This window comes from Olsenella urininfantis (assembly GCF_900155635.1).
In the GTDB taxonomy this organism is placed as follows: domain Bacteria; phylum Actinomycetota; class Coriobacteriia; order Coriobacteriales; family Atopobiaceae; genus Olsenella_G; species Olsenella_G urininfantis.
The window spans coordinates 1,122,334-1,180,004 of the sequence record NZ_LT732540.1 but is presented as its reverse complement, the minus strand read 5'-3'; the positions used below and the strand labels follow the sequence as shown (position 1 = coordinate 1,180,004).

At 63.0% G+C, this 57,671-nt stretch carries 43 protein-coding genes and 1 pseudogene (2 of these 44 only partly in view); 34 read left to right on the top strand and 10 right to left on the bottom strand.

Annotated features, from left to right (window positions below; all coding sequences use genetic code 11):
• The 5 genes from CZ375_RS05430 to CZ375_RS05410 all read left to right on the top strand — a co-directional run.
• On the top strand, positions 1-1,382 hold the 3' portion of the coding sequence (locus tag CZ375_RS05430; RefSeq protein WP_077598255.1) for a subtype A tannase. 532 nt of this gene lie to the left of the window's left edge; only the last 1,382 of its 1,914 coding nucleotides appear in the window; its start codon lies off the left edge, out of view; its stop codon occupies positions 1,380-1,382.
• Positions 1,383-1,505: 123 nt separating this feature from the next.
• Complete coding sequence (locus tag CZ375_RS05425; protein WP_077598254.1) at positions 1,506-2,006, top strand: CarD family transcriptional regulator; 501 nt, start codon at positions 1,506-1,508, stop codon at positions 2,004-2,006.
• A gap of 144 nt (positions 2,007-2,150) precedes the next feature.
• Positions 2,151-2,444 carry an ACT domain-containing protein gene (locus tag CZ375_RS05420; RefSeq protein ID WP_077598253.1) on the top strand — a complete coding sequence of 98 codons (294 nt, stop codon included), beginning with the start codon at positions 2,151-2,153 and terminating at the stop codon, positions 2,442-2,444.
• Positions 2,445-2,510: 66 nt separating this feature from the next.
• Positions 2,511-3,965: a citrate synthase gene (locus CZ375_RS05415; protein WP_077598252.1), complete on the top strand. Its 1,455-nt coding sequence runs from the start codon at positions 2,511-2,513 to the stop codon at positions 3,963-3,965.
• Positions 3,966-3,970: 5 nt separating this feature from the next.
• On the top strand, positions 3,971-4,816 hold the full coding sequence (locus CZ375_RS05410; protein ID WP_077598251.1) for an HAD family hydrolase: 846 nt from the start codon (positions 3,971-3,973) through the stop codon (positions 4,814-4,816).
• Positions 4,817-4,916: 100 nt separating this feature from the next.
• Here the strand turns inward: CZ375_RS05410 and CZ375_RS05405 are convergent, their stop codons facing one another.
• On the bottom strand, positions 4,917-7,193 hold the full coding sequence (locus CZ375_RS05405) for a KUP/HAK/KT family potassium transporter (protein WP_077598250.1): 2,277 nt from the start codon (positions 7,191-7,193) through the stop codon (positions 4,917-4,919).
• Between the two features lie 491 nt (positions 7,194-7,684).
• On the opposite strand from CZ375_RS05405, the gene CZ375_RS05400 reads away from it, so the two are divergent.
• Complete coding sequence (locus tag CZ375_RS05400; protein ID WP_077598249.1) at positions 7,685-9,217, top strand: S10 family peptidase; 1,533 nt, start codon at positions 7,685-7,687, stop codon at positions 9,215-9,217.
• 172 nt (positions 9,218-9,389) lie between these two features.
• On the opposite strand, the gene rlmKL is transcribed toward CZ375_RS05400, so the two are convergent.
• Complete coding sequence (gene rlmKL / locus CZ375_RS05395) at positions 9,390-11,732, bottom strand: bifunctional 23S rRNA (guanine(2069)-N(7))-methyltransferase RlmK/23S rRNA (guanine(2445)-N(2))-methyltransferase RlmL (protein WP_077598248.1); 2,343 nt, start codon at positions 11,730-11,732, stop codon at positions 9,390-9,392.
• Positions 11,733-11,990: 258 nt separating this feature from the next.
• On the opposite strand from rlmKL, the gene CZ375_RS05390 reads away from it, so the two are divergent.
• Positions 11,991-13,715: a phospho-sugar mutase gene (locus CZ375_RS05390; protein WP_077598765.1), complete on the top strand. Its 1,725-nt coding sequence runs from the start codon at positions 11,991-11,993 to the stop codon at positions 13,713-13,715.
• A 95-nt stretch (positions 13,716-13,810) separates the two neighbouring features.
• On the opposite strand, the gene CZ375_RS05385 is transcribed toward CZ375_RS05390, so the two are convergent.
• Positions 13,811-15,043: a cysteine peptidase family C39 domain-containing protein gene (locus CZ375_RS05385; RefSeq protein ID WP_234966897.1), complete on the bottom strand. Its 1,233-nt coding sequence runs from the start codon at positions 15,041-15,043 to the stop codon at positions 13,811-13,813.
• A gap of 299 nt (positions 15,044-15,342) precedes the next feature.
• Between CZ375_RS05385 and CZ375_RS08450 the strand changes: the two genes are divergently transcribed.
• Together CZ375_RS08450 and CZ375_RS05380 are read left to right on the top strand one after the other, a co-directional pair.
• The gene (locus tag CZ375_RS08450; RefSeq protein WP_268794210.1) at positions 15,343-15,468 is read left to right on the top strand and encodes a hypothetical protein; all 126 of its coding nucleotides are present in this window, start codon (positions 15,343-15,345) and stop codon (positions 15,466-15,468) included.
• A gap of 214 nt (positions 15,469-15,682) precedes the next feature.
• A complete protein-coding gene (locus tag CZ375_RS05380; RefSeq protein ID WP_077598246.1) occupies positions 15,683-16,120 on the top strand; it encodes an arginine repressor in 438 nt (145 codons plus the stop codon).
• 98 nt (positions 16,121-16,218) lie between these two features.
• On the opposite strand, the gene CZ375_RS05375 is transcribed toward CZ375_RS05380, so the two are convergent.
• The 3 genes from CZ375_RS05375 to CZ375_RS05365 form a co-directional block, all read right to left on the bottom strand.
• Positions 16,219-18,396 carry a transglycosylase domain-containing protein gene (locus CZ375_RS05375; RefSeq protein WP_077598245.1) on the bottom strand — a complete coding sequence of 726 codons (2,178 nt, stop codon included), beginning with the start codon at positions 18,394-18,396 and terminating at the stop codon, positions 16,219-16,221.
• A gap of 95 nt (positions 18,397-18,491) precedes the next feature.
• Positions 18,492-19,523, bottom strand: a complete 1,032-nt coding sequence (locus tag CZ375_RS05370) for an acyltransferase family protein (RefSeq protein WP_234966896.1) — start codon at positions 19,521-19,523, stop codon at positions 18,492-18,494.
• A gap of 66 nt (positions 19,524-19,589) precedes the next feature.
• Complete coding sequence (locus CZ375_RS05365) at positions 19,590-20,384, bottom strand: glycosyltransferase family 2 protein (protein WP_077598243.1); 795 nt, start codon at positions 20,382-20,384, stop codon at positions 19,590-19,592.
• A gap of 121 nt (positions 20,385-20,505) precedes the next feature.
• Here CZ375_RS05365 and CZ375_RS05360 point away from each other — a divergent pair, with 121 nt between their 5' ends.
• The 3 genes from CZ375_RS05360 to CZ375_RS05350 all read left to right on the top strand — a co-directional run bounded on the left by CZ375_RS05360 (position 20,506) and on the right by CZ375_RS05350 (position 24,876).
• Positions 20,506-21,372 (top strand): LicD family protein, encoded by an 867-nt coding sequence (locus tag CZ375_RS05360; RefSeq protein ID WP_077598242.1) that lies wholly within the window; start codon positions 20,506-20,508, stop codon positions 21,370-21,372.
• Positions 21,369-22,664: a lipopolysaccharide biosynthesis protein gene (locus CZ375_RS05355; protein ID WP_234966895.1), complete on the top strand. Its 1,296-nt coding sequence runs from the start codon at positions 21,369-21,371 to the stop codon at positions 22,662-22,664. The genes CZ375_RS05360 and CZ375_RS05355 overlap by 4 nt, the downstream gene beginning before the upstream one ends.
• A 100-nt stretch (positions 22,665-22,764) precedes the next feature.
• Positions 22,765-24,876: a DUF6541 family protein gene (locus CZ375_RS05350; protein ID WP_077598240.1), complete on the top strand. Its 2,112-nt coding sequence runs from the start codon at positions 22,765-22,767 to the stop codon at positions 24,874-24,876.
• Positions 24,877-24,880: 4 nt separating this feature from the next.
• Here CZ375_RS05350 and CZ375_RS05345 read toward each other — a convergent pair whose 3' ends face one another.
• Entirely contained in the window at positions 24,881-26,089 is a 1,209-nt protein-coding gene (locus tag CZ375_RS05345) for an acyltransferase (protein ID WP_077598239.1), read from the bottom strand.
• A 47-nt stretch (positions 26,090-26,136) separates the two neighbouring features.
• On the opposite strand from CZ375_RS05345, the gene CZ375_RS05340 reads away from it, so the two are divergent.
• Entirely contained in the window at positions 26,137-27,279 is a 1,143-nt protein-coding gene (locus CZ375_RS05340) for a glycosyltransferase (protein ID WP_234966933.1), read from the top strand.
• Positions 27,280-27,290: 11 nt separating this feature from the next.
• Positions 27,291-28,346 (top strand): glycosyltransferase family 2 protein, encoded by a 1,056-nt coding sequence (locus CZ375_RS05335; protein ID WP_097677405.1) that lies wholly within the window; start codon positions 27,291-27,293, stop codon positions 28,344-28,346.
• Between the two features lie 40 nt (positions 28,347-28,386).
• On the opposite strand, the gene CZ375_RS05330 is transcribed toward CZ375_RS05335, so the two are convergent.
• Entirely contained in the window at positions 28,387-29,166 is a 780-nt protein-coding gene (locus tag CZ375_RS05330; RefSeq protein WP_234966892.1) for a LicD family protein, read from the bottom strand.
• Positions 29,167-29,461: 295 nt separating this feature from the next.
• Here CZ375_RS05330 and CZ375_RS05325 point away from each other — a divergent pair, with 295 nt between their 5' ends.
• The 5 genes from CZ375_RS05325 (at position 29,462) to CZ375_RS05305 (ending at position 34,135) form a co-directional block, all read left to right on the top strand.
• The gene (locus CZ375_RS05325) at positions 29,462-30,181 is read left to right on the top strand and encodes a glycosyltransferase family 2 protein (RefSeq protein WP_077598235.1); all 720 of its coding nucleotides are present in this window, start codon (positions 29,462-29,464) and stop codon (positions 30,179-30,181) included.
• Position 30,182: 1 nt separating this feature from the next.
• Positions 30,183-30,554 carry a DUF2304 domain-containing protein gene (locus CZ375_RS05320; protein ID WP_077598234.1) on the top strand — a complete coding sequence of 124 codons (372 nt, stop codon included), beginning with the start codon at positions 30,183-30,185 and terminating at the stop codon, positions 30,552-30,554.
• A 211-nt stretch (positions 30,555-30,765) separates the two neighbouring features.
• Complete coding sequence (rfbA, locus tag CZ375_RS05315; RefSeq protein ID WP_077598233.1) at positions 30,766-31,659, top strand: glucose-1-phosphate thymidylyltransferase RfbA; 894 nt, start codon at positions 30,766-30,768, stop codon at positions 31,657-31,659.
• A gap of 10 nt (positions 31,660-31,669) precedes the next feature.
• Positions 31,670-32,683, top strand: coding sequence for a dTDP-glucose 4,6-dehydratase (rfbB, locus tag CZ375_RS05310; RefSeq protein ID WP_077598232.1), 1,014 nt, complete (start codon positions 31,670-31,672; stop codon positions 32,681-32,683).
• 9 nt (positions 32,684-32,692) lie between these two features.
• Positions 32,693-34,135, top strand: a complete 1,443-nt coding sequence (locus tag CZ375_RS05305; RefSeq protein WP_077598231.1) for a sugar nucleotide-binding protein — start codon at positions 32,693-32,695, stop codon at positions 34,133-34,135.
• 109 nt (positions 34,136-34,244) lie between these two features.
• Here CZ375_RS05305 and CZ375_RS05300 read toward each other — a convergent pair whose 3' ends face one another.
• Positions 34,245-36,464, bottom strand: a complete 2,220-nt coding sequence (locus tag CZ375_RS05300) for an N-acetylmuramoyl-L-alanine amidase (protein WP_077598230.1) — start codon at positions 36,462-36,464, stop codon at positions 34,245-34,247.
• Between the two features lie 193 nt (positions 36,465-36,657).
• On the opposite strand from CZ375_RS05300, the gene CZ375_RS05295 reads away from it, so the two are divergent.
• From CZ375_RS05295 to CZ375_RS05235, 13 genes and pseudogenes are all read left to right on the top strand, one after another.
• The gene (locus CZ375_RS05295; protein ID WP_077598229.1) at positions 36,658-38,451 is read left to right on the top strand and encodes an NTP transferase domain-containing protein; all 1,794 of its coding nucleotides are present in this window, start codon (positions 36,658-36,660) and stop codon (positions 38,449-38,451) included.
• Between the two features lie 27 nt (positions 38,452-38,478).
• Complete coding sequence (locus tag CZ375_RS05290; protein ID WP_077598228.1) at positions 38,479-39,429, top strand: DMT family transporter; 951 nt, start codon at positions 38,479-38,481, stop codon at positions 39,427-39,429.
• 184 nt (positions 39,430-39,613) lie between these two features.
• Positions 39,614-40,831 carry a tyrosine--tRNA ligase gene (gene tyrS / locus CZ375_RS05285; RefSeq protein WP_077598227.1) on the top strand — a complete coding sequence of 406 codons (1,218 nt, stop codon included), beginning with the start codon at positions 39,614-39,616 and terminating at the stop codon, positions 40,829-40,831.
• Between the two features lie 139 nt (positions 40,832-40,970).
• Positions 40,971-41,318, top strand: a pseudogene (locus tag CZ375_RS08525) (type II toxin-antitoxin system RelE/ParE family toxin).
• Positions 41,319-41,376: 58 nt separating this feature from the next.
• Entirely contained in the window at positions 41,377-41,667 is a 291-nt protein-coding gene (locus CZ375_RS05275) for a helix-turn-helix domain-containing protein (RefSeq protein WP_200799698.1), read from the top strand.
• 18 nt (positions 41,668-41,685) lie between these two features.
• Entirely contained in the window at positions 41,686-44,217 is a 2,532-nt protein-coding gene (locus CZ375_RS05270) for a U32 family peptidase (RefSeq protein WP_234966890.1), read from the top strand.
• A gap of 154 nt (positions 44,218-44,371) precedes the next feature.
• Complete coding sequence (locus CZ375_RS05265) at positions 44,372-44,650, top strand: NifU family protein (RefSeq protein ID WP_407668500.1); 279 nt, start codon at positions 44,372-44,374, stop codon at positions 44,648-44,650.
• Between the two features lie 271 nt (positions 44,651-44,921).
• A complete protein-coding gene (locus CZ375_RS05260; RefSeq protein ID WP_077598225.1) occupies positions 44,922-46,442 on the top strand; it encodes an amino acid adenylation domain-containing protein in 1,521 nt (506 codons plus the stop codon).
• Positions 46,443-46,450: 8 nt separating this feature from the next.
• Positions 46,451-47,275, top strand: a complete 825-nt coding sequence (gene lgt, locus CZ375_RS05255) for a prolipoprotein diacylglyceryl transferase (protein ID WP_077598224.1) — start codon at positions 46,451-46,453, stop codon at positions 47,273-47,275.
• Positions 47,276-47,637: 362 nt separating this feature from the next.
• The gene (locus tag CZ375_RS05250; protein WP_077598223.1) at positions 47,638-52,164 is read left to right on the top strand and encodes a DUF4430 domain-containing protein; all 4,527 of its coding nucleotides are present in this window, start codon (positions 47,638-47,640) and stop codon (positions 52,162-52,164) included.
• Position 52,165: 1 nt separating this feature from the next.
• Entirely contained in the window at positions 52,166-53,269 is a 1,104-nt protein-coding gene (locus tag CZ375_RS05245) for a DUF4430 domain-containing protein (protein WP_159438375.1), read from the top strand.
• A 5-nt stretch (positions 53,270-53,274) separates the two neighbouring features.
• On the top strand, positions 53,275-54,162 hold the full coding sequence (locus tag CZ375_RS05240; RefSeq protein WP_077598221.1) for an energy-coupling factor transporter transmembrane component T: 888 nt from the start codon (positions 53,275-53,277) through the stop codon (positions 54,160-54,162).
• Positions 54,159-55,586, top strand: a complete 1,428-nt coding sequence (locus tag CZ375_RS05235; RefSeq protein ID WP_077598220.1) for an ABC transporter ATP-binding protein — start codon at positions 54,159-54,161, stop codon at positions 55,584-55,586. The genes CZ375_RS05240 and CZ375_RS05235 overlap by 4 nt, the downstream gene beginning before the upstream one ends.
• Before the next feature lie 40 nt (positions 55,587-55,626).
• On the opposite strand, the gene CZ375_RS05230 is transcribed toward CZ375_RS05235, so the two are convergent.
• Positions 55,627-56,043 (bottom strand): hypothetical protein, encoded by a 417-nt coding sequence (locus CZ375_RS05230; RefSeq protein ID WP_077598219.1) that lies wholly within the window; start codon positions 56,041-56,043, stop codon positions 55,627-55,629.
• 133 nt (positions 56,044-56,176) lie between these two features.
• Between CZ375_RS05230 and CZ375_RS05225 the strand changes: the two genes are divergently transcribed.
• Positions 56,177-56,887, top strand: coding sequence for a DUF6580 family putative transport protein (locus CZ375_RS05225; RefSeq protein ID WP_077598218.1), 711 nt, complete (start codon positions 56,177-56,179; stop codon positions 56,885-56,887).
• Positions 56,888-56,896: 9 nt separating this feature from the next.
• On the top strand, positions 56,897-57,671 hold the 5' portion of the coding sequence (locus tag CZ375_RS05220) for an SGNH/GDSL hydrolase family protein (RefSeq protein WP_077598217.1). It continues 44 nt past the right edge of the window; only the first 775 of its 819 coding nucleotides appear in the window; the start codon lies at positions 56,897-56,899; the stop codon falls past the right edge of the window.

The window sequence follows — 57,671 nt, the reverse complement described above, 5'->3', positions numbered from 1 at the left end:
ACCCGGGAGGCGCCCCCTGGCCGGTCGCTGATCTCAAGGCGGCCGTGCGCTACCTGCGCTACAACGCGTCCCAGCTGCCCGTGGACCCCAGCCGCATCTTCGTCTTCGGCTACGGCGCAGGCGGAGGCGTGAGCGCCACCCTGGGCACCACCGGCGACTCCGCCCTCTACGCCAAGTACCTCGAGGCCATTGGCGCCGCCAGCTACGACGGCAACGGGACCACGCTTTCGGACGCCATCTGCGGCTCCGCCTCGTGGTGCCCCATTACCTCCTTCGACACCGCCAACAGCTCCTACGAATGGATGCTGGGGCAGCGCTCCCAGGCCGACAGCAGGGCCGAGGGCAGCTGGACCAGGCTTCTCTCGCAGGACCTTGCCTCCTCCTTCGGCGAGTACGTCAACGGCATGGACCTTCGGGACGAGGACGACAACCCCCTGACCCTGGCGACCATCGAGGACGGCAGCTATGCGGACGGAAGCTACTACGACTACCTGATGGGCACCATCCGCTCCTCCGCCGCGGACTTCCTCACCCACACCAGCTTCCCCTACACCCATACGCCCGCCCAGATGAGCGACCCCTGCTTCCCGGGCGACCCCAACCTGGTCCCCGAGACCATTGAGGCCACGGATGCCGCAAGCGAGGCGCAGTCCGCGGATGCCCCCGGAAAGCCCACGGCCTCTGGCGTCACCTCGGTCCAGTCGACGGTCTACGACTCAGTGGAGAGCTACCTCTCCACGCTCAATGGGGACGACCGCTGGATCAGCTACAGCTCAAGCCTGGGCACCGCGCGCATCACGAGCCTCGCGGACTTCGTTGCCCACTGCAAGCAGCCCACGCGTCCCGTCGGCGCCTTCGACATGCTTGATCGCAGTTCCACCACCAACCAGCTCTTTGGCGTGGGGGACCAGTCGACCCTGCACTTCGATGCCACCATGGGCCAGCTGCTGAAGGACAGGCAGGACGGCTATGCTGCGGCGGAGGGCTTTGACGCCGCCTACGCCAAGGCCTGGGAGGAGGACCTCTCCAAGCTTGACTCGCTCGAGAGCAGCATGGAGGAGCGCGTGAACGCGATGAACCCCCTCTACGTTCTCAGCGGCCGCTACGGTGGCTTCGGCAGCGCCTCCGTCGCCCCTCACTGGCGTATCAGCTCGGGGCTCTTCCAGACGGAGGCCGCCCTCACCGGCGAGCTCAACCTCGCCCTTGCGCTCAGGCACTACGATTCCGTGCAGGACGTGAGCTACCAGACCGTCTGGGGCAGGGGCTTCGAGCTGGCCGAGCGTGAGGGAGACCCCCAGGACAACCTGGTGGGCTGGATCGTCTCGTGCTGCCCGGCCCCTGCGGCTGAGGCGACCCAGGAGCAGGAACGTAAGCAGGATTAAAAACATAAATGCAATAAATTACTCAATCTACTTTTAAGTTGCAAGTGTCAATAAGCAGAAAATGAGGAAATTTCTCTTCTCGTGCTATGATGGATGGCATCGGCACGAAAGGAGAGGTTGCTCATGTACGAAGTCGGCGAGTACATCGTCCATCCCGGCCAGGGCGTCTGCAGGGTCGAAGAGGTGGTTGAGAAGCCGCAGGCAAGCTACATGCTCATGCCCGTAGCGGGACGCCATCCCATGCGCATCAGCTATCCCGTGGCGGGGGAGGACCGGCTGAGACCCATCGTCACCAGGGACGAGGCATACGAGCTCATAGGGGACTACAGCCGCCTTCAGCCCGCGCGCTTCGAGACCAAGAGCTGCGCCCTGGAGGAGCAGCACTTCAAGAACAAGATCCGCCGCGGCAGCTGCCGTGACTCCGTGCGCATCGCGAAGACCTTCCTCCAGCGCATCGAGGAGATCCGCGCGCGCAACAAGAAGCCGCCCGTGGTGTACGAGAGGATCTTGCGCCAGGCGAGGGACCGCTCGCTGGACGAGCTTTCCGTGGCGCTGGGCATCTCGCAGGACGAGGTTCGCGAGCTGTTCGAGTCCCAGATGCCCAAGGAGGGGCAGGTCGAGTAACGGCCCGCCCTGCCGACACGCCTGGGCGCAGGTTTCCATCAGCTCTCACTTCGCCCGGCCTCACGGGGGCTGGCCTTTTTGCGTCGTACAATGGGCGACGTTGACACGACCAGGGGTGCGTCCCCAAGTCCACAAGGAGAGACCATGGCAACGACCGACGAGGGAACCTCTCGCGCTATCATCACCGTCCTGGGCAGCGACCGCTCGGGCATTGTGGCGGCCGTGGCGGGCTGCCTGGCAGAGAACGAGGCAAACATCCTGGACATCTCCCAGACCATCCTGCAGGGCGTCTTCACCATGACCATGCTGGTTGACCTCGCGGCGTCCAACGTGGACTTCTCCAGGCTCCAGGAGCAGCTGGACGCGCTGGCGCAGAGCCTGGGCGTGCAGATCACCATGCAGCGCGAAGAGGTCTTCAAGTTCATGTACCGCCTCTAGCGCGGCGGCCGACCGGCAGAACCACCGGAACGTCCCATCGCACGCACGCCCGAGGAGGTGGCCACCATGGCCGAGAGTACCGAACCCCGCATACCGAGGCGCTTTCTTACCTCGAGCGACACCTCCGCGCTCTCGCACGTGGCCGACGCCTACCCCATGCCGTCGGAGGGCATGGGCCGCCCTGCCGCCTCGGACCAGCTCTACGAGGGGATGCAGGGCATAGACCGCGTCCCCGACGAGCTCTACGCCCGCTACGACGTGAAGCGAGGGCTGCGCAACGCGGACGGATCAGGCGTGCTGGTGGGGCTTACCACCATCTCTGACGTGCATGGCTACAACAAGGTTGACGGACGGGTGGTGCCCGACGAAGGAAAGCTCAGGTACCGCGGCTACAGCATCGCAGACCTGGTGGATGGCGCCCGGCGCTCCGGTGGCTTCGGCTACGAGGAGGTGGCCTACCTCCTCATCTCTGGCGCGCTGCCCAACAGCGCCCAGCTTGCGGACTTCAGGGCGCGCATCGGGTCCAGGCGCCAGCTGCCCGAGGGGTACCTCGACATCTTCCCGAGAACCACCTACAGCCACTCCATCATGAACGTGCTGCAGCGCGCCACGCTGCTGCTCTACGCCTTCGACCGCAACCCCGACGACACCTCTCCCACTCACGAGGTGGACGTGGCCCTCTCCCTCCTGGGCCGCTGGCCGCGCGTGGCCTCCGTGGCCCACCAGGCAAACGTCGCCGCCAGCGAGGGCACCCGCCTGAGCGTTCCTCCCGCGCGCGAGGAGTACTCCATGGCCGAGACCTTCCTGGACATCCTGCGCAGCGACGCTGGCTTCACGCGAGACGAGGCGCGTATGCTGGACGTGATGCTCATGCTCCACGCGGAGCATGGCGGCGGCAACAACTCCAGCTTCGCCTGCCGCGTCCTCTCGTCCTCGGGCACGGACGCCTACAGCGCCTACGCGGCGGCCCTGGGCTCGCTCAAGGGTCCCAAGCACGGCGGGGCCAACTACAAGGCCACCTCCATGCTGGATGACATGGCCGCCCACCTGCACGACTGGGAGGACGAGGAGGAGGTCTGCCGCTACCTGGCCAGAATCCTGCGCAGGGAGGCCTTCGATCGCGCGGGCCTCATCTACGGCCTGGGCCATGCCGTCTACACCGTGACGGACCCGCGCGCCGAGGTCGTCAGGTCCTACGCGCGCTCGTTGGCATGCCAGAAGGGGCTTCTGGAGCGCTTCGAGCTTATCGAGCGGGTCGAGAGGCTTGGTCCCCGGGCCATGCGAGAGGTCCGTGGCATCACCAAGCCCCTCTCGACCAACATAGACATGTACACGGGCTTTGTGTACTCCATGCTGGGCATACCTCAGGACCTCTACACGCCGCTCTTTGCCATAGCCCGACTTGCGGGCTGGGCGGCGCATCGCATGGAGGAGCTCTATGGGCCGGCCAGGATCATACGGCCCGCATACCACAGCCTCATGGAGGACCTGCCCTATCTGCCCATAGACGAAAGGCGCTGAACCTTATGCATGACAACGGCCCCATGCTGCCGCCCAGGCTGGTCTTCTCGGACATGGACTGGACCTTCCTGGCCGAGGACAAGAGCGTTCCTGCCGGCAACGCGGAGGCCCTCGACCTGCTGGCCCAGAGGAGCATCGGCTTCGTGCCCTGCACCGGCCGCGCCTGGGCCGTGGTCCCACGCGAGCTGGTCTCGCATCCCTGCGTGAGATACGCCATCGTCTCGAACGGCGCCATGGTCATGGACGTCCGCTCGGGAAAGGCGATACGCTCCCAGCTGGTGGGGGAGGAGCGCGCACGCGCCCTCTTCGGGCGCGTGCGTGACGTTGACTGCACCTTCGACCTCTTCCCAGGAGGTGGCTCCAGGTCTAACCGCGAGCGCTTCCTGCAGATCCTGGACTTCGACGTGGACAAGCCCAACCTCGAGTGGCTGCTGCAGAGCCGGGCGCTCTTCGACGAGAGCACCGAGGAGATCATGGCCGCCCACCCTCTCATCGAGAAGGTGACCATGTACTTCAGGGGCCCTGAGGAGCGCTCGGCGATCATCGCCGCCGTAGAGGAGGACCCAAGCCTGGTGTGGACCACGAGCCACCCCAAGAACATAGAGGTCATGGACAGGGATGCCACCAAGGGCGTTGCACTGGCGTGGCTCTGCGCTCATGAGGGAGTGGACGTTGCCGCATCGGTGGCCTTCGGGGACTCGCTGAACGACCTCTCGATGATCCTGGCCGCAGGTGACGGTGTTGCCATGTGCAACGCCGAGCCGGAGGTGCGTGCCGCGGCCGACCATGTCACCCGACTGGACAACAGCCATGCCGGCGTGGGAGACTATCTCAGGCTGCTCTTGTCGTAGGGGCACGACCACCCGGGCCCTGATCCTCCCGAGACATAAAGGCAGCCCCGCACGGCCTTGCGCGCGGGGCTGCCTCTGCGTCTGTGCCAGGGGATGAGCCCTACTCCTCGCCTTCCTGGCCTTCGGAGTCGCCCTCGCTCTCCTCCTCGTCTATCACCAGGGGCCGGAAGCTCGCGGTGTCGCCGCCCACCAGCTGCTTCTCGGCGTCCGCAAGGGACTCGACCAGCTCGTCCTTGAGCGTGGCCGTGAAGATGTCCTCCTGGCTCTCGTCCTCGGCGAGCTCGTTGGCACCCTTGCGCACCGGCTTGAGCTCGGAGGTGGGCACGCTTCCGGCGACGCGAGTCAGCTTGTGCTGACGCTTGCTCTTGCCGAAGAGGGGCACGTACTCGAAGAGAACGCTGGAGTTCTCCAGGCCGTACCAGCGGGCGGGTGAGCCGCAGAAGCGGCGGATCAGGTACTTGGCCGCCATGACGGCGGCGTTGAAGCCCGAGAGCTCGGACTCCGGCGAGAGCACCTTGCGGATCAGGCAGAAGCGGAAGTCTCCCACGTTGCTGTGGTCGCGGTAGATAGAGTACTTGTGGTTCTGGGGGGCGAGCTGGTGACGCTCCACCAGGTCCGCCACGATCTGGTACAGGTAGGTGTTGATGCGCTGGTTGACGCGGAAGCCGAGCCTCAGCTGCACCTTGAACACGAAGTCCGTCCCAAAGTCGTTCACGATGAACTCATGGGTGTAGGGCTCGTTGGTTACCTTCACGTTGAGGAAGTAGTACGCCTTGGCTCGCTTGGGACGCTTGTCCAGGATCGAGTAGAGAATGTCACGGTCGAGCTTGTCGGGCGAGGAGTCATTGGTCAGGAAGACCAGGTTGTCAGCGGTGTAGGGGTAGTCGTCGTCGTTGCTGAGCGCACGCAGCTGGTCGATGTACTTGTCCACGGGCAGGTAGACGGTCTGCGTGTGCTCGACGGCGGTGCCACGCCTCCAGATGTACATCACGGCGAAGATGGCGGCGGCCATGAGCACGGTGAAGTAGCCGCCATGGAAGAACTTGGTGAGGCTCGAGAAGAAGAACATGGACTCGATGGCGCCAAACGCCACAAGGAAGACCACGGCCAGGGGCCCTCTGTGGCGGATGGTGGAGAGGTAGGTGAAGAGCAGCAGCGTGGTCATCAGCATGGTGACGGTGATGGCCAGGCCGTAGGCTGCCTCCATGTGGCTGGAGCGCTGGAAGAGCAGGACAACGAAGATGCAGGCCACCCACATGATGTTGTTGACCAGGGGAATGTAGATCTGGCCGCGGGTCTGGGAAGGATAGTTGATCCGCATGTGGGGCATCAGGTCGAGGCGGATGGCCTCCGAGACGATGGAGTAGGAGCCGGTGATCAGCGCCTGGGAGGCGATGATGGCGGCCAGCGTGGAGAGGATGACGGCAAAGACGCGCGCCTCCTCGGGAATCATCTGGAAGAAGGGGTTGAGGTCATCGATGGCGGCAAGCTCGGCGGAGCCCCGGCTTGCCAGGATCCATGCGCCCTGGCCGAGATAGTTGAGGATCAGGCAGACCTTGACGAAGGGCCAGGTGACGTAGATGTTGGGCTTGCCCACGTGCCCCATGTCCGAGTAGAGGGCCTCGGCGCCGGTGGTGCAGAGGAAGACGTTGCCCAGGACCATGAGGCCCGCGGCGTTGATGCTGCCGTCGAAGAGGAAGGTGATGCCGCGCACGGGGTTGAGGGCGCGGAACACGTTGAGGTCCCCCCCGATATTCATCAGGCCCGATCCGCCCAGGTAGAGGAACCAGAGGGTCATGATGGGGCCAAAGAGCTTGCCGATGGTCGAGGTGCCGGCGCGCTGTATGGCAAAGAGGACGCAGAGGATGGTGATGGTGATGGCCATGACCATTCCCTGGTTCTCCCCGATGACGCCACGGAAGAGGTCGATGGTGCGCAGCCCCTCGATGGCGGTGGTGACCGTGACGGCGGGCGTCAGGATGCCGTCTGCCAGAAGCGCGGCCCCACCCACCATGGCGGGGATGATGAGCCACTTGCCGCAGCGCCTGACCAGCGCGTACAGGGCAAAGATGCCGCCCTCGTTGTGGTTGTCGGCCTTCATGGCAACCAGGACGTACTTCACCGTGGTGATGAGGGTGAGGGTCCAGATGATGAGCGAGAGCGCGCCCAGCACGGTGTCGGTGCCCATGGTGGGCAGGCCGCCGTTGCCGGCCATGATCGCCTTGAGGGTGTACATGGGGCTCGTGCCGATGTCACCGTAGACGACGCCGAGAGTTACCAGGAGCATGCCCGCGGAGAGGGGGATGCCGCCCTTGTGGGACTTGCTGCGGCCACGCTTTCCTACGGTGGCGCCGGTGGTGCTTTCCATATCTTCCATCCCATTCCATAGTGCCCGCCTGGCGCTTTTGCGCCTGCTGGGCCAAGTAGCCCTTGCCCATGGCAATAACGTGGAGATTCAAGCATAGGGCAAGCTCACGTACTCTAGCACTACGCGTGTCCCAAAGGTAATAAAACGGCTGGTGAGAGCAAGGGTGCACAAGGGCTGCAAGACCTACGGCTCGCCTGCTGGAAGAGCGGGCGAGCGGATGGTGGGCGAATACGCCGCTTTTCGCCCGCAGACGCCCGAAACCGCGCATCGATCCACCCACAGGCCCGGTTCTGGTGGGCGAACGCGACGTTCCGCGCCCCTCTCGCCCGAAAGGCGCGTGTCGGCACCCCTGCGGGGCCGCTGGAGGTGGGCCAACGCGACGTTTTCGTTTCGCAGCCACCGAAAACCGCGCGTTGGCCCCTCTCGTGCGCTATCTTCGTTGTGTACAGACAGCCTGCGGCGTCAGGATAGCGTCGCAGCTTCGGAAACAGGGAGGTTCCATGACAGAAGAGACCAGCATGCAGCAGGCCGCGGCCCCGGCATCCGCGGCCAAGGTTCCCGCGGATGCGTTCATGACGGTTCCCGCAGACCCCCGCCTCGCCACCCCTCAGGCCGCCGAGGTGCTCCTGAGCTGGGACGGAAGCGGAATCAGCGCCGGAGAGCACCTTGACTACCTTTGCCGGGCCTCGCACCTGGACGTCCGCGCGGACACGGGCGCCCTGCAGGGCCAGATGTTCTCCCTCGGCTACGTCGCGCTGACGGACGGCAAGGCTGACCCCTCTCGCCCCGTCACCTTCGCCTACAACGGGGGGCCGGGCTGCGCCTCCGTCCCCATCAACTTCGGCGGCATCGGTCCCCGTCGCGTGAGGACCAATGGCGTCGAGCCCCTGGCGTTCCCCATTGAGGTGGAGGACAACCCCGCCACGCTGCTGCGCCAGAGCGACATAGTCTTCCTGGACGCGCTGGGCACCGGCTGGTCCAGCGTGGCAGAGGGCGCGGACACCTCCAAGATCTTTGGCGTTGACGGGGACGCCGACGCCTTCTGCCGCGCCATCACCACCTGGCTCGAGGAGAACGGCCGCTGGATGAGCCCGGTCTACCTCTTCGGGGAGTCCTACGGAACCGTGCGCAACGCCGTGCTCATGCGCCTTCTGGGCGAGAGGGACGTCAAGGTCGCCGGCGTGACCATGCTCTCCGCCATCTTCGACTTGGTGCAGGTGCATGAGGGGGAGGACCTCTACCACCTGGGCATGATGCCCACCATGGCCGCCACGGCGCAGTTCTTCGGGCGCGCAGGTGCTGGCGTGGACGTGGACGAGTGGTTCGACCGTGCCATGGAGTGGAACGAGGAGGTCTATGCCCCGGCGCTGCTGAGGGGGGACCGCCTGCCGGAGGGGCGCGAGCGCGAGGTTGCCGAGGGGCTCTCGGCGTTCATCGGCCTTCCCACGGAGCACATCCTGCGGAGGCACCTGCGCATAACCCTGGATGACTTCCGCCTGGGCCTGCTTGCGGACGAGGGCAAGGTCTGCGGCCGCCTGGACACGCGCTTCTCGGCGGACGTGCCCGCGGCGGTGCAGGAGAGCCGCGCATGGTTTGCCGGCGAGGACGCGGCCGACAGCGCCGTAGAGGCAAGCTGGACCAGCGCCTTCCGTGCGTTCCTGCACGACGAGCTGGGCTATCGCGGTCCGGCCCGCTACCTCTCGAGCAACTACGAGCGCGTGGGCGTCAACTGGAAGTGGGCGCACGAGGAGCCCGGAAAGATGGGGGAGAGCTCCAGCCCCAACGTGGCGTACGACATCTCCGTTGCCATGAAGCGCAACCCGAACATGAAGGTCTGCATCATGGGCGGCCGCTATGACGCGGCAACCACCTATTGGAACGTGGTGCACGACATGGCCTGCCAGTTCCTCTCTCCCGCGCTGAAGGAGCGCCTGGAGTGGCACCGCTACGGCTGTGGTCACATGGCCTACGTGGACGTGCCCACCCTGGAGCGCATGGCGCGCGACATGGAGGCGTTCTACAAGAAGGCGTAGGCTGGGTGGCCGGGGCTGGGCGAATGCGCCATCCTCGGCTTCCACGCGCGCAAGGCGACGCATCCACCCACCTGTGGCACCGTTCCAGGTGGGTGGACGCGTCCCTTTCGGCCGAGAGGGGCTTGCCAGGTGCGCATCTATCCACCCGCGAGAGCCGCCGCCCCTCGCGGCGCTACGACACGCGGCGCAGCAGGTAGCAGTGGTGGATCTTCGGGTTCCGGGAGAAGTCCTCGGGGATGGTCTCGGCCGTGACGTCCTCCAGTGCGACGCCCGCCTTGGCCAGTGTCTCCGTGTCTGGCCTGAAGCCACGCAGGTTGCACGAGAACACCGCCACGCCCGCGCGCGTGAGCAGGCGAGAGACGCCAATCAGCAGCTCCGCGTGGTCGCGCTGCACGTCCCAGGACCTCCCGCGCATGCCCTTGGAGTTGGAGAAGGTGGGCACGTCGCAAAAGACCAGGTCCCAACGGTTGGGCGTGTGCCTTTGTTCGCCCACCCACGCAATCACGTCGGCCTGGACGAACTCGTGCTCGGGGCCCACGAAGCCGTTGCGCTCCATGTTGCGCCGCGCCCAATTCAAAGACGGCCTGCTCATGTCCACCGTGGTGGTGTGCCTGCACCCTCCGTCGGCGGCGTAGCAGCTGGCCGAGCCCGTGTAGGCGAAGAGGTTGAGGAAGCGCTTCGACCCCTTGGTCTGCTTGGCCATCTCGCGCACCATGGAGCGGGTCTCGCGGTGGTCAAGGAAGATCCCGCAGTCAAGGCGTGCCGAGAAGTTCACCTCGAAGGTGAGGCCCCCCTCGTCCACCAGGTGCGCGCCCACGGGAAGGGGCGGCAGCTTGCCCGTCGAACGCCCGGTGCCAGATCTGCGCTCGCGTATCCCGCTGGCCTCCTCGGCGTACTGCGACCCGCCGCGGTTCCTGCTGCGCACGCGCACGAAGACGTTCTCGGGATCTACCCCCAGCACCTGCGGCGCAATGGCCAGCACGTCCAGAAGCCGCTCGCGCGCCAGGCTTGGGTCAACCTCGCGAGGCGCCGCGTACTCGTACACCTGCAGCCAGCGACCACGCCCGCGTCGGGACGGCATGAGCTCCGACCCCTCGAAGAGGTCTATGGAGACCGCGTATTCCGGCAGGTCGGAATCGTAGACGCGGTAGCAGCTCACGTCCTCCTGCCGCGCCCACCTCCCGCGCTGCCTGGCGACCTTGGCAAGCCTGCGGGCGAACTGCTCGGAGCCCTCCAGGAACACCGAGAGCCGCGCCGCAGCACCGCCCGTGCGGCTGGGGATATCGATCTGCGGTCGTGGCGTCAGGAGGGAACCTGGCCCCCAGCTTCTGATGCCGGCCTTGTCCTGACCCACGAAGACGGCCAGCGAGTCGCTTGCGGCAGACCCAACCGCGGCGTCGGCAACGGTTCCGCGGCAGAGAGACACCAGGCCGGCCTTCGCGAGCGCGCCGCTGCCGGCCAGCTCCGAGAGGGCCATGGCCTCCTGCGCAACCTCGTCCTCGCCCAGCCACGAGAGGTCGCAGCACACCAGCGGCTCGCAACGTCCCAGCTTTCCCACCGCTGAGACGGACGAGGCAAAGCGCGGGCGCACATCCATGCCGGCCGCGCGGAGCAGCTGAAGGGCCGCCCCCTCGGCGCCCGCCCTCGCGTCCACCCCCACAAGCGTCAGGTCCGTGCGTTGATCTCGGGCGCGCTCCTGGGCCTCTGCCAAAAGCCCGGCCCATGCGCCTGCGTCATGCCCGGACCAGCCCTCGAAGCCCCAATGGGCGCGCAGCAGGCCGGGGGCGCGGTCCAGCGCCTGCGCCGCGGCCTCCACCAGCAGGGTCCCCGCCCCAGAGAAGACGGAGACCAGGGTGGGCGCACCATGCCTCAGCTGGCGAAACCATCCGCCCTGGGCAAGGAGCGCCGCCGCGTAGTCGGGCCGCAGCGGCGCGAAGGGCGCGCGGGAGGAGCTGCGCGAGGGCTCGTAGCCCCTGCGGAAGAGGGGGGCTCCGCTCAGGTCGATTCCCACGCTGGCATGGTCGCGAGAGACGCGCACCACCACGCTGACGTCGGGGTGGGCGACGTCCACCAAGGGGCGGGCCCCCTGGCGGGAAAGCAGGCGGTCTGCGATGGCGTCCTTGGAGCGCAGGGCCACGAACTGCGTGTTTCTCAGCCGGTCGTTGGTACCGTGCGCGTCAACGGCGAAGCTCGAGCCAAGGGCGAGGTGGTCCTCCCACGCAATGCCCGAGACGCCCTCGTACAGGGCGTCCGCATCTGCCGCGCCCACGCGGGCGAGCACCAGCACCACACGCGAGGCCAGGCGCGACCAAAGGCACGCGCGGTATGCGTCAGCGAGCGGGCCCTCAAAGCTCACCTGACCACGCAGGGGCCTGATACGCGAGAGCCCCAGCGAGGCCAGCTCGTCAGACAGGAGCTGCTCGAAGCCTGCGGGACAGCTCGCGAAGAAGGGGAGAAGGCTTCCCTCGCCATCCTCGAGCCCCTCGCGGTCAAAGCCTTGGTCGACCCTGTTCATCGGGACACCTTTCGCCCGTAGTGGTGGCAGTGCGTCCCCGCACCGTCCTTTCCAGCATCATAGCTGCTCAGGTGCCTTGCCAGAGCTCCGGTGGCGGCTTTGGGCGGCTCCCCACACGGAACCCATCGCCAGCCGTCCTGGCCAGCCCCGCCGCCTGGCACAGCGGTCCCTCTCGCCCCGCCGCAAAGAAGTACCATGGAGCCAGACATAGGCCATAGGCAGAGCGCTCAGGTGCGCGAGAAGACCGAAGGAGAACTCATGGATCAGCAGACCAAGGCCAGGGTCCAGCTCTGGAAGGAAAGCGTCACGGCGCCGGACCTCGCCCAGGAGCTGGAGGAGCTTATCTGCTCCGGCGACGAGGAGAAGCTCAATGACGCCTTCTATCGCGACCTTGCCTTTGGCACCGCGGGCCTGCGTGGCGTCCTGGGCGTGGGCACCAACCGCATGAACGTCCACGTGGTGGCCCAGGCAACCCAGGGCGTGGCAGACTACCTCAACGCCCATTACGAGAGGCCCACGCTGGCGCTCGCCCGCGACTCCCGCCTCAAGGGCGAGGACTTCCAGCGCGTGGCCGCCGGCGTCCTTGCCGCGAACGGCGTCCACGTGTACGTGTACCCCCGCATCGAGCCGGTGCCCACGCTGTCCTTCGCGGTGCGCCACCTGCACGCCTCCGCCGGCATCGTGCTCACCGCCTCCCACAACCCCGCCCAGTACAACGGCTACAAGGTCTACAACGACAACGGCGGCCAGATCACGGACGAGGCCGCGGACGAGATAAGCGCCAACATCGCCGGAGTCGACCCCTTCTCGGGAGTCAGATGCATGGACTTCGAGGAGGGCCTGGCCAAGGGCCTCATCGAGTGGACGCCCGAGGAGGTGCTGGACGCCTTCATCCAGAGCATCAAGAAGGTCTCCGTCCCCGGATTCAAGGCGGACGAGTCCTACTCGGTGGTGTACACGCCGCTCAACGGCACAGGCATGGAGTGCGTCACGCGCATCCTCGGGGAGATTGGCGTGGAGAACGTGACCGTGGTGCCCGAGCAGGCAAAGCCCGATGGAAACTTCCCCACCTGCAAGTATCCCAACCCAGAGTTCCGGGAGGCGCTCGATTTGGGCCTGAGGCTGGCCGACGAGGTCAAGCCCAACCTCCTGGTTGCCACAGACCCCGATGCGGATCGCATGGGCACGGCCATCCCGCACGACGGCGAGTACAAGCTCCTCTCGGGCAACGAGATGGGTGTGCTGCTCATGGACTGGCTGTCCAGCATGGCCGAGGCGAACGGCGAGGACGTGAGGGGCAAGGTCGCCGTGACCACCATCGTCTCGTCTGCGATGCCCGACGCCCTGGCCAAGGCCAAGGGCTTCGAGCTCAGGCGCGTCCTCACCGGCTTCAAGTACATCGGCGACCAGATCGACCAGCTGAAGGACGCAGGCGAGGAGGACCGCTACCTCATGGGCTTCGAGGAGTCCTACGGATACCTGGTGGGGACCCACGCCCGCGACAAGGACGCCATCGTCTCCACCATGCTCTGCGTGGAGATGGCCTCTGACTACGCCTCCCGCGGCATGGACCTCTACGAGGCAATGGAGGACCTGTACCAGAGGTATGGCTACTACCTGAACGGCACCGTCAACGCCAGCTTCCCAGGGGCTGCCGGTGCCCAGAAGATGGCCTCCATCATGGCAGGGCTCCGAGAGAACCCCCCTGCGCAGATCGCGGGCTACAAGGTGCTGGGCATGACCGACTTTGCCGCCGGCCCCCAGATGCCGCGCGTCTCGGGCCTGCAGAAGGAGGCCGCGCAGGCGCTGCCCCCGGCAAACGTCATCGAGTTCCGCCTCGAGGGGGACAACAAGGTCATCTTCCGTCCCTCCGGCACCGAGCCCAAGGTCAAGGCCTACCTGTTCAGCAAGGGCGCCACGCGTGAGGAGTCAGAGGCCGTGCGCGCAAGGCTGCGGGAGGCGTCCGAGAGGATCCTCTCCTAGGGCGATGGCCCCCCATCAGGCACGAGGCGCTCATCAAGAAGGGTCCCGCAGCGAGGATGCTGCGGGCCCCTTGCCGTTGGCGTGTGACGTTGGCGCTATGCCCCCTCGGCACCGGCCTCCGTGGCGGCCTCCGCGTTGTGGCTCAGGGCGCAGAAGGCCTCCGAGTTGTTGCCTATGGCGCCCACGGTCCAGCTGTGGGAAGATGCCTTGGCGGAGCAGGGGTCATAGAGGTTGACCGAGCCGTCGCTGTTCTTGCCCACGACCAGCGCCCAGTGCGCGTAGGGGCTGGTGAAGTTTGCCTTGAGCTGCACGGCAACCACCCGTCCGCCCTCGGAGAGGATGGTTGAGAGGTTGTCGCCGGAAGGGGTGTACTCCTTGGCGTCGAGTCCCAGCTCGCCTGCCTCGAAGGCGAAGAACTCGGCCGAGGTGAAGGGCTCCTTCTCGGTGACGTAGCGCTTGTCGCTGGCATCCTTGGCGAAGTCCGCCGGGCTCTTCTCGGTCTTGCCGGTAAGGCCCATGTAGGCCATGGCCATGGTGGTGGGGCCGGATCCGTTCACGCCCAGGACGCTGCCCGCATAGTCAACGTAGCCCCAGCGCACGTCCCAGTTGTAGAGCAGGGGGAAGCTGCCGCGCTCGTTGCCCTCGCCATAGGCGCTGCTGGTCTTCTCGGCGGTGGGGAAGGCCGCCACGAAGTCGATGGACTCGGGCTCGAGGGTCGCCAGCTCGCAGATGCGCTCGTCGGCGTACTTGTTGGCGTTCTGGGCGATCTGCGTGATCTTCTCCTGCTGGTTGAGGGCCAGGGTCAGCTCGCTGGTGAGGTGCTCCGAGACGCCTGCGGCCACGCGGGAGTCCCATTGGTTGACCTCGGTGGAGTCGCTGGTGCCCTGGGCCTGGGGAGAGCAGCCGCGCACGCAGCTGGAGACGCTCAGGACCAGGATGAGCAGCAGGACCACGCCGGCGGCCGCGAGCAGCAGCATGCGGTTGGAGATGCCATAGCGGCCCAGGAGGTCTCGGGTTCGGCTGTCGAAGTTGATGCGCTGCCCGCGTCCCTTGAGCGAGTAGCCCGTGTCATGCCCCGCCAGCGTCCGATAGTTGCGCTCGCTGCGATACTGGCCCTGTCCGCGCTGGCTCTGCACCGTGCGCCCCTTGCGGCCGCCGCCTCGGGCCTGAGAGCCCAGGCTGGTGCGGCGTGGGTCGTCTCGGCCCGCGCGCGTGCTGGGCACGTATCCCCCGCGGCCCTCACCGGGACGCCTCCTTCTGCCCGAGTCTCCGGGATGCACGTTCATGTTGTCAAAGCTGGGCATGGCATTGATCTTTCTGCTTGGCATGCGCCGCGTTGTGGCACGTGGCGAGGTCTGGATGCATGACGCCATGATATTGCACCATGCGGGGCCATTTGCCGCCGATTCGGGTGAGCGTGTGCATTGCGGCGCGCATCAGGCCCGCGGCGGGCGCTGGTGCGCGGCCCCCGCGCCGCGAAAGCGGGGATGTGTGTAGCTCTTTCGTCACTAGAGCGGAGATGTGTGTAGTTTTGGACCCAAATTGTCGAGAAAACCTACTCATATCTCGTCTTTCGTGGAGGTCTTGCCAATGGCGCGCAAATGGGCTGGGCATCAACGAGGCGTGCATGTTTGTGGGGGTGGGCCTTCTGGAGCACAGCCCGCTCAACATCACCATGGTGAAGGTGTTTGCCACGGCCGTGGTCATGGTCTGGAACTTCGCCAGCCGCAATAGATGGCTCGATGCCAACTGAGCTTGTCGAGAGGCGCTATGCCATATGCGCGAAAGTTCACCCAGCGCCAATTTATGCACATAACTCTAGAACTTCTTGACTTATATCAGTCATTTCCTTAATTTCAAACAAAGGCGAGCAGCAGTATGGCTGCGTGACCTGACGAAATATTTCATATTTGCCCCCCACCAAAAGTCAGAGGGCAAATCGATGCTCAAAAGTGGAGGGGCAGCACATGGTCAAGAGACGTAACAACAGGCAGGATGCCATCAGGGACATTGTCCGAGGCAAGTCGATTCACACGCAGCGTGCCTTGGTGGACGAGCTGCAGGCGATAGGCTTCAACTGCACCCAGGCAACCGTCTCGCGAGACATCGCGGACATGGGCCTGCGCAAGCTCAGCGAGGGGATCTATGTCCTGGCAGAGGACCTTCACCTCCAGCGTATGGTCTCCGAGTTCGTGAGCAGCGTAGAGAGGGCAGACAACCTCGTTGTCATCAAGTCTCAGCCCGGTACCGCACCCGGCGTCGCCGCGGCCGTTGACGCCGCCTCGCTTCCTGAGGTAAAGGGCTCCGTTGCCGGAAACGACACTGTCATGGTCGTCTCCGGCGGCTCCGAGGCGGCCCAGGACCTGGTCAACCTGGTGAACAAGCTGAGGGATACCCGCAGATAGGCTCGCTTCCATATCGCAAGCGTGCTAAAGAAAGACGCCTCCCGTCCCGATCGTCCGGGGCGGGAGGCGTCCTGTAAGGCCACTGAGATTGCGGCGGGCTACTCTCCTGCGGCCCCGCCGCCATTGCCTCCGCCGCCGTTGCCGCCTCCACCGCCGCTGCCACCGGGAGCGACCTCTCCTCCGCCCTCGCCCGCGTTGCCGCCGTCTCCACCGCCAGGCGCAACCGCTCCTCCCTCGCCTGTGTTGGTGGTGGGTGGCTTGGTGGTGGTCGTTATCGTGGTGGTGGTCACGACCTCCTCTTCCTCCTCGGGCTCGGTGGTCTTGACCGTGGTGTTGGCTGCCACATTGGTCTTGCTGAAGGTCCAGCTGTTGTTGGACTTGTAGTTTACGGTCTCGCTGGTGGTGGGGAACTCTGCGCGAGCGGTGTCGGCGAGCGCGGCGTTCACGAAGTCCACGAAGATGGGGACCGCGGTGTTGTAGGGGTGGGCATAGGAGCCGTAGGCATAGACGGTGTCCTCTTCGGCGTACCCGCACCATACCGCCACGGAGAGCTGAGGGGTGATTCCGCAGAACCAAAGGTCGCGGTAGGCCTCGGAGGTGCCGGTCTTGCCGGCAACCGGCTGGTTGGCGGTCATGGTGTAAGAGATCATATTGGCGGTTCCGGTGCCGCGGCAGACGCCTTCCATCACCTGCGTCGCAGCCTGTGCCACGGCAGGGGCTATGGCCTGGGTGGGGTTGTCCGTGTGCTCGTAGACGGTGTTGCCGTTACGGTCCTCGATCTTGGTGATGGCAATGGCGTCGCGGTGCACGCCGCCGGAGGCGATGGTGGCGTAGGCCTCGGCCATCTGCACGGGAGGGACGCCCACGGTGCCCAGGGTGAGGGAGTCGTAGGCCGGGAGGTCAACGTCAATGCCCATGGACTTTGCCGTGCTCACGATGTTCTCTGGCCCAACGGTCTGGGCAATCTGCACAAAGCCCGTGTTGGAGGAGTAGGAGAAGGCCCTCTCCATGCTCATGGTTCCGTAGCTGATGTTGGCGAAGTTCTGGACCCTCCAGGTGGGGGTGAACTGCAGGGGAGAGTTGCAGTTGACCATCACGTTGGGACTCATGCCCTGCGAGATGGCATTCACCAGCGTGAAGGTCTTGAAGCTGGAGCCCGGCTGGCGCCTTGCCTGCGTGGCCATGTTGAACTGGCTCACGCCGTAGTCCCTGCCGCCCACCATGGCAACTATGTGTCCGTTGCTGGGGTCGACGGCGCAGAGTCCGCTCTGCAGCTCGTCGTCGCCGATGCTGTCCAGGACTCCGGCGACGGCCGCCTGGGCGTCGTTCTGCACGCGGGGGTCAAGGGTGGTGTGGACTTTCAGGCCGCCCTGCATGATGGTGTCGGAGTCGAAGTCCTCGAGCAGGAGCTGCTTCACGTAGTCCGAGAAGTACGGGAAGGTGCCTATGGAGTCGGAGAAGCTGCCCTCGCTCAGGGTCAGCTCCTCCGCCTGGGCGCTGTCGTGCTCCTCCTGGGTGATGTGACCCTCGGTGAGCATGCGGTCGAGCACGGTGTTGCGGCGGGTGGTGGCCGCGCTGGGGTTGATGAAGGGGTCGTAGACGGAGGGAGACTGGGGAAGGCCCGAGAGCGTTGCCGCCTCGGAGAGGGTGAGGTCGGTTGCGTGCTTGTTGAAGTAGGTGATGGAGGCGGCCTCGATGCCGTAGGCGCCATGGCCGTAGTAGATGGTGTTGAGGTACATGTTCAGGATCTGGTCCTTGGTGTACATCTTCTCCATCTGGATGGCGATGTAGGCCTCGCGCACCTTGCGCTTGATGGTCTGCTCGAACTGCTCGTCCGAGAGGACGGTGTTGCGCACCAGCTGCTGGGTGATGGTGGAGGCGCCCTCGGAGTTGCCGGAGATCTGAGAGACCACGGCGCGCAGGATGCCCTGGGGGTCAACGCCGTTGTGCTGGTAGAAGCGCCTGTCCTCGGTGTCCACGGTGGCATGGAGCACGTTGGGGGATATCTGGTCGAGGCTCACGGAGCGGCGGTTCTGCAGGTAGTACTCCGCGATCACGCTGCCGTCTGCCGCGTAGACCGTTGTGGGCTCCGCTACCAGGTAGGAGTCTGCGGAGGTGTAGTTGGGGAGGTCCTGCAGCCAGTTGTTGATGAGCGCGCCCATGGAGATGGAGAGCGCGGCGATCAGGAGGGCGATGAAGCCAAAGAGGCCGGCAATGCCGAGGCCCATGATGTGGGTGCGAGAGTGCTGGTGAGCCCTGCGGGCGCGGATCCCCATGTGTTCCTCCTCAGGAAAGACAGTTGCAGAACATTATAGGGGATAGGGTGGAGGACTATTTGGGCATGGTGTGTACGCTTGGATTCGTGTCGAGGCTAGCGTCTGCGAATGATTCTCCTTGCAAGCTTCGCAAGCCACCTATCCATGAGGAGATGGTTCGCAAGCCCCATCAACACGGCTATGCCCGCTGCGAGGACAGTGTTAAGGGGCCATCTCATAGGAAGGGGCCAGAGGGCTACGAGGGCCTGCTGCACCGGAAAGCCCCACAGGTAGGTTCCATATGACAGGTCAGCGCCATAGGCGAAGTTCTGGAACTTCCTCTTCGTTCCCCAGCCGAGCCATACGAGGGCATAGGGGACGGTCAGGAGCATCGCCGGCAGATCCAGGCCCAATGCGCAGAGGATGCACGTTGATCCGATTGCCGCAATGCCCAGCGTACGGGAGACGATGACCCTGTCCCTCCAGGTCCAAAAGAGCATACCTATGAGGAACTCGAGGACCGCGCGAACCACGCTGAGGGCCATCAGGCCGGATGCGTGGAGGAAAGCCAGCCCTGCGACAATGAGGGTGCATATGAGTGCCGTCGCACGACCTCTTTTGAAGGACGTAAGGCGGAAGGTGACGTAACACAGCACGTAGCAGGCAAATTCGACGGGCAGCGTCCACAATGCGCCATTGACGACGGCGGGGTAGGGGTTTGCCTCGAATACGCCCGGTAGGCCATGGACCGGCACGAGCAGCGCATTGAGGAGGTATCGATAGGTCCTTGAATCATGGAAGTATGTCGCGGCATCGTTCGAAGAGAGAAGCGGGCCGAAAACAAATGTGCTAAGAAGAACGGTGAAAACCAGCTGGGGAAATATCCTCCGTATGCGGGCGGCGAAGAACCCCATGGGCTTAAGGTGGCTCTCGCAGCTCTTGGCTATGAGCATGCCACCATAGAGGAAGAAGACCCCGACTGCCAGCCCGCCGATACTTAGCCGTCCCGAGGTCATCCGGTCGAGGAGGGAAACGTCACCGTTGGGACCGCTTGTCAGGGAGTAGGAATGCGACCATATGACGCTTAGTGCCGCAACAAAGCGGATAAGGTTGAGGTTATTGTTCCGACCCTGCATGACCTCATGCAAAGTTGTCTCGTGAGCACGTGTTTGGTGTGACATCGGTAGCCGTTCGCTCTCGCTTGTTCTGGGAGGCTAGTTGTCGTTGCTTGCTTGACCGAGCTCGTAGAGCCGATTTATGAGCGCCGCGATGCTCTCGGGCCAGAACTTCTTGAACATGGCAAGGTCTTCCTGGCTGCGACTGTTGTCATGGATGAGGCGGCTGGTCTCGGATTCCTCGTGGATGCGATGGAGCATGAGTGGGGTTGGGTCATACACGAAGCTGCCTTCCATCCTTGAGAGCCTCTCCCAGGCCTGCCAGTCAAGGTCGGAGCTAAAGTCCCCAGCAAACAGGGGTTGTTCGAACGCCGAGGTTACAAGCGTCACGGAGGGGCAGCAGATGGGACACCCCAGAGAGAGGATGCGCCGCCGCACCGAGCGCTTCATGGCATTGCGGGGTTTCTCAAGTGCTCTGAGCATGCGGCGCTTGATGAGCAGGTTCCTGTTGTCGAAGACGCGCTCGTCTCCTCGCAGCTCTCCGTAGCCAGTGAAGTACAGCAGGGGGTCGTGGGAAGAATTCAGCATGCGGAGCATGCTCTCGGCATAGCTCGGGAGGTAGACGTCATCCTGATGGGCGATGGTTACCAGAGGGCTATTCGCCATCTTGACGGCGAAGTTCCAGTCCCCGGCGATGCCCCCGGGGCCATCGTTGACGAGCATCTTGCAGCCAATCTGGCGGCAGGCGCGCTCTATGTCGGGGTTGGGCGTCGAGGTGACGAGGATGATCCTCGTTGGCGTGGTTTGCTGCCTGAGCGACTGCACGCACTCGTCCAGATAGGGGCTGGTTCCATAGGCGCAGATTGCAAAGCAATGGTCTGAGGGAGTGTACATTTTTTATCATCCAAGAGAGTGCGGACCTGATTATCGTGCCACCTTATAGTATATGGAATTGGGCACAACATAGCTGACGGGGCCGCCCTTGTGCGTCTTCCGCTACGGACAGGTGGTTTCATTGGAGTACAGGCAATACGAAGACCCTGCGGTTCTGCGCAAGCTGCAGCTCGTGTCAACGAGAATCCTGGGGGAGTTCGATAGGGTCTGCGGCAGGCTGGGTATTCCCTACTTTGTGTATGGCGGCACGGCCATCGGAGCCGTTCGGCACGACGGCTTCATTCCCTGGGACGACGACATAGACGTCGCGATGCTGCGCGACGACTACGAGCGCTTCCTCAGGGAGGCCCCAGCGGTTCTTGCCCCAGAGTATGAGGTCGTCGACTGGCATACGGACCCATTCTTTCCTGCCTGCAACGCGAACCTGGCCCTCAAGGGGACGTATTGCGTCCCAGACGAGTTCATGGGCTGTCGCTTTCAGTATCCCATTGGCATAGGCATATACGCGTTCGACCAGGTTCCCGCAGACGACAAGGACTATCGCAGGCAGGTCCGGCGCACCTGGGTGTGGGGACGCCTGTCCTTTCTCAGGGCGACCTCGTCTCCTCATGTCAACCTCAGGGGCGTCCGTCGCATCCTGGTCCTTGCAGCCTGCAAGCTTGCCCATTGGGGCATGCGCCTCATCCACCTTTCTCCCGCGTTCATTCACCAGAGGTGGGAGCGTGCCGCGCGCATGGCTGCGGATGAGCCTGCGAGTGAGCGCACGTTGTATGCCGACTACGCCGACAGGACGCCGCTGGCCTGGGCGGTAACCAAGTCCGACGTGTTTCCCCTGCAGGAGCATGCGTTCGAGGACCTGATCATCAAGCTGTCGCATGAGAACGACAAGCTGCTCACGCGAGGCTACGGCGACTACATGTCCTTGCCTCCCGAGGACGACCGCAAGAACCACCATCCTGGCCGGCTCGACTTCGGGGCCTTTTCATGAGCGAAGGCATGGACGAGAGCCTTTTGACGGACGTTTCCGACCCCACCCAACGTCCGGGACAGATGGCCAAGAGTTACCTGTGGAACACCCTGGGGTCTCTGATGAACGCGGGCTCGAGCGTTCTCATGCTGCTTGTCGTCACGCGTTCCCTGGGGGCGTATGCGGGCGGGCTCTTCTCGATAGCCTTTGCGATAGCGCAGCAGTTCCAGGTGGTGGGGCATTTCGAGATGAGGACCTATCAGGCCACCGACGCCAAGGAGAGGTTTTCGTTCGGCATATACCTGGCGTCGCGCATCCTCACCTGCATCCTGATGATCCTGCTCGTCATCGCCTACTCCCTTGTTGCGACGGAGCCGCACGAGACCCTCGTGCTCCTCCTCATCGCCTCGCTCAGGCTGTTTGACGCCTTCGAGGACGTGTTCCATGGGATGTTCCAACAGCACGGGAGGCTTGACGTGGCGGGCAGGGCCTTCTTCTTCAGGGGACTGACGACAGTCGTGACATTTTCCCTGGGAGTCATTCTGACGCACGACATCGCCTCTGCGTGCGTCGTGTCCTTCGTCGCCTCTCTAGTCGTGGTCGTCTTGTTGGACATCCTGCCCGCCCGCTCGTTCGTTGCGCTTGCGCCCACGTTCGACCTGAGGTCCATCGTTCGCCTGCTGCTGACCTGCCTGCCGCTCTTTGTGGGCTCTTTTCTCCTGACCTACCTGAGCAACGCCCCCAAGTACGGGATAGAGGGCCTGATGACCAAGGACTACCAGACCTATTACTCGGTCATCTTCATGCCCTCCCTGGTCATCAACCTGCTGAGCGGCTTCGTGTTCAAGCCGCTGCTGACCGACCTCGCGGCGCAATGGACGAAGGGCAACGTGAGGGCCTTCTTCTCGATAGTCACCAGGGGCTTCATGGTCGTCTGCGCCGCCTCGCTGCTCACCATGCTGGTTGCGTATCCGCTGGGGACGGAGGTCCTCTCTGCAATCTACGGCGTTGATGTGACGCCCCTGCGCGCCGAGCTCATGGTCCTCTTGGTGGGAGGCCTCCTCAACGCCTTGAGCGTCATCCTGTTCTATGCGGTGGTGACCATGCGCATGCAGCGCTTCGTCGTTGTGGCGTATGGCGTGGCGGCCCTCTTCTCGTTCTTTGCGGCCACTCCGCTCATCGCAGGCGCCGGGCTGATGGGGGCCTGCATGCTTTACGATATGTCGATGTTCATTCTCTCGCTCGCCTTTCTGGCGGCGTTGGTGTATCGGGCAAGGAGGTTGCGCCTTTCTGACGGCTGTGGTTCCTTCTGAGTCCCATAGGCTCGAGCGATTCACCTCGATTTCTTGCGATTCATTTCCGCTCTTGGGAAGCGGTTCTGGTGTGTGCGTCTGATTCTAAGATTGGTTGACTATGTGGCCCATATTCTTCTTGAGCTTTGTGGTGGCAGGAGCCTTTCTCTATGTTCCGGGGTTTGCCCTCTTCAGGGGATTGGGTTTTAGGGCGGTACCTTCGCTCTGCCTGTCTCCTGCCGCCTCCCTCCTTACATATTGTTTCCTAGGGGTCGCTTACGAGCGCTTGGGCATTTTGGCCAGCTGGACCAGCATGGTGCCAGTGGCTCTGGCCCTGTGTCTCGCGCTCGGGATGATGGCTGCCTTGGTGAGGCACCTACTATTCGGTAAAGGTGCCTTGGCGGAGGCATGTGACTTCGAAGAGGCTGGCGAAAGCCTGTGCAGGGGAGTCTCCCGCCTTGGCGCCATATCGCTCGTACCCTTCTTGCTCATGGCCTTCGTCGTTGGCATGTACGCTTACGTTCTCCCCTTGGACGGGCCCAATTCATTTGCACAGAACTGGGACAATGCCTTTCACCTCAACGCTGCGGCCCAGTTCCTGCGTACGGAAAACTACTCTATGTTTTCAATGGGGGCGTGGAGTCCAGGTGAGATGGCTCCCGTTGCAGATCCAATTGGATACTATCCGGCGTGCTGGTCAGTTCTTGTTGCTTTGGTTTCTTCGGCTGCGCACGTTTCGGTTCCCTGCGCAATTAACGTTGCGAACTTTGCCTTTCAATCTCTCGTTTTTCCCAGTTCCATGTGTTTTTTGATTCACATTCTTTTTAGTGGAAATCGAACGATTTGTTACGCTGCGGCTGTTGTGACCCCACTTTTTGTAGCGTTCCCTTGGGAATTTGTCGACTTTGGTACGCTCAGTCCCAATCTTGCTGGCCTGTCCTTGGCACCCTTGATCGTGGGCTCCTTTGTGCTGCTTGGCTATCAGCTGCTTGAGGGAAGAGCTTGGTTTGCCAGTGCGCTTGCCTTTGTGATTACGCTGCTCTCTGGTGCTATGGCACATCCCAATGCAGTATTCAGCTCGGCGGCCATCCTTGCCCCCTTCTGTGTCTGGCTTTCGATCCGGATTGCGAGGAGGGTATGGTCTCGTTCTCCTAAGCTCGTCTCTCGTACGCGCCTGGTGGCAATTTTCGTAACGTGTCTTCTTACCATGCTTTGGTTGGGGCTTGCCTATATACCGTCTCTGCACAACGTTGTTACGTATTCTTGGAATTATTATATTGATCCATTTCAGGCTGTAGTAAACCTTGCAACCTTTAGTTTCGTGAGAGATTACGGGCAGCCTCTGCTGGGGCTGATTGTAATGATAGGTGTAGTTTCAATTTTCAGAGAAAATCAAGAAATTTGGACAGTCATCTCATACCTCATTGCAGCTTTTATCTTCCTGATTAATGTCATTCTCACCTCAGAATTTGGTGTGTATTCATTTAAAGCCATAGTTGCAGGCTTCTGGTATCAAGACCCCTATCGTACAGCCGCGACTGTTGTTCTTGCGGCTATTCCATTGGCGTCTGCAGGCCTTGCCCGACTTATTTCTCTTGCCCGTCGTCATGTCGAGATAGCACAAGCTGATTGGCGGGGGAGTGCACAAATTATGTCATTTGCAAAAAACTACACTCCAGTGCTCACTGCAGGTTTAGTCGCCCTCGCTGTTCTCTGGCCTTCAATTAGGATTCCAGGAATGACAAATGTCATCACCGGTTTTGGTGGACTTAGAGACGGTGTGACCCATCTATACAATGTGTCCTATAATGTCCTCGATGACGATGAAAGACACTTCCTCGAGAGAGTTAAGCGCCTCATCCCTGAGGATGCCCTAATTATTAACGTGCCAGAGGATGGGTCCGTATTTGCGAGCGGGCTCCTTGGGTTGAATACATATTACCGCGTGTATGGCATCCAAGATAAATCAGATGAGACGTATCAGAGCAAAGTTATCCGTAATAATGCAGAGCACTTTGCCGATAATGCTGAGGTTAGGAATGCGTTTTCGTCTATTGGGGCAAAGTATCTTTTGATTCTGGATTCGGTGGATGAAGAGAGCGATACAAGGTGGACTCCCGTTAGTTTTCAACCTGAGTCTTGGGAGGGTATCATAAGCGTGCGCGAGGACACTCCCGGATTCAGGCTCGTGCTTTCCGAGGGAGACATGAGGCTGTATCGCGTGCTGTACTAGGCGGCTAGTCGTGGGCGAAGGCGCGGTCATACGCCGCCTTCGCCCACCTCACGAGCGTCTCGTCAAAAATGAGAGCCAGGCCAAGAGAGATTCCGAACACGACAAGCGTTAGCAGCGCAGAGCCCGCTATCGCCCAAGGGCCCGTGAGCCCCTGAAGCTCCGGAAGCCGCGACAAGGGGACAAGGACCATCATGTGCACGAGGTATATGGAAAAGGAGTGCCTGGCCACCAGACCCACAAAGGGGCTTGCCTGCCTGTTGCGAAACGTCCTAATGAGGCCAGCATAGAGCCCCAGCGCGGCAATGATGAAGAGGGGCGACGTGTCCTGCGCATGCTGCCCATACCCCTGATAGATTAGAAAAACCGAAAGCGCAAAGCAGATTGCCGCAAGAGGCGCAAACCAACGATACGTGGCATCTGTCGCTAGCTCCTTGTCTGCGAACGATCCAAGGCAGTATACGAAGAAGAAGCCGCTGATGGGCATGGAGAAGGCCCCCTCATGCCCAAGATTTGCGAAGGTGGTCACATATGCCTGGAAGGCAAGCCCCAGGACGAGAAACACCCTGCGTTCCATAGTGGAAAGCCCTGGGAATATTCGGCGCACAAAAGGAGAGACAAGGAGATATCCAAGCAGCGTGTAGACGAACCAGTATTCGATGCTGGCATAGCCCTGCGCCGAGAGCAGGTTGCGTGCGAGGAGCCGGGCGAGAGGGGTGGAGCTACTGCTGGTGTACCAGTCAAGAAGGGACCTGCCCAAAAAGACAAGCAGGGCGGGAAGTACGATGTTGCGCAGCTTGGAGCTGTAGAACCTCCAAATGGAGTCTTCCTCTCTGGCGGGGCGCAGGTTGAAGTGCCCAGACATGAGGAAGAACAGCACATTCCCCATAAAGAAGAGGGCCTGTGCGCCGAGGCGGTACCACTGGGCGGCCCTTCCCGCATCGGGCCCAATGACCACGAGAGAGTGTACGGCAACCACGAACGCTATCGCAACGAATCGTATGGCGTCAAACTCGTATGCCCTGGTCTTGGACCCCTGACTTTTCCGTTGGGAGAGGGTTGCAGGTTTCCTTGGCTCTTCTTTAAATCTCACTGTGCCTCCGGAGCGTATGGTCTGTTTAATTGTCCAGTATATTCGCTCATTCTTGATGGTCTCTGCTAAGATGCTAAGGCGCCTTTGGGAAATAGGGCAACGGGCCCGTTCTTGCCCTGCCATGGACGTGTTCGATGCAAACGTCTTCTCTGGAGAGCAGTGTGAGCAACATGGACAATGCGCTTGTCAGCGTCTTGGTTCCCATATTCAACGTTGAAAGGTATCTCGACCAGTGCCTGGATTCTCTTAGTAGGCAGAGCTACCAAAATCTAGAGATACTCTGCATAAATGATGGCTCTACGGATGGCTCTCGTGCAATAATTGAGTCTTATGCGAGCGCAGATGCACGCTTCAAGCTGATTGATAAGCCCAACAGCGGATACGGTGACTCAATGAATAGGGGACTTGAGCTTGCACGGGGCAAGTACATCTCCATTCTCGAGTCAGATGACTTTCTCGATTTTAATGCCATCGAATATATGGTGAGCATGGCTGAGGCAGATCGGCTCGAGGTATTTAAGTGCAATTTCTGGCTGTACTGGTCTGAGGGGAGGCCAGAGTACTCGTATCGAAATGACGTCTATTTCACCTTGGCCACATCAGAGATGGTGAATCTTGGCGTTCATGCGCCAAGGAATTACCCAGATATCTTCTGGAAGAAGCCGTCAATCTGGTCCGCGCTCTATCTCAAGAGGTTCCTGGACGAGAACGGCATTCGCTTCCTGCCCACTCCGGGTGCCTCATACCAGGATTCGAGCTTCACGTTCAAGGTGTTCTCCTGCGCGGAGAGGGCAAGGTATTCCGGAAAGGCGTTCCTGCATTACCGTCAGGATAACGAGCAATCGTCCGTGAACTCTCCCGGTAAGGTGTACTGCATCTGTGACGAGCATGCAGAGATGCGACGCTTCCTAGATGAGGAAAGGCCCGAGCTTCGCCAGGGACTCGATCCGGTTCGCGCATATGTAAAGTTCCTTAACTATGCATGGAACTATGACCGCCTGACGACCGATCTCAAGTCGGAGTTTCTGGATAGGTTTTCTCTCGAGATGCACGAGGAGGTCGAGAGGGGAAGCATCCCGGAGGGTGTTCTGGACGGAAGCTATGCGAGCGATGACGAACTTGCGCTATACCAATACTTCACCTTGCCGCAGGTGGCCAGCCTGCGTCAGGTCCTCTATAAGAAGGACGTTTATGCTGCGGTGCGCTCCTCCAGGTTGAGCGCCAGCAAGTTGGAGACCATGAAGAACTTCTGGTCCATTGGCGGTGCCTCTGGTGTTGCCGAGCTTGTCAAACTCAAGCTTCGAGAGGGGTAGTGATACGCATTATGGGCAAGGTTTCGGTCGTGGTTCCCGTCTACAACGTGGAGGACTACCTCGACGGGTGCCTGGAATCCCTTGAAGCGCAGACCTATCGGGACCTAGAGATTATCTGCGTGAACGATGGATCAACAGATGGGTCAGAAGACAAGCTGCGACAGTGGGCCGAGCGCGATGGGCGCGTGAGGGTTATATGTCAGAGCAACGCCGGCCCTTCTGCCGCCCGCAATGCGGGCATCAGGGCTGCCACGGGTGACTTCATCTGCTTTTTGGACCCTGATGACCGCTTTCTTCCCTCTGCCTGTGAGGAGATTCACGAGGCTCTTTCCTCTGCAGATACCGATGTGCTGGTTTTTGGTGCAACCTACATTCCTGCCAGTCTAAACTCTCCTTGGCTTGATTATGCGCTCAGTCCAAGGGACGTCGAGTACACCAGCTTCTCTACTGATGTCCTCTTTAAGGAGCAGTCACGGCCCTTCGTATGGCGCCTGGCGCTCAAGGCAAGCTTCCTTGCCGAGCAGGGGCTTCGCTTTGATGAGGAGCTGCCCTTTGGCGAGGATCAGGTGTTTTGCTTTGCGGTATACCCTCGCTCGTCACACACGGTGTTTATCTCGAAGAAGCTCTATGAGTATAGGGCTCAGCGTCCTGGCTCACTTATGGACCAAAGGTTCAAGGACCTCTGCGGCAAGATGCTTGAGCATGCAGATGTTCTGGAGCATATCTATGCCGACTGGGAGCGTCTGGGCATCCTCGAGAAGTACTGCTCCCAGATGGTCTCGTGGGGTTTGGATTTCGCCCTGACCAATATGCTCAGGGCGCCTCAGGATGACTTCATCGTCGTTGCCCAGCGTCTCTCGGGAATACTGAGGCGCTTCTTCACGGAGGATTCCTTGAGGAAGATTGACGTCAAGGCGGACAGAAACCTCGCACTGAACCTGTTCAGACGGCCGCAGGCATCAGTATTCCTGCGCAAGAAGGCCGCCTGGCGCTTCTTCGGCGCCCGGTATGGTCGCAAGCTTGCACTTCGTTGGGTATTCTCTCGTTACCACCTGGATGCCTCGTAAAGGGCCCCTGTTTCGCACCACTGTCCTGTGCTTGGTTGGACTAGTACGGTCCAAAGTCCAGGCGGGCGGGGAAGTGGTTCTTGCGCTTCTCGACGGGGGGAAGCTGCATGTAGTCGCCATACGTGACCTTGAGCAGCGTGTCGATCCCCTGCGGAAACGGAAGCTTCATGTCCTCGAAATCGAGGTACAAAAGGGGCTTGATGTCGGTCCAGGCGAGTGTCTGGGTAAAGCGGTCCGTGTCGTGCAGATATCCAATGCGACGCGTCTTCACGTTGGCGTAGCGCTCTCGCGCCTCGCGCTCCCTGCGATAGGCGAACTGGGGCGATAGGTGCAGGAGTCTTGCAAGGCCGTATGCGCTTGCGCAGGCAACACGCAGAAGTGCTCCCTTCCATCCGCCAATGAGTATGACAGGGCGGGGGACGCTTATGAGGATGCGGATGTGCGACCAGAACCAGGCGTCCCAGGCTTGCTTTCGATACGCGACCTCATCATCCGCGACGTTGTCAAAGGCGTACATGTCAAGAAATATGCCAAGGTCAAGCGGAAGTTCTGCGAGGGTCTCCTCGCAGAACTGCGTACCCTTGAGCATGATGCGTGTAGTGGCGAGGGGATAGTTGCTATCTATGGAAGCATCAATCACGTCGTAGACGTCAGCATGTTCCTCGCGGATGACCTTGATGAGCTGCTCAAGGTCTTGGGCAGGCATACCTATGTCGATGTCGTCGTCCCAGGGGATGAACCCCTTGTGACGAATGGCCCCTATGCCCGTTCCCCCGAAGCCGAAGTAAGTGAGGCTTCGTTCGTCACATATGCGCGCCACGTCTTTCAGAATCTTCAGCTCGCATTTCCATACGTGTCGAAGGGTCTCTGTGTCATATTCTTTCATGCGGCTCCCGAGGCTCGCTCTCTTCTGGCTTGGGCATCGCACAGTTTAGCATACGGCATCGCCACCAGCGGTAGCGCCGCATGGACACACATTGGCTAACACCAAGTTCGCATCGCTTGTCGTGAGATGTCGCAATGGTGGCAATGGTATGGTGGATGGGCTATGGTGAACGCTGCGCCTCAATGTCCTTTCCACGCTCCGCGCAGAGCCGTTATGTCGAGAGGGTTTCATGGACATACACGATGACAAGCCCCGCGTCCTGCTTGTGGTCCCGGCCTACAACGAGGAGGGCAACATCTTGTCGGTGGTTCGCCAGATCACGGAGGCGGGCTATGACTATGTCGTCATAAACGACGGGTCAACCGACGGCACCCTGCGCGTCTGTCAGGCCAATGGGCTGAACTGCGTGGACCTTCCCATCAACTTGGGCATCGGGGGCGCGGTGCAGACGGGCCATCGCTATGCCCTTGAGCACGGCTATGACGTGGACATCCAAGTCGATGGCGATGGCCAGCATGACATCTCCTACGTCCCCAGGCTTCTCGAGGAGATCGGCCGCGGCGCCGACCTGGTCATCGGCTCGCGCTTCGTGGGCGAGTCCGGGGGCTTTCGCTCCACCCTCCTGCGCAGGATCGGCATCAAATGGCTTGAGGGGTGCATCAGGTTCGTCACGGGCCTGACCATCACGGACTGCACGTCAGGGTTCAGGGCCTCTGGCAGGCGGGCGATGTCGCTGTTCGCCTCAAGCTATCCGTGCGACTATCCGGAGCCCGAGTCGATCGTGACCGCGCACACCCACAGCCTTGTCGTTCGCGAGGTGCCCGTCATCATGCGCGAGCGGCAGAGCGGCACGTCGTCCATCAATGCTCTGCGAAGCGTCTACTACATGGTCAAGGTCACTCTGGCCGTGCTGATCGAGGGAATGGGCCAAAGAGGGGGGAGGAAATAGGATGGGAGTCACCCTACGTCTGATGCTGGCTTGCTTTTGCCTGCTCTTCTTCTTTGCGGTCGTTCGTCTGGTTTCGAGGGGCAGGCTTCAGCTGAAGTACTCTCTCCTCTGGATGGCGATGTCGCTCGCGCTGATTCTTTGTGCGGTGGCCCCGGACCTCGTCGGGGCGATTGCCAAGCTGTTGGGGATCGGCCTCGCGTCCAACTTCGTGTTCTTGGTCGGATTCGTTATCCTTCTGGGCATATGCCTATCCCTGACGGTCATCGTGAGCTGGCAGTCCCGCGACATCCGTCAGATGATCCAGCACCTTGCCCTCATCGAGAAGCGTCTTTCGGATGCAGATGACCCCTCCGACCGTGACGCCACCGACTAGCCGCCTGCCGCTGCGGCGCCACCTGCACCACCGCCGGCTGCGGACCTCTCGGCTTCGGCTTTGGTGCCGCGAGAGGGGAGATGCGTGTGGTTTCCGGGCCTCTCCCGCCGCGAAAGCCGCTCGTATCGCCCCTCTCGCGGCGGCCGAGGCGGCGAGGGGAAGCGCGTACCGCGATGGGCATTGCTGCGGTTCAACGTGAAGGGATCGTTCAATGAAAGGTATCATCCTTGCCGGGGGCTCGGGAACGCGTCTGTACCCGCTTACCACCGTGACCAGCAAACAGCTGCTCCCCGTGTACGACAAGCCCATGGTCTACTATCCGCTCTCGACCCTGATGCTTGCGGGCATCCGTGACATCCTCATCATCTCTACCCCGCGTGACCTCCCCAACTTCGAGAATCTGCTGGGGGATGGGGAGGATTTCGGGATCAGCCTCTCGTATGCCTCCCAGCCAGAGCCCAATGGGCTCGCGCAGGCCTTCGTGATTGGTGCGGACTTCGTGGCCGGTGATTCGTGCGCGCTAGTGCTTGGTGATAACATCTTCTATGGGAACGGCCTCTCACGGCATCTGCGGGATGCCTGCGCCTCGGCTGCCCAAGGACGGGCCACCGTCTTCGGCTATCGGGTGGACGATCCGGAGCGCTTTGGCGTTGTCGAGTTCGATGCAGACTACAACGCCATCTCCATTGAGGAGAAGCCCCGGTACCCGAAGTCGAACTATGCCGTCACAGGTCTCTATTTTTACGACGAGCGCGTGACGGACCTTGCCGCCCGTGTCACGCTTTCCGCCCGTGGCGAATATGAGATTACGGACCTGAATCGCATGTATCTCGAAATGGGTGACCTGGATGTGGTGACCTTGGGACGAGGCTATGCCTGGCTCGACACGGGAACCATGGAGTCCCTGTTCGAGGCATCCCAGTTCGTTCGAACAGTTCAGACCGCCCAGGGGCTGCCGGTGAGCGTTCCCGAGGAGATTGCCTTTGAGAACGGGTGGATTTCGAGAGAACGGCTGCTCGAGTGCTCGTCGCGCTATGGCAAGAGTGACTATGGGAAGCATCTGAAGCTAGTCGCCGATGGCGGTATCGTTCACTCTTGCTATTAGGAGGTCATGCATGTCAGAGCAGTACCGGCATATTCTGGTTACGGGAGGCTGCGGGTTCATCGGCAGCAATTTCGTTCACTACGTCGTTCGCGAACATCCTGAGGTACACGTTACCGTACTGGATAAGCTCACCTATGCGGGAAACCCAGAGAACATTGCGAGCTTGCCATCCAGCAGTGTAGAGTTGGTGGTTGGCGACATATGCGACGTCAAGCTGGTTGACGAGCTTGTGTCCGGTAGCGACGCGGTTGTTCATTACGCTGCCGAATCGCATAACGATAACTCCATCTGCGACCCCTCGCCCTTCGTCCTGACTAATGTCCAAGGTACGTTTTGCCTGCTTGAGGCATGTAGGAGACATGGCGTTCGATTCCATCACGTCTCGACCGACGAGGTCTATGGCGACCTTGCGCTTGATGACCCAGCTCGATTTACGGAAGAGAGCCCCTATCGTCCTTCCAGTCCCTACAGCTCCACGAAAGCGGCTTCCGACATGCTGGTGAGGGCTTGGGCTAGAACCTACGACATCCTTGTGACCATCTCCAACTGCTCCAATAACTATGGGCCATATCAGCACATCGAGAAGTTCATACCTCGCCAAATCACCAATGTGCTTTGTGGCATCCGTCCCAAGTTGTATGGCGATGGGAGGAATGTCCGTGACTGGATCCATACCGATGACCACTCCCGGGCCGTGTGGAAAATCCTGACCTGTGGTCAGGCAGGGGAGACCTACCTTATCGGTGCCGACGGGGAGAGGTCAAATATCGATGTGCTGCGCGAGATACTTACGGTGATGGGTAGGCCGGAGGATGAGTTTGACTGGGTCAGGGACCGTCCCGGCCATGATCGTCGTTATGCCATCGATTCGGCCAAGCTTCGGCGCGAGCTTGGCTGGAAGCCCATTTACACAGACTTTTCCCAGGGTCTTGCCCGCACGATTGCCTGGTACTCGGAACATGGGCAGTGGTGGCGGGATTCCAAGGACGCCACGGAAAAGAAATATGCCAGCCAGGGGCAATAGGAGGACTCTGTGGACTTTGAAAAGGACCTGCGCTCTTACGAGACAGGGATAGAGGGGCTGAAGCTATTTGACCTCTGCGTACATGGTGACGACAGGGGATGGTTCAAGGAGAACTGGCAGCAGGCGAAGATGTCCTCCTGCGGCCTGAGGAATTTCCATCCGGTGCAAAACAACATCAGCTTCAATGCCCAAAGGGGGGTCACGCGTGGAATCCATGCCGAGCCCTGGGACAAGTATATTTCCGTTGCCTCCGGCTCGGTCTTTGGGGCTTGGGTTGACCTGCGTGTCGGCAAGGGATTCGGGAAGGTATTTTGTTGTCGTCTTGACCCGTCCAAGGCCATTTTCGTCCCACGCGGCGTGGGCAACGCCTTCCAGGCGCTAGAAGACGGAACCGCCTACACCTATCTCGTCAATGCTCATTGGTCGCAGGAGCTGAAGGAGTCTTACACCTTTGTTAACCTGGCCGACGAACAGCTTGCAATTGAATGGCCCATTCCTCTCGCAGAATGCGAGCTTTCCATGGCCGATAGGGGTCATCCCCGTCTACGGGATGTTTCGCCCATGCGCGGCAAGCGGACGCTTGTGACGGGTTGCAAAGGCCAGCTTGGCAGGGCAATCCGTCAGATTGCGAACGAGAGGGGCCTGGATGGCTTCGAGTATTGTGACATCGACTCCTTTGATTTCTCTGATCCCAGGTCATATGACAGCATCTCCTGGGATGAATACGGGACAGTCATAAACTGTGGCGCATATACCGCAGTTGATCGGGCGGAGACGACGGAGGGTCGCGTGGCATGCTGGAAGGCGAACGCCCTTGGACCTAGCCTTCTTGCCCAGACTTGCGCGAGGCATGACATTACCCTGGTGCATGTTTCATCCGAGTACGTGTTTGACGGCAGAAGGGACGTACACGACGAGCGCGAGCCGTATGCTCCCCTGTCAGTCTATGGCCAGGCCAAAGCTGCGGGCGACATTGCCCTGGCCTGCTGTCCCAAGCACTATGTCGTCCGTACGAGCTGGGTCATTGGAGACGGCAATAACTTCGTGAGGACCATGGCCGCACTCTCTGATCGCTGTGCCGATCCTGCCGATGGGTTGGAGCTGGTGTCCGTTGTGAATGATCAGCGGGGAAGGCTGACATTCACGGACGAGCTTGCGAGGGGCATCTTCTGGCTGCTGGACAACGGCTCAGACTATGGGACATACAATCTCTCCAACGAGGGGCGCACTGCCAGCTGGTTTGACATTGCGAAATTGGTGTTCGACAGGAAGAACGACAACGCAAGCTGCGTGCGTGCGGTGACGACGTCTGACTACTATGACGATGCCAAGGGACCCGTTGCTCCGAGGCCGCACAACAGCACCTTGTCTCTCGAGAAAATCAGTGACTTGGGATTTAAGCCGCGAGATTGGGAGGACGAGCTCTTCTCGTATCTGGAGGGCATTGGGTAGTTGCCTATGCCCTTATGGATGTCCGCCGATGATGCAGTTGCCCACATTTACATGAGGAGGGGGGTTGGCGTTTACGCCAACCCCCCTCAGTGGTAGGTGTTGCAGAGATTTACATCCCCAGGTGAGCGCGCATGACGCTGAGAATGGAGTTCGCATAGGCCTCGCTTGTTGCCCAGCGTCCCGTCAGGTCCTGTATGTTGGGAGCTATGCCGCGAGTCACCAGGTGAAAGCGTGGATCAACGCAGCTCGTGTTGAGCTCGTCCGTGCTTGCGTAGGCCTTTAGGTGCTGCACCTGGGCCATTATGCCGGTCTCTACGTCAGGGAAGGAGTTGCCCTCGCCCTGGTTGCCAACTGCGCCAATCCCTGCGAAGTTGCACTGCTCGGGCTTGACGTCTCCGCCAAATCGCAGCCATCCGGTCTCGACCATCGCCTGGGCAAAGACCACCTCTGCGCGTACGCCTTCCTTTTGCGCGCAGGACTCGATTATTTCACAGAACTCGTTGATGCTCTGTGTACCCTTCGATGAGTATATGCTTGGGAACTCTCCGTTTACCTGGTTGAATGCGTCCGCCATCGTCTCTGCGCTGACCCGAGAAGCCCCCATGATGGGCTCTCCCGCATTCTGCGCCTCAAGCTTGCGCCCGTCCCAGGCGCCATCCGGTCCGAGAGGCCAGACATATCCGTCCCATGAAAGTAGGCCCGTCGCCATCTCGCAGGTCTCGGGGTCCATGTAGTACCACGAGCCGCCCACCTTGTGCCACCCGGTCCGGAGCGCCCCGTTGCCGTCGGCCAGGTACCAGACGTCCCTGCCCTTGTCGTGCCCCCAGCCGCCCGCGTGCATGGCGCCCGTCTCGGGGTCGAGCCAGTACGAGAAGGAGCCGATCTTGTGCGCGCCCGTCGCCATCTCGCAGGTCTCGGGGTCCATGTAGTACCACGAGCCGCCCACCTTGTGCCACCCGGTCTGGAGCGCCCCGTTGCCGTCGGCCAGGTACCAGACGTCCCTGCCCTTGTCGTGCCCCCAGCCGCCCGCGTGCATGGCGCCCGTCTCGGGGTCGAGCCAGTACGAGAAGGAGCCGATCTTGTGCGCGCCCGTCGCCATCTCGCAGGTCTCGGGGTCCATGTAGTACCACGAGCCGCCCACCTTGTGCCACCCGGTGACGGGGGTCGCCTCGTTCGAGAAGAGGTAGCGCGCGCCCGTCTCGACGTCGTTGAACCAGCCCGTGCTGGCGGCGCCTCCCTCCGAGAAGTGACGCCTCGTCCCGTCGATCGTCCTCCAGCCCGTGGCGGCGATGCCGCTCTCGTCCAGGTAGTACCACTCGCCACGGTACATGACCCACTCGCTCGTCACGGGAGAGCCGTTCCGCATGACCTGCCAGCCGCCCGCGCCTTGCACCCACGCGCCATAGAATCCGGAGTACTTCTCGCCATAGGAGGTGCTGAACCAATTGTTGTACTGGCTGAACCCATAGGTCCAAGCTATGGCGTCGGCATCGGCCTCTCCCATTTTTCTGAGATTCTCGTCATCAGCAAGGATGGCGACGTCCTTGGGATTCGAGATAAAGGCGTGTTCGACGATGACGCCGGGGATGCCATATAGTCGCGAGTTCCTGATCACGGAGTAATAGTCCATCCGGGAGCCGTCGGGATAAGATTTTCCGGCATCAGCGGGATAGTCGCGAGTGAGCACGCCTCGATTGCTCGTGCCAAACCTGCCCGTAATCTCATTGAGGATGTTCTGGGACAGAGCCTTGCCGCGATGGTTGGCCTCCGCCTTCCAAAAACCGCTGGAGTTGGGATACCAGACCTCTGTTCCATTCGCCTGTGGTCCAGAAGCGTTGATGTGCAGGGAAACGAACACGTCAGCCCCTGCGTTCACGGAGTTGGTCACCCTATCTATCAGCTCCACATCGTGGTCGTCTTCTCGAGTCATATAGACGTTTGCGTGATAGACGTTCACCAGCCTGTCCCGTGCGGCTTTGGCGATGATGAGACAGCATCGCTTTTCCTGGAGGCCCGACCCCACCGCTCCGCTGTCTGGTCCGCCGTGTCCGGCATCAAGCGCTATGACAAAGCCCTGTGCGGACGCGGCGCCCGGCGCATCGATGCTGCGCGTGAGACTGCGCGGTGCGCCCACCCCCTGAACGGGGGCGTTGTCCGTGCTAGTGCTTAGGTCCTGGTCGGTCGGGACAAGGAGCTCCTCGGCGTTCTCGGGGCTTTCCGCAAGCGCCACCGAGGTCTGCGCAAGCGGGAGGGCCATGCCGAGACATAGGATGACGAGCGAGGAAACCACCCATCCTAGTGCTTTGTCCCTGAAGCCAAGTCGTCTCATGTTCGTCCTTTCTTGCTCGTGCGCGTAGCCGTAGCACTGTTCTTCTCATCTGGCAACAGGATACCCTGCCTCCACCAGCGGGACAAATTCCTGGATTATGTTCAATATATGTTATATAAATATATAAATTGAACAAACTACTTTCTTGAGATTAGGATGTCCGAGAACGCCAAACACGTCAGGAAGGTCGGATATGGTCCTTACGAAGAACGAGTTCCGCATCCTCAAGGCCATTGCTGGTTTGGATGAGGCGGTGACCCAGCGTCATCTCGCCAAGCTCAGCGGCCTTTCCCTGGGTACTACGAACACCGTGCTGAAGGCTTGCGAGAAGGGTGGCATGGTTGTTGACGGGCGCATCACGCAGGTCGGAATGGAGGCCCTCGAGCCATTTGCAGTGGACAATGCCATCATTATGGCCGCTGGCCTCTCCTCCCGATTTGCTCCCATCTCGTACGAGAAGCCCAAGGGCCTGCTGCGAGTGAGGGGGGAGGTTCTTATCGAGCGGCAGATTCGCCAGCTGATGGCCGCCGGCGTCACGGACATCACGGTGGTGGTGGGCTACAAGAAGGAATACTTCTTCTACCTTCGCAGCAAATTTGGCGTGAAGATTGTGGTGAACCCAGACTACGCGACGCGTAATAACAATGGCACCCTCTGGCTTGTGCGTGACATGCTGGCCAATAGCTACGTTTGCTCGTCTGACAACTATTTTCTCGAAAACCCCTTTGAGCGATACGTGTATGGGGCCTATTACGCCTGTAGGTATGTGGAGGGGCCGACGAAGGAATGGTGCGTCTCGACTGGCGCCGGCGGTCGCATAACCCATGTGTCCATCGGCGGCGCCGACTCACTTACCATGATGGGGCACGTCTACTTTGATAATGCCTTCTCCCAGGCATTCCGCGCGGTTCTCGAGCGTGTGTATAACAGGCCCGAGACGCAGGACAAGCTCTGGGAGGAAATCTATGTGGATCACATCCGTGAGCTGTCTATGGTTGCCCGCGAGTATCCGGCGGGCGTGATCAACGAGTTCGACTCGCTTGACGAGCTACAGAGCTTTGACCCCCAGTTCGTGCAGAACGTAGATTCGGAGATATTCGACAACATAGTCTCCGTCCTCGGCTGCGAGAAGACCGACATTCATGACTTCTGGCCACTCAAGCAGGGCCTTACCAACCTTTCCTGTCACTTCTCGGTGGGGGAGGGAGACGAGGCCCAGGAGTATGTGTACAGGCATCCTGGCGTTGGCACGGAGAAGATGATCAACCGAGCCAGCGAGGCCGCTGGCCTGCGCCTTGCGCGCGACCTGGGATTGGACAACACCTTCATCTACGAGGACGAGGCGAGCGGTTGGAAGCTCTCCCGCTTCGTTCGCAATGCCCAAAGTCTGGACGTTGACGATGACGCGCAGCTGAATCGTGCCATGGAGATGTGCCGACAGCTGCACGAGAGCGGTGCAACCCTTGAGCGCCGCTTTGACTTTGTGGAGGAGGGCCTGAGCTACGAGAGGCTTCTGCTCGCCCATGGCCCCATTGAGGTCCCTGGTTACTTCGAGCTCAAGGAGAAGGTCCTCAGACTCAAGGGGTATGCCGACGGGGACAATTATGCTCCATGCGTCTCCCATAACGACTTCTTCCTCCTCAACTTTCTCGTCGAGCAGGATGGGGCCATGAGCCTCATTGACTGGGAGTACGCGGGCATGTCAGACCCCGCAAACGACTTCGGCACGTTCACGGTGTGCTGCGAGCTCACCGAGGAGCGTGCCAACCAGGCACTTGACTGGTACTTTGGTCGCGCTGCGAGCTTCGAGGAGCGCCGACACTTCTGGAGCTATGTGGTCTTTGCCGGCTGGTGCTGGTACCTGTGGTCCCTCGAGAAGGAGTCCGAGGGGGACAACGTGGGCGAGTGGCTGTTCATCTACTACCGGTATGCGGTGGATTACGTGGACAAGGTGCTGGAATGGTACGAGAGCGGTGACGCTCGCTAGGCGTTCCCTTCAGAAGGAGCAGGTCCCATGAGATATGGTCTATTCAGCGGTGTGCTGTGGGCGATAGATACCGTTATTTTGGGCATCGCACTTGGAATGTCTCCCTATTTGGGGGCAGCCCAGGCATCGGTTGCGTCCGCATTCATGCATGACGTCTTCGCAGCCTTGGTCCTGCTGGTCTTTATGGGTACCAGGGGACGTCTTGGTGATACGTTCAAGGCGCTCAAGACGCGAAGCGGGAAGGTCATCATGCTTGCGGCCCTGCTTGGTGGGCCGATTGGCATGAGTGGCTATCTGACCGCGATTGACTGCATAGGCCCAGGCTACACGGCAGCCATCTCGGCATTCTATCCCGCTGTGGGTACCTTTCTTGCGGTGCTGGTGCTCAAGGAGCGTATGAAGCCGCGCCAGGTAATCGCGCTGTTGCTGGCTCTCTTTGCGGTTGTGGTCATGGGGTGGTCGTCTACCGGAGCGGTGACGGTGAACAATCCCGTGGCGGGAATTCTGGGGGCGCTGCTCTGCGTGTTTGGCTGGGGTTCGGAGGCCGTCATCCTGGCTTGGGGTATGGGTGACGACGCAGTGGACAACGAGACGGCCCTGCACATACGAGAGACGACTTCTGCCTTGGCCTACGGTCTTGTCGTGGTGCCCATAACTGGGTCGCTGGGCCTTGTGGGGCAGGTGGCGCTCACGCCTGCCAATGCGGTCGTCCTCGTTGCCTCCCTTGCGGGCACCGTCTCGTACCTCTTCTACTACAAAGCCATTGACTCGATAGGTGCGGCGCGCGGCATGGCGCTCAACATCTCCTATTCGGCCTGGGCCGTGTTTCTGACGGCGGTCGCCCTGGGCGTGATGCCCAGCTGGCTCGAGGTCGTCTGCTGCATTGTTATCGTCTGCGGCACGGTTCTCTCCGCCTCGCCAGATTGGAAGGAGCTGACTGCCGGCTGGATTGGGTGCACGGATGACAGGCGGTCCTGAGGGGCCTTCTCCTCTTCTGCACGGATGGTACGACTCGAGTTAGGGTCCACTTCTGTTTATGCGATTGTCAGATGGGTTCCACGCCTTCATGAGGCTGTTGTCCAGAAAGGTGTTTGCGCTATCCTGTCAGCTGATTCGAGTCTTTTGCGGCCCGTGCACGACAACCCCTTTGGAGGACAGAGCGTTGCTGCCAGTCGAAGAACAGCTGAAGGTCATCACCTCGGGCACCATGCAGATCGTGCCCCTGGACGAGCTCAAGAAGAAGCTTGAGAAGGGCGTTCCTCTCAACATCAAGCTCGGCGTTGACCCCACCTCCCCAGACCTTCACCTGGGCCACGCGGTTCCCCTGCGCAAGATGCGCCAGTTCCAGGACCTGGGCCACAAGGTCACCCTCATCATCGGCAACGGAACCGCGCTTATCGGCGATCCTTCCGGTCGCGACAGCACCCGCCCGCCCCTCACGGAGGAGCAGGTGGAGGCAAACGCCAAGACCTACGTCGAGCAGGCCATGAAGGTCCTCGACCCCGAGAAGACCACCATCGTCCACAACGGCGACTGGCTCAAGCCCCTCAACCTGGGCAGCATGCTGGGCCTCATGAGCAAGTTCAACATGGCCCGCATCCTCGAGCGCGAGGACTTCCACAAGCGTTACGTCAACGGCCAGTCCATCGCCCTGCACGAGTTCATCTACCCGGTGCTTCAGGCCTATGACTCCGTGGTCATCAAGGCGGACGTGGAGATGGGCGGCAACGACCAGATCTTCAACCTCCTCGCTGGTCGCGACCTCATGCGCGCCGAGGGCATGGAGCCCCAGGTGGCCCTCACCGTGCCCCTGCTGGTGGGCACCGACGGCACCAAGAAGATGTCCAAGAGCTACAAGAACTACGTGGGCCTGACCGACGATCCCGCGGACATGTTCGGCAAGGTCATGAGCATCACCGACGAGCTGGTGCCCCTGTACTACCGCCTCTGCTCCACGCTTTCCGTGGACGAGGTGGATGCCATCGATGCCGCCTTTGCTGCGGGCACCGCGGACCCCTACGCCCTCAAGCGCGAGCTGGCGGCCAACATCGTCGACCTCTACCACGGCGAGGGCGAGGGCCAGAGGGCCATGGCCGCCTTCGACGCCCAGTTCAAGAAGAACGAGGTGCCCGAGGACGTTCCCGAGTTTGCGGCGTCCATCGTGGAGACCAACGAAGAAGGCAAGGTCTACCTGGGCAAGCTCCTGGTTGACCTGGAGCTTGTGAGGAGTGCCGGAGACGCCCGCCGTCAGATAGACGGGGGCGGCGTGAAGATCGACGGTGAGCCCGTGGGCGCAAAGTGCTACAACGTGGAGCCCGGCCTGCTTTCTGCGGGCACGGTGATTCAGGTGGGCAAGCGTCGCTGGGCGAGGCTCGTGTAGCTGTATCTGAGAACACAGTAGGACCTGGGGGCACCCATCCGGGCGCCCCTTTTTGCATCCATGTCCTCGTCAATTGATACGAACAAATGTTCTATACTAGTTTTGAGAGAGGAGCATAAAATACGGATAGGGGTATATAATGCGTGAGGTCGACGTCCAATACATCGCGGAATGGTTGGACACCCTGGACTCAGAAACAACCCTACAGGTATTCGCGGCAATTGAGCTCACGCAGGAACGCGGGCCCAGTCTTAAGCGATCCATCGTGGGAAATGTGGTCGTGTCAAGATATTCCGCGATGAAGGAACTACGGCCAGGGTCATCCGGCAAAAGCGAGATTTGAATCCTCTTTGTGTTTGACCCGAAGCGCAGGGCCATAATGCTTCTCGCGGGAGACAAGCGCGGCGAGTGGAATGCATGGTATCGGAAGGCTATACCAATAGCAGATTGCATCTTTGCAGCTCATCTGCTGACGTTGGGAGGTTAGTGCCGTGGTCGAGACTGTGACTGCAGAGGATTACATTAAAAGCCGCGGACTTGATCGGGTGGCAATATCTAGTCGTGCGGACCGCCTGCGCGCCTACGTGAGGGCCTATGAGCTGCGGGAGGCGCGCAAGGACAAGGGCCTCACCCAGAAGCAGCTGGCAAGCAACATGGGCGTGAGCCAGAAGCGCATCTCCGAGCTCGAGAACGGCAGGGTGGAGTCCCTGCGGGTGGACACCCTGCGCCGCTACGCCCAGGGCATAGGAGGGTCTTTGCACATGGTGATTGAGTTCCCCGTGCGGGCCGGCCAGAATGACCTGCCCGAGACCATCGAGATTCCCCTCGAGGGATAGAACAGGACCTGTGAGACCTTGAGCTTCAGAGACACCCATCCCGTGCCCGAGCTGCTTGCCCCCGCCGGTGGCCCCGAGCCCTTCAACGCGGCCCTTGCCGCCGGCGCCGACGCCATCTACTGCGCGCTGGGGAGTGATTTCAACGCCCGCCGCGGCGCCACGAACTTTACCTACGAGACCTTCGAGGCGGCCTGCCGCGCGGCCCACCTGGCAGGATCCAGGGTGTACGTGACGGTGAACGTGGTCATCCGCACGGACGAGATGCCCCGCGTGCTGGCGCTGGTCCGCAAGGCCTGGCTGCTGGGGGCGGACGCCTTCATCGTGCAGGACTGGGGCCTTCTCGCGGAGCTGAGGCGCCGCTACCCGCAGATCGAGTGCCACATCTCCACGCAGGCCAACATACACGACGCACGAGCCACCGCCTGGTGCCGTGATCTGGGCGTCTCTCGCGTGACGCTCTCGCGGGAGCTCTCCGTGGATGAGATCTCCCGCATTGCCCAGGAGGGGGTCGAGCTCGAGAGCTTCGGCCATGGGGCGCTCTGCTTCTGCTATTCCGGCATCTGCATGATGAGCTCGCTGGGGGGCGGCCGCTCCGCAAATCGCGGGCTCTGCGCCCAGCCCTGCCGCCTCACCTACGACCTGCTGGACGAGCAGGGCGAGAACGTCTCCGCACCGGGCAGGGGACGCCCCCTCTGCCCCAAGGACTACTGCACGGTTGATGACCTGCCACGCCTCGCCGCAGCCGGCCTTGGCTCCCTCAAGATCGAGGGGCGCATGAAGGCGCCGGACTACGTCTATTCCGTGGTCTCGAGCTACCGTGCGCAGCTGGACGACCTCGCCGCGGGAAGGACGCCCACGGCCGAGGAGCTCGAGGCGCGTCACCAGAGGCTGCGCCGTGCCTTCAACAGGGACTTCACCAACAGCTACCTTGACCATCGCTCTGATGACGACATGATGAGCTACGAGAGGTCCAACAACCGCGGCGAGCTGGTGGGGTCCGTGGTGGCAACGCGAGACCTGGGCGGCGGCAAGGTGAGGCGCGGCGGGGCCAACGGCGGGCGCGAGCGCTTCCGCTCCAAGACCTTCGCCGAGGTGGACATCCTCCTGGACAAGCAGGTGGGGGAGGGCGACCTCCTTGAGATTCGCCCCGATGACGCGCCATCCCAGTTTTTGACCACCTATGCGCCGCAGGATGCGCGGGCGGGAGACACCATCTGCTGCCGCACCGTGCGTCCCATGGAGCCAGGTTGCCCCGTGCGGGTGATCAGGTCCCAGCAGGCGCTGGACGAGGCGGCGCGCGTCTCCGGTGGAAACGACAGGAGGCGCCGTCCCGTTGAGCTGCGCGTGCAGGCACGCCTGGGCCAGCTCCTTTCCATCGAGTTGCGCTGCGTGGATGGGTCCGCCAGCGTGCGCGTGGAGGGCTTCGAGGTGGAGCCCGCCCGGACCAGGCCCGTGAGCGAGGATGACCTTGCGGAGCATGCGGGGCGTATGGGGCAGAGCCCCTTTCTGCCCGTCTCCTTTGACATAGAGCTGGACGAGGGCTGCGGCATGGCCTTCTCGGCGGTGCACAAGCTGCGCTCCCGCGCCTGCGAGCTCCTTGAGGAGGAGCTCCTGCGCCCCAGCTCGGCTGCATTGCGCAAGCAGGGGCTGGCCCGCGTCCCCGACGTGGAGGACATTGCCGCCCACCTGGAGTTCATCAGGGGCAGGGGCAAGCTGGGGGAGCCGCGTCAGACGGGCGTGGAGATTTGCGCCCTGGTGGCGAGCCCCGCAAGCGCAGGGGCCGCCCTCGCATCCGGCGCCACGCGGCTGTACGTGACGCCCGATGCCTTCGAGGACGCTCGAAGCGCGGGGCTTGCGTGGCCGGAGGGCGCCTACCTGGTTCCCTGGCTGGACGAGGTCTGCCGCGAGTGCGACCACGAGCGGCTCGACCCCTACGTGCGCACGGACGAGCCCTGCGCGGTGGGCAACATGAGCGAGCTTGTCCTTGCGGCGCGCGTCGGGGCCTTGGCGGAAGTCCGCCCCTGCATCCCGGTGCACAACGAGAGCTGCCTGGTGGAGCTGGAGGAGCAGGGCGCGAGTGGCGTCTGGCTCTCTCCCGAGCTTACGCTGGAAGAGGTCTGTGCGCTTGCCGCCAAGGCGCGCGTGCCAGTGGGCCTGGTGGTGAGCGGGCGGGCCCGCGCCATGACCAGCGAGCATTGCGTGCTGCAGGTTGCCAACCGCTGCATCCACGACTGCGCGCGATGCAGGCTGCGGCAGAAGCGCTGCTCGCTCAGGGGCAAGGACGGCTCGCTCTGGCCTGTGAGAACGGACCTGCGGGGCCGCAGCAACATCTTCGCGGCGAGCCCCCTGGACGCAACGCCCCAGATGGTGGAGCTCGTCTCGGCGGGCGTCTCCCGCGTCATGGCGGACTGCACGCTGCTCTCTGCAGAGGAGGCCGCCTCCGCCGTGGCGCGCGTAGTGCGTGCCGTGGACGCCGCAAGGCAGGGCCGCAAGCCAGCGGCGCGCCTGGCGGGCTCCAACTCGGGCCACCTCTTTGCCGGCATCTCGTAGTTGCCATGAGGGGCGCTTCTTACGGGGAGATTTGCTCGCTAGATAGTTTTTGCTCGGCGCGCAGCTCAAAGGGGTACACTCGCTAGCAAATGGAAGCTGAGGGGTGGGAATTAGGGCCATGCGCCCGTCTCGCCCATGGGGAGAGGAACGAAGCATGGCAGAGATGGACGCCGCCTCCAGCGCGGGCAAGCAGAAGATCAACCGCGAGCTTTTGGACGCCACCCTGAACGTCATCCGCCAGAGCCTGCAGGCGGACGGCGGCGACGTGGTGCTGGTGAGCTGCGACGACGAGAACGGCATCGTTACCCTGGAGATGCAGGGGGCGTGCGCCGGCTGCTCGCTTGCGTCCTATGACATGAGCGAGGGCATAGAGCGCATCCTCAGGGAGCACGTCCCGGGCGTCCAGAAGGTCCAGCCTGCCATGGCCTGGTAGGCCGTAACGCATATGCGAGCCGGCGGGCGCCGCGGGACGTGGTCCCGGCGGCGCCCGCCCCTTTGTGAAGAGGATTTCCTNAGTGCCAGCCTGCCAGGGCCTGGTAGGCCGTACCGAATAGGCGAGCCGGCGGGCGCCGCGGGACGTGGTCCCGGCGGCGCCCGCCCCTTTGTGAAGAGGATTTCCTCTCGTCGCAAGAAGAGGCTCTTGGGGGCGTGGTCCAACTAAGCTGTAGGGGATGGAAGCTTGGGGTACGGAGGTGGCGGCACGCATGAGAAACGTTCTGGAATGGCTGGAGGCACGCGCGGACGCGCTTCCGCAGAAGGAGGCCGTCTCTTCCCCGGATGACTCTCTGAGCTTTGGCGATCTGCGGCGCCTCGCCCGCGCGGCCGGAAGCTTCCTGGCCAGTCATATGGAGCCACGCCGTGCGGTTGCCTTCTACCTGGAGAAGAGCCCGCGTGCCCTTGCGGGAATGCTCGGGGCGGTCTATGCGGGAGGCTTTTACAGCGTCTTGGACGTGCGCCAGCCCGCCGGCAGGATTCACGGCATCTGCGAGGCGCTCGAGCCCGCGGTGGTGGTGGCGGACCAGAGGAATCTCGCCCAGGCGCGCGAGGTCTTTGCCGACGAGGCCTTCACGCTGGTGAGCCTGGATGAGCTTCTGGGTGGCCCCGAGGACGCTTCCGCCCTGGCTCGCGTGCGGGTGCAGGCGTGCGACATCGACCCCCTCTACGTCAACTTCACCAGCGGAAGCACCGGCGTCCCCAAGGGCGTGGTGGTCTGTCATCGCTCGGTGATAGACTTCATCCCCCAGTTCGCGGGTTGTTTTGGCATCGGGGAGGGGGACGTCCTGGGAAACCAGGCCCCCTTCGACTTCGACGTCTCGGTGAAGGACATCTACTCCAGCCTGCTGACGGGGGCCAGCCTGCAGCTGATCCCGCGCGAGTACTTCTCGCAGCCCACCCTGCTCATGGACTTTCTCTGCGAGCGCGAGGTCACCTCTCTCACCTGGGCCGTGAGCGCCATGTGCTTCGTCTCGGTGATGGGCGGCTTCGAGTACCGCGTGCCCACGACGGTGCGCAGGGTCATGTTCTCTGGCGAGGTGATGCCGCCAAAGCAGCTGGCCGTCTGGCAGAGGTGGCTGCCCGACGCGCGCTACGTGAACCTCTATGGCCCCACCGAGATCACCTGCAACTGCAGCTACTACGAGATAGGCCGCCCATTTGGCAAGGGGGAGGTCATCCCCATGGGGCGCCCCTTCGCAAACGAGCAGGTGTTCCTCTTGGACGAGGGCGACGCGCCAGTCAGCAGGCCAGGGATTGAGGGAGAGATCTGCGTGAGTGGGACCTGCCTGGCCCTGGGATACCTGGGGGACCCCGAGCGCACGGCCGCGGCATTCGTGCAGAGCCCGCTCAACCCGCGCTGGTCGCAGACCATCTATCGTACGGGGGACCTGGGCTACTACGACGATGAGGGCAACCTTGTCTACGCCTCGCGCAAGGACCATCAGATCAAGCACCTGGGTCAGCGCATAGAGCTGGGCGACATAGAGGCCGCCACGCAGTCGCTTGAGGGCGTGCAGAGGGCCTGCTGCGTCTACGACCGTCGCAGGAAGCGCATTCACCTCTTCTACCTGGGCATGCCCGAGAAGGAAGGCGTGTCTTTGGCCCTGAGGGAGCTCCTGCCCTCCTACATGCTGCCCAACCGGACGCATCAGCTGGCAGAGATGCCCCTCACGAAGAACGGCAAGATCGACCGTCGGCAGCTCGCGGGGCTTGCCGGCATCAAGGAGTAGGAGAGAGCATGTGGCTTGACGCCATCTACCACGCGCTGGATCCCATTGCGTTTTCGCTTGGCCCCTTCGCGGTGCGCTGGTACGGGCTCGCGTACTTCGCAGGGTTCATGTGCGCGGGAACCGCGATATACAGGGTCTCTCGCCGCTGGGGCCTGGGCCTTGAGATGGATGACGTGATCAACGTGATGGTTGCCGTGGCGCTGGGCGTGATCTTGGGCGGGCGGCTTGGGTACGTGCTCTTCTACGGCGGCGGCTACTTTCTGGCCAACCCCCTCAAGGTTCTGGCCATCAACGAGGGTGGCATGAGCTTTCATGGTGGGCTCGTGGGCGCCCTGGTGGCGGGTGGCATAGCCTGTCGCGTCCTGGGGCTCTCGCTGCCTACCATCTGCGACCTTGCCGCCATCGGAGCTCCGCTGGGGCTCTTCTTCGGGCGCTGCGCCAACTTCGTGAACGGCGAGCTTTGGGGCAAGCAGGCAGACGTGCCCTGGGCGGTGATGTTCTCCGAGACGGGCGGCGGCATGGTGTACCGCCATCCCTCCCAGCTCTACGAGGCCCTGCTCGAGGGCCTGCTGCTGTTTGTGATTCTGTTTGCGCTCTCCCGTCGGCGTCCCGCGTGGCCCCAAGGGACCTTCCTCGGCTCGTTTCTGGCGCTCTACGGCTGCTTCCGCTTCCTCATCGAGTTCGTGCGTCTGCCGGACCCGCAGCTGGGCTACCTGCTGGGCACAACCTGGCTGACCATGGGGCAGTGCCTCTCGCTTCCCCTGGTGCTGGCGGGGCTCGGCCTGCTGTCATGGGCCCGTGTGATGCGCAGGGACCAGCGCGCGTTTGCATAGCTGCGCCGTCGCCCGGGCTCGCCTGCCGCTCTACACCAGAGACCTCTCCCGTAGAGCAGGTTTCTCTGGCCTGCGGTTTTGTGACCCAGCTCTACAGCGCGGAGCTCTGCCGTAGAGCGGGGTCCTCCCGACTCCTGCCACAGCCAGCGCGCCTGGCTGTTACACTGGGTGCAATCGAATGACGTCTGAGGGCACGGTCCAACAGCTGCTAGGCCTAGGTAAAAGGATTCCGGTTCAACTCCGGATCAGTGGTGAACTGTGTTTTCCGCCAGCGAGATGGGCGGCCTTCCTGGCCGTCAGTCCTGCCTGCCTGCCCTCTTTGCGTCCCGAGACACTCCCGGGGACGAGAGGAGCAAGCCCTCATGCACGAGAAGCATATTTCCCTTTTCCGCCCGCTTGTAGTGCTTTCGCTTTCGGCTGCGCTGGCGCTTTCCAGCGTGCCGACGCCTGCGCTGGCCGAGCTGGCAGACGAGCTATCGCTTTCGGAGGCCACGACTGCTCGGTCGGCAGTCTCTGCTGGCGTCGAGCTCAAGCTGGTTGACGCGGCCGGCAACGACGTGAGCGCGGCAGCGCCTGTGGAGTCGGGGGCGCAGCTCAGGCTCTGGGCCGGCACCTCAGAGCTGGACGAGGACTTCGGCGACGAGATAGAGACAGAGCTCGCCGACTACTCCATCGTCAGCTCCTACCAGTGGTACCGCGGGGTGGAGAAGGGGAGCGGCTACAGCCCCCAGAGCTACGCCGGATACACCGCCATAGACGGCGCGAGCGGTCAGGCCTACACCGCAACGGACGATGACGACGGCCTTCGCCTTGCCTGCAAGGTTACCTTCGCGGACGGCGTGCAGAGGTGGTCCGCATTCAGCTCCGGCCCTGTCAAGGCAATGGCCGCGCCCGAGCCAGGTCCAGAGCCCAGCGGCACGCCCGAGGACGAGGCAAGGCTGGCCTCGGCCATAGACGCCCTCAAGAAGGACGGCTTCGGGGGCTATCGTCCCAGCCCCAAGTACGCAGACGGCCAGGTCAACCTCAACGCCCTGATCGAGGCCAGGCTCAAGGAGCTGGGGTTTGAGGGCGTGAGCTCCAAGGTGGTCTCCGTTTCCTGGGGAGCCCCTGCCGAGGCTGGCCAGCAGGGCGGCATTGACACCGGTGACGGCCCAGATAACGGCAGCGTGAGCTTCTTCTCGCTTGACCTCGCGCACAGGAGCGGGCATGGCTCCGTCCTGACGCTTCGGCAGTTCTGTGCCAGCTACCAGCTGAGCCTTGGCACCGCAACGGGACAGTTCACCCCCGGGCGCAACACTACCCTGGATTGGGACGAGGCTTCCATGCGCTCCCAGCTGGAGGGCCTGGCCGCGGCCGTGGCGCCCTCCTTTGCCGCGGGAGATGCGGCAGACGGCCTCACGCAAGACTTCGCCCTGCCCAACAAGGGAGAGGGCGTCAACGTCTCGTGGAGCTCGAGCGACCCTGCCATCAAGGTCTCGGGCAACAGCTGGGACGCCACCTCCCAGGCCCAGCTGACGCGTGGCAGCGAGGACGTGCCCGTGAGGCTTGCCGCAAAGGTGGGCTTCTCCGGCCCCGAGGTGCCAGACCTTACGGTGACCAGGGAGTTCGCGGTCACGGTCAAGGGGGACCCCGAGAAGGTCGCCCGCGAGACGGCCCAGCTTCAGGCAGCCCTTGACGCGGGCTACCTCTACCAGAACGTGAGCTTTGCCACGGGCGACAGCCATTCGGACGTCTCCAGCTCGTTCACGCTGCCAAACCCACGCAAGCTGGGCGTCAACGGCTCCCAGTACAAGGTCACCTACAGCTCCGACAGCACGGCCTTCCTGGTCAACGCCTACCGTGCCAACGTGGTGCAGCCGCTTGCGGGCGGGCGGGACCAGCTGGCGCGCATCACCTGCACGGTTGTCAGCAAGAAAGACCCCAGCATCAGGGCGGCCAAGACCCTCGAGTTCATCGCCCGCCCGCTTGCCGAGAGCGAGATAGACGCGGAGCTTACCCTCATGGAGCAGGCCAAGGAGGGGTATGCCGCAGCCCTCCTGGATGGCCAGGACGCGGGCGCCGTCACGGGCAACCTGCGCACCTTCCAGAAGGCCTACCTGGACGCCGGTGAGCTGGCGTGGTCGCGCAGCGTGAGCGACGCGGGCTACAAGCGGCAGGGCATCGTGCCCGTTGAGCTGCCTGGATACGACAGCATGGGGCCTGCCGGCCAGGCGCGCCTCTTCAAGTCGAGCGACCCTGCCGTGGTGGCAAACGAGAACCTCCTGGTCACCACCCCGCGCTATGACAGCAGGGTGAGCGTCAGCTCGCGGCTGACCAGCGAGCGCTTCCGCTCGTACTACGATCGCTACAAGGACGATGAGGGCGTCTCCGCAGGGCTCAAGGCGAAGCTTGCGGCCCTGGTGGACCAGGACGTCTCGGCGGAGCTCACCGTCAGGGGCTCCGAGGGAAAGAGCCCCAACGTAAGCGTGAGGGCCACTGTCATTGGCATGGACTCCTTCGGTGCGAGCGAGCTCTGGGCGGCCGAGCGGGGCTTTGAGCTCAAGCGCGGATCCACGGCGGCAGACCTCACCACCCAGCTGCTTGAAGGAGCCAAGATCGCGCATGACTCCTCCGTCGGGCAGTACGGCTTCACCCTGAACAGCGTCACCTCTCCAACCACGGGAAAGACGCTCTCCTGGGACGAGTCTACGGGCCGGTACTGGCAGCTCTTCGTGAACGGCGAGGCGTCTGGCGTTGGCGCCAGCTCTCTTGAGCTTGAGGACGGCATGTCTGTGGTCTGGTGCTACAGCGCCTTTGGTGCGAAGCTCCCCGACCTGTCGTCCCAGACCGTCACCGCCAGCGTGCGTGTGGTGGGGCCCTCTGCCAGCGGCTCTGCCACGGACTGGCTTGCCCTCACCGAGCTGAGCGTGCCGGCGGGCACCACTGCGGCGCAGCTGAGCAAGCGGGCTCTGGGGCAGGCTTGCCTCGTGACAGACGACGGCATCCTTACCATCTCCGCTCCCGAGGGGAAGAGGCTTCCCAACGGCGAGCCCTCTCTTGGCGCCATGCAGAGTGGTGGCCAGTGGTCCTGGTGGCAGCTCTTCATCAACGGCAGGCTCTCGGACGTGATGGCCGCAGAATATGTGGTCAAGCCCGGGGACCAGATCGTCTGGAGCTATGGCCGCATGGGGGACCCCCTGCCGCAGAACTCCCTCGAGCTGCACCCGGATGCCGAGAGGCCCAGCTACCAGAGCGACTGGCCCGGCCACAAGGGGCCGCAGGGAACGGGCGTGACGTCCGCCTCCACCCCCACCGTGGCGGCCGTGGACGCCCAGGGTGCCTGGCCCCTCTCGGTGGCCAGGCCCTGGACCAAGATGTCTGACCCCATCCTGGTGAACGGCGATGCCTACGTTGCCGTGGAGGACGAGCTGCGCGTGTATGACGGCCAGACCGCGGCGCTCAAGGCAACGGCCCGCCTGGCCACCACGGTGGGCTACACCTCCAACCTCCAGTACGTGGACGGCCTCGTGCTGGTGCCGCTGGACACGGGTCGGCTGCAGGCCGTCTCGGCAAAGGTGGTCGAGGGCGCGGATGGGGCGCATGCCCTGCAGACCGTCTGGGTCACCGAGTCCCTGCCCGAGATGGGCGGCGTCTTCCAGCAGGCGAACTCAAAGCTCTTCGTCCGTGACGGCTACGTGTACTTCGGCACCATGTCCGGCGTCGAGGGTGGCGGCTACCTTTGCTCCGTGAGCCTGAGGAGCGGCGCCGTGCGCTGGTGCAGGGCAAACGAGAAGGCCAACTACTACTGGTGCGGCATGGCCGCGGCGGATGGCGGCCTGCTGGTGGTCGATGAGTCCGGCACGCTCTCCCTGCTCGACGCCTCCACGGGCGAGACACTTGCAAGCCTTGCCCTGGGCGCCCACGTGCGCTCCTCCGTGACAGAGGCGGACGGCCTCTTCTACGTGGTCTCCACCGATGGAGTCCTGCACAAGCTGCAGGTAAAGGATGGCAGGGTTGTTGAGCTGGGCAAGCTGGCGTTTGCTGCCGCAAGCACCTGCACGCCCACCATCAAGGACGGCAAGGCCTACGTGGGCGGCGCCACGGCCGAGTTCAAGGGTGTCATGTCGGTGATAGACCTGAGTGACATGTCCGTCCTTTCCCAGGTGGGCAAGCTTGCGGATGGCAGCGCCATTCCCGCAGAGATCAAGAGCACGCCTCTTCTGGCGCAGGTGGACGGCAGGGACTGGGTCTACTTCACGGCAAACGCCAAGCCGGGCAGCCTCTATGGACTTTGCGTGGGCGAGTGCGCCGCCGTTGAGCTCTACCGTCCAAAGGGCGCGGAGCGGGAGGAGTTCAACATCTCCTTCGTTGCCAGTGACGCCCAGGGAAACCTGTACTACCGCAACGACTCCGGCACCCTCTTCAAGCTGAGCGCCTCGAGCGTGCCTCATGACTACCCGCCCTATGGAGCGGATCCCGTCCAGCCCGAGCCGGAGGAGCCCGCTGAGCCTGCCCAGCCCCAGCCGGCAGGCCCCGAGGCCGCAACGCCCGGGAATGCGGAGCAGGCCGCGGACAGCGGCAAGACGGCCCCCTCAGCCAAGACCAACGCACGGTTCTCCCTGAGGCCCGGCGAGGGCAAGGATGCCACCTCTTCACCCAGCGCAATCGCAGGGCCTGACGGGAGCGGCCTGCTCTCCGGCCAGGGGGAGGGCGTGGCGGGTGCGGAGTCCGCGCTGGCGGGCGAGGCCCTGGCAACAGGCCTCGAGAAGTCAGACGCCCGCGGGGAGGGCCTTCCCGTGTGGCCGTTTGTGGGCATGGCGGGAGGGGCGCTCCTGCTGCTGCTCGTGCTCCTGAGACGTCGCCGCGCCGAGGAGGGCCCCGGCGATGCGTCTACCGGCCAGGGGCGCTAGCATGGCTGGCGGGAGGGGCGCGGGCCCCCGGCTGACGAGGGGGCAGGCTGCGGTCGCGGCCGCCGCCGCGATCCTGATGGCCTTCAGTGGCTGGTCTTTGTCCCAGTACCTGCAGGGCAAAGATCCCCTGTCCTTCCTGGGCGCGGGCGCGCTGAGCACCACCCAGGAGGCCCTGGAGGGCCAGGGTGGCAGCGCGGCGCCCCGGACGCTCACCGTCTCTGGGGAGGACGTGCGCCATGCGCTGGCGGGCCTCTCCCTTGAGGGCAGGGACCTCTCGCTTGACCCGGAACAGCTGCAACTGGTGCTGAGCTCCCGTGTCATCTGGGTGGAGCAGCGCTCGTCTGACGCCTCCGCAGACATGATGGACGTCAGCGTGCGGCGCGCCTTCGCCCTTGCCCGGTGGGTTCAGGCCACGGGAGCGCCCATCTCCCAGGTGACCTGGATCGTGGAGGATGCGTCGGGCGCCGTGCGCCTGGTGCTGAGCGTTCCTGCGAGCCTTGGGGAGCTGCCCTCGGACACGCCCGGGCTGCTTGCGCTTGCCTGCGGCTACCAGGTCTCTGCGGATGCCTATGCCGCCCTGGAGAGCCCCTCCTTTGCCCGCACGGGTGGAGACCTGCCTACCCTTCCTGATGGGGCGGCCATCGAGGCACCCGCCGCGGTGACCCCCGAAGGAGAGCGGCTCTCCGATGTGTCGCAGGAGCGCTCCCAGGCCATGTCCCAGGGCGGCGTGCTCTCGTCCGGAGCCGGCGGCTCCTTCCGCTCGGGGGTCGCAGGCGCGGGGGACGTGGCGGGTTCCCAGGTCAGCGTGAGCGTCACGGTGGACGGAACGGCCGCCGGCGCGAACGCCAGCTCGGCCACCCTCTTGCTGCCTGCCGGGTCCACTGCCTTCGATGCGCTGGTGGCGACGGGTGTGGACGTGAGCTCCAAGGGCACGGCGTTTGGTACCTACGTCATGTCCATCAACGGCCTTGCCGAGTTCGATCACGGAGGCATGTCGGGCTGGGTGTATCGCGTGAACGGCGTGGAGCCCAATGTGGCCTGCTCCAACTATCAGCTCTCCTCGGGCGACTCGCTGGTGTGGGCGTACGTCAACGTGACCGAGTAGCCCCCATGCCTCGCAGCCCCAACGCGCCCGCCGTCTTCGAGAGCCTGCACCCCAGCGTGCCCGCGGCCTTCCTGCTGGGCACGCTGGGTGTCTCCATGCTCGCCGTGCAGCCCGTCTACCTCGTTTTCTCCCTTGCGGGAGGGCTCTTCTGCTCCCTGCTCTGCCGCGGCGCGCGAGAGACCCTCTGGGCCCTTCGCTGGCAGCTGCCCCTGCTGCTCCTGCTCTGCCTGCTGAACCCGCTCTTCTCGGCCTCTGGCTCAACCCTGCTGTTCAGGCTGGCGGGCCGAGGCGTCTACCTGGAGAGCCTGGCCTTCGGGGCCTGCATGGGCGCGCTGCTGCTGTCCACGCTGCTCTGGCTGGGATGTGCCGATGTCCTGCTCGGTCCGGACGCCTTCCTGGACCTCTCCGGCAGGGGGCTTCCGGTGGTTGCCCTCATGGCCTCCATGACGTTGCGCCTGGTGCCCCAGCTCATGGGCCGCGCGCGAGAGGTCGAGGCCACGCTGGATGCCTGCAGTGCGGCGGGGGAGGCGCGCGGGACGGGCGGCCTGCGCGGACGTGCGGCACGCCTCAACGGGGTGCTGCTCAGCTGGTCCCTGGAGGACTCCCTCGAGCGCGCGGCGGCCATGCGCGCCCGGGGCTGGGGCGCGCGAGAGAGGCGCAGCAGCTACCGTCCGCATCCCCTCAGGCCCTCCGATGCGCCGGGGCTTGCGCTGGTCGTGGCCCTGCTGCTCCTGAACGCGCTATTGGCCTGGGTGGCAGCGGGCCAGTGGCGCTTCTACCCCAGCATGCCCACCCTGCTGCCCTGGTGGGGCTACGTTCCCTGGGCGCTGCAGCTCCTGCTGCCCAGCCTGCTTGTCCTGCGCGACCGACTCATCTGGTGGAGGCTCCCATGACCATGCCCGCGGCGCTTCAGGCGCAGGACCTCTCGTTCGCCTATGCCACGCCCGGCGGTGGTGCCGCCCCCGTCCTGGACGCGGTCTCCCTCGAGGTTCCCCAGGGCGCCTTTGCGCTGCTGGTGGGTGGCACGGGATCGGGCAAGACCACGCTGCTGCGGCTCGCCAAGCCAGAGGTCTCGCCGGTGGGGGATCGGGGAGGGGACCTGTGCGTCTTTGGGGAGCCTGTGGAGGAGCTCGCGGCAGATCCCCTTTGCTCCGCCAGCCGGGTGGGCTTCGTCTTCCAGAGCCCGCAGAGCCAGATCGTCTGCGACAGCGTCTGGCGCGAGATGGCCTTTGGTCTCGAGAACCTGGGTTTGGGCCAGGTGGAGATGCGTCGCCGCGTTGCCGAGACCTGCTACTTCCTGGGCATGGAGCCGTGGTTCCGCTCACGCACCACGGAGCTCTCCGGTGGGCAGGCGCAGATCCTCTCGCTTGCGTCCGTGCTGGTCATGAGGCCGCGCCTGCTGCTCCTGGACGAGCCCACCTCCATGCTTGACCCCGTTGCCGAGAAGGGCTTCCTGGCCCTCCTACGTCGCGTGAACCAGGAGCTGGGCGTGACCGTCCTGCTTGCCACGCACCGGCCTGGCCCGCTTCTGGACTTTGCCGACATGGCTCTGGAGCTAAAGGACGGACGCGTGCATGAGCTCGCGCTGGGGGAGCTGCGCTCGCGCGAGGGGCTGAGGGTGCAGGCGTCTATGCCTGCCCGCCGCGAGGAGGCCGGCAAGGCCGCGCTCGAGCTCTCCGACGTCTGGTTTCGCCGCACAAGGGATTCCGAATGGGTGCTGCGCGGGCTGGACCTCTCTTTGGGAGAGGGGGAGTGCCGCGCGGTGGTGGGCGGCAACGGCTGCGGCAAGTCAACCCTGCTTGCGCTTGCGGCTGGTGTGCTGCGTCCGCAGAGGGGTCGCCTGCGGCGTCCGCTGGCGGGCTCTCAGGCGCTGTTGCCTCAGGACCCCAAGGTGCTGCTGAGCGCCCAGAGCGTCTCGGAGGAGCTTATGGAGTGGTCGGCTGCCGGGTCCTATGGCTGGGGCGATGTGCAAAACATCATGAATGAGCTGGGAATATGCCAGGGCCTTGCAAAGCTGCACCCCTACGACCTGTCGGGGGGTCAGCAGCAGCTGGTGGCGCTGGCCAAGCTGCTGCTGGCGAGGCCGCGCCTGCTGCTTCTGGACGAGCCCAGCAAGGGGTTGGACCAAGGGGCCTGGCACGCCATGGTGCGCATGCTCCTCTCAGCGAGGGAGGAGGGGGCCACCATCTTGCTGGCCACGCACGACATGGATCTTGTGAGGGTGCTGGCAGACAGCGTGACCCTGCTCTTCGACGGGCAGGCTGGCCCAAGCGAGCGCACGGGCGACTTCTTCGAGGGCTCCTGGCTCTGGCGCTAGGAAAGCTGCCGCTGGGGGAGCCCGCCCGCGGCAGCATCGCCTACTCCAGGATCAGGAAGGGGTCGTCCTCGGAGAACTCCTCCAGGTCCTCGTCCGTCTCGCTGGGGCCCTCGCCCTCACCAAACCAGCTGTATGCCTCGGCGATGCCGTCCTGGGCATCCTTCTCCATGGGCAGCACGGAGTTGATGAGCGAGAGGCCGTCCACGCTGGGCACGATCTTGGTCCACTGGGTGAGGATGGGCTCCGTGGGGCTCTGCTCGAGCTCGATGAGGGAGTCGAGGTAGATCTCGCAGGCGCCGTCGAGCAGGTCCGAGGTCTCGTGCAGCCGCTGGAAGAGCTCGGCGATCTTCGAGAGCGCCTCCTCAGGGTCTTGGGCCTCCACCACCACGGGCATGAGGCAGTAGTTCTCGGCCGAGTCGTTGGCGTCGTCGTAGTTGAAGTTACCAATGTAGAGCATGGTGATCCCCCCAAAGGCGCTTGCCGCTTGCCGGACATCTTGCTCAGACTGTATCCCAGCCCAACAGCCAGTCGCACTGCGCGCTCGCAGACGGTTGGGTCATACTGGCTGCTGACGGAAGAGGGGCGGGCGCATGGCTTTTTTGGTGAACAGGGACGCTGCGATGCGGCGCGTGCTGGGGGCCCTTGAGGTCCCGGCTCTGCTGGCCGTTCCTGCGTCCATGCTCGCCTGCGCCCTGGGAGACGTTGACTTGAGCGCCGGCCTCACCCTGCTCGTGGTGCTCCTCTCGCTGCTTCTGCTCTTTGGCAGCTACGAGTCGTCGCGACCTGGGCTCAGGCAGATCATGCCAAGCGTGGTGCTGGCGGCCCTTGCGGCAGCCGGGCGCGTGCTCTTTGCCCCGGTTCCGGACGTGAAGCCCGTCTCGGCCATCGCCATCGTCGCCGGCGCCGTGCTGGGACGCCGGCAGGGCTTTGTGGTTGGTGCGCTGGCGGCTCTCGTCTCGAACTTCTTCTTTGGCCAGGGGGCCTGGACGCCCTGGCAGATGTATGCGTGGGGCCTGGTGGGGTATCTTGCGGGCGCCCTGGCCGACCACGGCCTCCTAGAGAGGAGGCCCGTGCTCATGGCGTACGGCTTCCTCTCGGCCCTGATATACGGGCTTGTTCTCAACGGCTGGTTTGTGCTGGGGTTTGTCAAGCCGCTAACCTGGCAGGGGGCCCTTGCTGCCTTTGCGGCGGGGCTGCCGTTGGACGTGGTGCACGGCCTGGCAACGACGGGCTTCCTGGCGCTCATCTGGCTGCCCTGGGGGCGCTCCATCCGGCGTGTTGTGGCAAAGTACGGCCTGTAGGGAGGTCTGATGGTTGCTGGTCGTCGGATGGGAGCGATGGTGGCCGTCGCCTGCGCGCTGCTTGCGTGCGCGTGCGCCGGAGCCGCGTGGGCGGCCCTGCTGGGGATGACGCCGCATGAGGGGGAGCGGCATGCCGAGCCCGCGGAGGCACCCGTCGTTGTCGAGCGCGCTGCGGATGGCTCGCGGCTGTCGGGCATGTTCTCCCGCGGCGAGATAGGGTCCGTGCGCCTGATAGGCGACTCCATCACGGCGGGATTTCTCTGCGACGGCTACGACAGCCTGCCTCCGGGGCCCGAGCTTGCCTACTCTGGGCCCCAGGGCAGCTACCTTGAGACATCGCCCCAGCTGGGCTGTTGGACAAACGACTTTCGCGACTGGGCTGGTCAGAGGGGGGCGGTGCGTTTCGTGAATGCCGCCGTGAGCGGCTTTCGCATGCAGTTCCTCGCGGAGGCGCCGGAATCCTGGCTGGGAGAGGGGGCGGACGTCATCGTTGTGATGCTTGGCACCAACGACGCCGCGAAGGAGCCTGCCGATGCCTTTGAGGCCTACGCACGTGACGGTCTTGCCGCGGCGGCCGCGCGCTGCAAGCATCTCGTGGTGGTGTCGCCACCCAACAACCGGCGGACGGACGCAACCAACCTCTATGGCATGGACGAGGTGGACAGGGTCCTCTCGGGAGTCTGCGACGAGGCGGGATACGAGCATGTCTCGCTCTACGACGCGCTTGACCTGGGTGGCCCTGACCTCTGCGAGGACCAGGTACACCCCACCACTGCAGGGTCTC

What these genes read in the sequence shown, in the direction of transcription:
- rlmKL (WP_077598248.1), bottom strand. Translation starts at nt 11,732, where the DNA reads ATGAACAGGGTCGACCAAGGCTTTGACCGCGAGGGGCTCGAGGATGGC.
- CZ375_RS05365 (WP_077598243.1), bottom strand. Translation starts at nt 20,384, where the DNA reads ATGTACACTCCCTCAGACCATTGCTTTGCAATCTGCGCCTATGGAACC.
- CZ375_RS05390 (WP_077598765.1), top strand. Translation starts at nt 11,991, where the DNA reads ATGGATCAGCAGACCAAGGCCAGGGTCCAGCTCTGGAAGGAAAGCGTC.
- CZ375_RS05420 (WP_077598253.1), top strand. Translation starts at nt 2,151, where the DNA reads ATGGCAACGACCGACGAGGGAACCTCTCGCGCTATCATCACCGTCCTG.
- lgt (WP_077598224.1), top strand. Translation starts at nt 46,451, where the DNA reads ATGTGGCTTGACGCCATCTACCACGCGCTGGATCCCATTGCGTTTTCG.
- CZ375_RS05230 (WP_077598219.1), bottom strand. Translation starts at nt 56,043, where the DNA reads ATGCTCTACATTGGTAACTTCAACTACGACGACGCCAACGACTCGGCC.
- CZ375_RS05340 (WP_234966933.1), top strand. Translation starts at nt 26,137, where the DNA reads ATGGACAATGCGCTTGTCAGCGTCTTGGTTCCCATATTCAACGTTGAA.
- CZ375_RS05295 (WP_077598229.1), top strand. Translation starts at nt 36,658, where the DNA reads ATGGTCCTTACGAAGAACGAGTTCCGCATCCTCAAGGCCATTGCTGGT.
- CZ375_RS05410 (WP_077598251.1), top strand. Translation starts at nt 3,971, where the DNA reads ATGCATGACAACGGCCCCATGCTGCCGCCCAGGCTGGTCTTCTCGGAC.
- CZ375_RS05400 (WP_077598249.1), top strand. Translation starts at nt 7,685, where the DNA reads ATGACAGAAGAGACCAGCATGCAGCAGGCCGCGGCCCCGGCATCCGCG.
- CZ375_RS05260 (WP_077598225.1), top strand. Translation starts at nt 44,922, where the DNA reads ATGAGAAACGTTCTGGAATGGCTGGAGGCACGCGCGGACGCGCTTCCG.
- CZ375_RS05245 (WP_159438375.1), top strand. Translation starts at nt 52,166, where the DNA reads ATGGCTGGCGGGAGGGGCGCGGGCCCCCGGCTGACGAGGGGGCAGGCT.
- CZ375_RS05415 (WP_077598252.1), top strand. Translation starts at nt 2,511, where the DNA reads ATGGCCGAGAGTACCGAACCCCGCATACCGAGGCGCTTTCTTACCTCG.
- CZ375_RS05380 (WP_077598246.1), top strand. Translation starts at nt 15,683, where the DNA reads ATGGTCAAGAGACGTAACAACAGGCAGGATGCCATCAGGGACATTGTC.
- CZ375_RS05375 (WP_077598245.1), bottom strand. Translation starts at nt 18,396, where the DNA reads ATGGGGATCCGCGCCCGCAGGGCTCACCAGCACTCTCGCACCCACATC.
- CZ375_RS05240 (WP_077598221.1), top strand. Translation starts at nt 53,275, where the DNA reads ATGCCTCGCAGCCCCAACGCGCCCGCCGTCTTCGAGAGCCTGCACCCC.
- CZ375_RS05405 (WP_077598250.1), bottom strand. Translation starts at nt 7,193, where the DNA reads ATGGAAGATATGGAAAGCACCACCGGCGCCACCGTAGGAAAGCGTGGC.
- CZ375_RS05335 (WP_097677405.1), top strand. Translation starts at nt 27,291, where the DNA reads ATGGGCAAGGTTTCGGTCGTGGTTCCCGTCTACAACGTGGAGGACTAC.
- CZ375_RS05225 (WP_077598218.1), top strand. Translation starts at nt 56,177, where the DNA reads ATGGCTTTTTTGGTGAACAGGGACGCTGCGATGCGGCGCGTGCTGGGG.
- CZ375_RS05320 (WP_077598234.1), top strand. Translation starts at nt 30,183, where the DNA reads ATGGGAGTCACCCTACGTCTGATGCTGGCTTGCTTTTGCCTGCTCTTC.
- CZ375_RS05325 (WP_077598235.1), top strand. Translation starts at nt 29,462, where the DNA reads ATGGACATACACGATGACAAGCCCCGCGTCCTGCTTGTGGTCCCGGCC.
- CZ375_RS05300 (WP_077598230.1), bottom strand. Translation starts at nt 36,464, where the DNA reads ATGAGACGACTTGGCTTCAGGGACAAAGCACTAGGATGGGTGGTTTCC.
- rfbB (WP_077598232.1), top strand. Translation starts at nt 31,670, where the DNA reads ATGTCAGAGCAGTACCGGCATATTCTGGTTACGGGAGGCTGCGGGTTC.
- CZ375_RS05385 (WP_234966897.1), bottom strand. Translation starts at nt 15,043, where the DNA reads ATGCCAAGCAGAAAGATCAATGCCATGCCCAGCTTTGACAACATGAAC.
- CZ375_RS05265 (WP_407668500.1), top strand. Translation starts at nt 44,372, where the DNA reads ATGGCAGAGATGGACGCCGCCTCCAGCGCGGGCAAGCAGAAGATCAAC.
- CZ375_RS08450 (WP_268794210.1), top strand. Translation starts at nt 15,343, where the DNA reads ATGTTTGTGGGGGTGGGCCTTCTGGAGCACAGCCCGCTCAACATCACC.
- rfbA (WP_077598233.1), top strand. Translation starts at nt 30,766, where the DNA reads ATGAAAGGTATCATCCTTGCCGGGGGCTCGGGAACGCGTCTGTACCCG.
- CZ375_RS05350 (WP_077598240.1), top strand. Translation starts at nt 22,765, where the DNA reads ATGTGGCCCATATTCTTCTTGAGCTTTGTGGTGGCAGGAGCCTTTCTC.
- CZ375_RS05250 (WP_077598223.1), top strand. Translation starts at nt 47,638, where the DNA reads ATGCACGAGAAGCATATTTCCCTTTTCCGCCCGCTTGTAGTGCTTTCG.
- CZ375_RS05355 (WP_234966895.1), top strand. Translation starts at nt 21,369, where the DNA reads ATGAGCGAAGGCATGGACGAGAGCCTTTTGACGGACGTTTCCGACCCC.
- CZ375_RS05425 (WP_077598254.1), top strand. Translation starts at nt 1,506, where the DNA reads ATGTACGAAGTCGGCGAGTACATCGTCCATCCCGGCCAGGGCGTCTGC.
- CZ375_RS05345 (WP_077598239.1), bottom strand. Translation starts at nt 26,089, where the DNA reads ATGGCAGGGCAAGAACGGGCCCGTTGCCCTATTTCCCAAAGGCGCCTT.
- CZ375_RS05235 (WP_077598220.1), top strand. Translation starts at nt 54,159, where the DNA reads ATGACCATGCCCGCGGCGCTTCAGGCGCAGGACCTCTCGTTCGCCTAT.
- CZ375_RS05290 (WP_077598228.1), top strand. Translation starts at nt 38,479, where the DNA reads ATGAGATATGGTCTATTCAGCGGTGTGCTGTGGGCGATAGATACCGTT.